General features: G+C 60.9%; 50 protein-coding genes, 1 tRNA gene and 1 riboswitch (2 of these 52 only partly in view). Of the genes, 31 read left to right on the top strand and 20 right to left on the bottom strand.

Annotated elements, in window-relative coordinates; translation table 11 throughout:
- Positions 1 to 322 carry the 5' portion of an outer membrane protein assembly factor BamE gene (locus OOZ52_RS07770; protein WP_274697945.1) on the bottom strand. The gene continues 146 nt to the left of window position 1, outside the view, so the window shows 322 of its 468 coding nt (coding positions 1-322); it begins with the start codon at positions 320 to 322; the stop codon falls past the left edge of the window.
- A gap of 166 nt (positions 323 to 488) precedes the next feature.
- Here OOZ52_RS07770 and OOZ52_RS07765 point away from each other — a divergent pair, with 166 nt between their 5' ends.
- The 3 genes from OOZ52_RS07765 (at position 489) to OOZ52_RS07755 (ending at position 2262) form a co-directional block, all read left to right on the top strand.
- The gene (locus tag OOZ52_RS07765; protein WP_274697944.1) at positions 489 to 1001 is read left to right on the top strand and encodes a ubiquinol-cytochrome C chaperone family protein; all 513 of its coding nucleotides are present in this window, start codon (positions 489 to 491) and stop codon (positions 999 to 1001) included.
- Positions 998 to 1522, top strand: a complete 525-nt coding sequence (locus OOZ52_RS07760; RefSeq protein WP_274697943.1) for a YceD family protein — start codon at positions 998 to 1000, stop codon at positions 1520 to 1522. The genes OOZ52_RS07765 and OOZ52_RS07760 overlap by 4 nt, the downstream gene beginning before the upstream one ends.
- Before the next feature lie 65 nt (positions 1523 to 1587).
- Positions 1588 to 2262 (top strand): TrmH family RNA methyltransferase, encoded by a 675-nt coding sequence (locus OOZ52_RS07755; protein WP_274697942.1) that lies wholly within the window; start codon positions 1588 to 1590, stop codon positions 2260 to 2262.
- A gap of 201 nt (positions 2263 to 2463) precedes the next feature.
- Here the strand turns inward: OOZ52_RS07755 and ssb are convergent, their stop codons facing one another.
- The 5 genes from ssb to OOZ52_RS07730 form a co-directional block, all read right to left on the bottom strand.
- A complete protein-coding gene (gene ssb / locus OOZ52_RS07750; protein WP_274697941.1) occupies positions 2464 to 2988 on the bottom strand; it encodes a single-stranded DNA-binding protein in 525 nt (174 codons plus the stop codon).
- A gap of 102 nt (positions 2989 to 3090) precedes the next feature.
- A complete protein-coding gene (gene feoB, locus OOZ52_RS07745) occupies positions 3091 to 4938 on the bottom strand; it encodes a ferrous iron transporter B (protein ID WP_274697940.1) in 1848 nt (615 codons plus the stop codon).
- Positions 4935 to 5201 carry a FeoA family protein gene (locus OOZ52_RS07740; RefSeq protein ID WP_274697939.1) on the bottom strand — a complete coding sequence of 89 codons (267 nt, stop codon included), beginning with the start codon at positions 5199 to 5201 and terminating at the stop codon, positions 4935 to 4937. The genes feoB and OOZ52_RS07740 overlap by 4 nt, the downstream gene beginning before the upstream one ends.
- 75 nt (positions 5202 to 5276) lie before the next feature.
- A complete protein-coding gene (locus OOZ52_RS07735; RefSeq protein ID WP_274697938.1) occupies positions 5277 to 5936 on the bottom strand; it encodes a COQ9 family protein in 660 nt (219 codons plus the stop codon).
- Between the two features lie 15 nt (positions 5937 to 5951).
- The gene (locus OOZ52_RS07730; RefSeq protein ID WP_274697937.1) at positions 5952 to 6575 is read right to left on the bottom strand and encodes an ankyrin repeat domain-containing protein; all 624 of its coding nucleotides are present in this window, start codon (positions 6573 to 6575) and stop codon (positions 5952 to 5954) included.
- Between the two features lie 93 nt (positions 6576 to 6668).
- On the opposite strand from OOZ52_RS07730, the gene OOZ52_RS07725 reads away from it, so the two are divergent.
- Genes OOZ52_RS07725 through OOZ52_RS07700 form a run of 6 tightly spaced genes read left to right on the top strand, consistent with a single transcriptional unit; the run spans position 6669 to position 10534 of the window.
- Entirely contained in the window at positions 6669 to 7262 is a 594-nt protein-coding gene (locus tag OOZ52_RS07725; RefSeq protein WP_274697936.1) for an SCO family protein, read from the top strand.
- Entirely contained in the window at positions 7250 to 7696 is a 447-nt protein-coding gene (locus OOZ52_RS07720; protein WP_274697935.1) for a YcgN family cysteine cluster protein, read from the top strand. The genes OOZ52_RS07725 and OOZ52_RS07720 overlap by 13 nt, the downstream gene beginning before the upstream one ends.
- Positions 7693 to 8427: a M48 family metallopeptidase gene (locus OOZ52_RS07715; protein WP_274697934.1), complete on the top strand. Its 735-nt coding sequence runs from the start codon at positions 7693 to 7695 to the stop codon at positions 8425 to 8427. The genes OOZ52_RS07720 and OOZ52_RS07715 overlap by 4 nt, the downstream gene beginning before the upstream one ends.
- Positions 8428 to 8482: 55 nt before the next feature.
- Positions 8483 to 8950 (top strand): hypothetical protein, encoded by a 468-nt coding sequence (locus OOZ52_RS07710; RefSeq protein WP_274697933.1) that lies wholly within the window; start codon positions 8483 to 8485, stop codon positions 8948 to 8950.
- Complete coding sequence (gene ribD, locus OOZ52_RS07705; protein ID WP_274697932.1) at positions 8934 to 9905, top strand: bifunctional diaminohydroxyphosphoribosylaminopyrimidine deaminase/5-amino-6-(5-phosphoribosylamino)uracil reductase RibD; 972 nt, start codon at positions 8934 to 8936, stop codon at positions 9903 to 9905. Before OOZ52_RS07710 ends, ribD begins: the two co-directional genes overlap by 17 nt.
- An 11-nt stretch (positions 9906 to 9916) precedes the next feature.
- Entirely contained in the window at positions 9917 to 10534 is a 618-nt protein-coding gene (locus tag OOZ52_RS07700; RefSeq protein ID WP_274697931.1) for a riboflavin synthase, read from the top strand.
- Here the strand turns inward: OOZ52_RS07700 and OOZ52_RS07695 are convergent.
- The 4 genes from OOZ52_RS07695 to OOZ52_RS07680 form a co-directional block, all read right to left on the bottom strand.
- A complete protein-coding gene (locus OOZ52_RS07695; RefSeq protein WP_274697930.1) occupies positions 10531 to 11085 on the bottom strand; it encodes a GNAT family N-acetyltransferase in 555 nt (184 codons plus the stop codon). The two genes, OOZ52_RS07700 and OOZ52_RS07695, sit on opposite strands and share 4 nt — an antisense overlap.
- Positions 11086 to 11094: 9 nt before the next feature.
- Positions 11095 to 11346, bottom strand: coding sequence for a hypothetical protein (locus tag OOZ52_RS07690; protein WP_274697929.1), 252 nt, complete (start codon positions 11344 to 11346; stop codon positions 11095 to 11097).
- Between the two features lie 78 nt (positions 11347 to 11424).
- Entirely contained in the window at positions 11425 to 12600 is a 1176-nt protein-coding gene (locus OOZ52_RS07685; RefSeq protein ID WP_274697928.1) for an amino acid aminotransferase, read from the bottom strand.
- A 105-nt stretch (positions 12601 to 12705) separates the two neighbouring features.
- Positions 12706 to 13560, bottom strand: a complete 855-nt coding sequence (locus OOZ52_RS07680) for a DUF1134 domain-containing protein (protein WP_274697927.1) — start codon at positions 13558 to 13560, stop codon at positions 12706 to 12708.
- A gap of 208 nt (positions 13561 to 13768) precedes the next feature.
- Here OOZ52_RS07680 and OOZ52_RS07675 point away from each other — a divergent pair.
- The 6 genes from OOZ52_RS07675 to OOZ52_RS07650 all read left to right on the top strand — a co-directional run bounded on the left by OOZ52_RS07675 (position 13769) and on the right by OOZ52_RS07650 (position 20504).
- Positions 13769 to 13860 (top strand) — tRNA-Ser (locus tag OOZ52_RS07675).
- A 161-nt stretch (positions 13861 to 14021) separates the two neighbouring features.
- Positions 14022 to 14114, top strand: a riboswitch (glycine riboswitch).
- Between the two features lie 172 nt (positions 14115 to 14286).
- Positions 14287 to 15414 carry a glycine cleavage system aminomethyltransferase GcvT gene (gene gcvT / locus OOZ52_RS07670; protein ID WP_274697926.1) on the top strand — a complete coding sequence of 376 codons (1128 nt, stop codon included), beginning with the start codon at positions 14287 to 14289 and terminating at the stop codon, positions 15412 to 15414.
- A 5-nt stretch (positions 15415 to 15419) separates the two neighbouring features.
- On the top strand, positions 15420 to 15791 hold the full coding sequence (gene gcvH, locus OOZ52_RS07665; protein WP_274697925.1) for a glycine cleavage system protein GcvH: 372 nt from the start codon (positions 15420 to 15422) through the stop codon (positions 15789 to 15791).
- 90 nt (positions 15792 to 15881) lie between these two features.
- Positions 15882 to 17237, top strand: coding sequence for an aminomethyl-transferring glycine dehydrogenase subunit GcvPA (gene gcvPA / locus OOZ52_RS07660; protein ID WP_274697924.1), 1356 nt, complete (start codon positions 15882 to 15884; stop codon positions 17235 to 17237).
- Positions 17234 to 18799 (top strand): aminomethyl-transferring glycine dehydrogenase subunit GcvPB, encoded by a 1566-nt coding sequence (gcvPB, locus tag OOZ52_RS07655; protein ID WP_274697923.1) that lies wholly within the window; start codon positions 17234 to 17236, stop codon positions 18797 to 18799. Before gcvPA ends, gcvPB begins: the two co-directional genes overlap by 4 nt.
- 85 nt (positions 18800 to 18884) lie before the next feature.
- Positions 18885 to 20504 carry a pre-peptidase C-terminal domain-containing protein gene (locus OOZ52_RS07650; protein WP_274697922.1) on the top strand — a complete coding sequence of 540 codons (1620 nt, stop codon included), beginning with the start codon at positions 18885 to 18887 and terminating at the stop codon, positions 20502 to 20504.
- Between the two features lie 118 nt (positions 20505 to 20622).
- On the opposite strand, the gene OOZ52_RS07645 is transcribed toward OOZ52_RS07650, so the two are convergent.
- The 6 genes from OOZ52_RS07645 to OOZ52_RS07620 all read right to left on the bottom strand — a co-directional run bounded on the left by OOZ52_RS07645 (position 20623) and on the right by OOZ52_RS07620 (position 31342).
- On the bottom strand, positions 20623 to 22209 hold the full coding sequence (locus tag OOZ52_RS07645) for a sodium/sugar symporter (protein WP_274697921.1): 1587 nt from the start codon (positions 22207 to 22209) through the stop codon (positions 20623 to 20625).
- A gap of 78 nt (positions 22210 to 22287) precedes the next feature.
- Positions 22288 to 24651, bottom strand: coding sequence for a glycoside hydrolase family 3 protein (locus OOZ52_RS07640; protein ID WP_274697920.1), 2364 nt, complete (start codon positions 24649 to 24651; stop codon positions 22288 to 22290).
- 145 nt (positions 24652 to 24796) lie between these two features.
- Positions 24797 to 26026 carry an MFS transporter gene (locus OOZ52_RS07635; RefSeq protein WP_274697919.1) on the bottom strand — a complete coding sequence of 410 codons (1230 nt, stop codon included), beginning with the start codon at positions 26024 to 26026 and terminating at the stop codon, positions 24797 to 24799.
- Positions 26019 to 27083, bottom strand: a complete 1065-nt coding sequence (locus tag OOZ52_RS07630) for a LacI family DNA-binding transcriptional regulator (protein WP_274697918.1) — start codon at positions 27081 to 27083, stop codon at positions 26019 to 26021. The genes OOZ52_RS07635 and OOZ52_RS07630 overlap by 8 nt, the downstream gene beginning before the upstream one ends.
- A gap of 1 nt (position 27084) precedes the next feature.
- Positions 27085 to 28062 (bottom strand): glycoside hydrolase family 16 protein, encoded by a 978-nt coding sequence (locus OOZ52_RS07625; protein WP_274697917.1) that lies wholly within the window; start codon positions 28060 to 28062, stop codon positions 27085 to 27087.
- A gap of 124 nt (positions 28063 to 28186) precedes the next feature.
- Positions 28187 to 31342, bottom strand: coding sequence for a TonB-dependent receptor (locus tag OOZ52_RS07620; RefSeq protein ID WP_274697916.1), 3156 nt, complete (start codon positions 31340 to 31342; stop codon positions 28187 to 28189).
- 279 nt (positions 31343 to 31621) lie between these two features.
- Here OOZ52_RS07620 and OOZ52_RS07615 point away from each other — a divergent pair, with 279 nt between their 5' ends.
- Both OOZ52_RS07615 and OOZ52_RS07610 read left to right on the top strand, forming a co-directional pair.
- Complete coding sequence (locus OOZ52_RS07615; protein ID WP_274697915.1) at positions 31622 to 33130, top strand: tryptophan halogenase family protein; 1509 nt, start codon at positions 31622 to 31624, stop codon at positions 33128 to 33130.
- Between the two features lie 101 nt (positions 33131 to 33231).
- The gene (locus OOZ52_RS07610) at positions 33232 to 33906 is read left to right on the top strand and encodes a response regulator transcription factor (protein WP_274697914.1); all 675 of its coding nucleotides are present in this window, start codon (positions 33232 to 33234) and stop codon (positions 33904 to 33906) included.
- 87 nt (positions 33907 to 33993) lie between these two features.
- Here the strand turns inward: OOZ52_RS07610 and OOZ52_RS07605 are convergent, their stop codons facing one another.
- Positions 33994 to 36684, bottom strand: a complete 2691-nt coding sequence (locus OOZ52_RS07605; protein ID WP_274697913.1) for a TonB-dependent receptor domain-containing protein — start codon at positions 36682 to 36684, stop codon at positions 33994 to 33996.
- 120 nt (positions 36685 to 36804) lie between these two features.
- Complete coding sequence (locus OOZ52_RS07600) at positions 36805 to 38376, bottom strand: hypothetical protein (RefSeq protein ID WP_274697912.1); 1572 nt, start codon at positions 38374 to 38376, stop codon at positions 36805 to 36807.
- Between the two features lie 281 nt (positions 38377 to 38657).
- On the opposite strand from OOZ52_RS07600, the gene OOZ52_RS07595 reads away from it, so the two are divergent.
- The 11 genes from OOZ52_RS07595 (at position 38658) to OOZ52_RS07545 (ending at position 50818) form a co-directional block, all read left to right on the top strand.
- Positions 38658 to 39026, top strand: coding sequence for a tetratricopeptide repeat protein (locus tag OOZ52_RS07595; protein ID WP_274697911.1), 369 nt, complete (start codon positions 38658 to 38660; stop codon positions 39024 to 39026).
- Positions 39027 to 39273: 247 nt separating this feature from the next.
- Positions 39274 to 39891 carry a lytic transglycosylase domain-containing protein gene (locus tag OOZ52_RS07590; protein ID WP_274697910.1) on the top strand — a complete coding sequence of 206 codons (618 nt, stop codon included), beginning with the start codon at positions 39274 to 39276 and terminating at the stop codon, positions 39889 to 39891.
- Positions 39892 to 39893: 2 nt separating this feature from the next.
- Entirely contained in the window at positions 39894 to 40187 is a 294-nt protein-coding gene (locus OOZ52_RS07585; RefSeq protein ID WP_274697909.1) for a TrbC/VirB2 family protein, read from the top strand.
- A gap of 12 nt (positions 40188 to 40199) precedes the next feature.
- Positions 40200 to 40481 (top strand): type IV secretion system protein VirB3, encoded by a 282-nt coding sequence (locus tag OOZ52_RS07580; RefSeq protein WP_274697908.1) that lies wholly within the window; start codon positions 40200 to 40202, stop codon positions 40479 to 40481.
- Positions 40482 to 40506: 25 nt separating this feature from the next.
- Positions 40507 to 42915: a VirB4 family type IV secretion/conjugal transfer ATPase gene (locus OOZ52_RS07575; RefSeq protein WP_274697907.1), complete on the top strand. Its 2409-nt coding sequence runs from the start codon at positions 40507 to 40509 to the stop codon at positions 42913 to 42915.
- Positions 42912 to 44108, top strand: a complete 1197-nt coding sequence (locus OOZ52_RS07570) for a type IV secretion system protein (protein WP_274697906.1) — start codon at positions 42912 to 42914, stop codon at positions 44106 to 44108. Before OOZ52_RS07575 ends, OOZ52_RS07570 begins: the two co-directional genes overlap by 4 nt.
- Positions 44108 to 44902, top strand: coding sequence for a TrbG/VirB9 family P-type conjugative transfer protein (locus tag OOZ52_RS07565; RefSeq protein ID WP_274697905.1), 795 nt, complete (start codon positions 44108 to 44110; stop codon positions 44900 to 44902). Before OOZ52_RS07570 ends, OOZ52_RS07565 begins: the two co-directional genes overlap by 1 nt.
- Positions 44903 to 44915: 13 nt before the next feature.
- Positions 44916 to 46058, top strand: a complete 1143-nt coding sequence (locus tag OOZ52_RS07560) for a TrbI/VirB10 family protein (protein WP_274697904.1) — start codon at positions 44916 to 44918, stop codon at positions 46056 to 46058.
- 3 nt (positions 46059 to 46061) lie between these two features.
- A complete protein-coding gene (gene virB11, locus OOZ52_RS07555) occupies positions 46062 to 47084 on the top strand; it encodes a P-type DNA transfer ATPase VirB11 (RefSeq protein ID WP_274697903.1) in 1023 nt (340 codons plus the stop codon).
- 69 nt (positions 47085 to 47153) lie between these two features.
- Positions 47154 to 49328 (top strand): RNA degradosome polyphosphate kinase, encoded by a 2175-nt coding sequence (locus OOZ52_RS07550; RefSeq protein ID WP_274697902.1) that lies wholly within the window; start codon positions 47154 to 47156, stop codon positions 49326 to 49328.
- On the top strand, positions 49325 to 50818 hold the full coding sequence (locus tag OOZ52_RS07545) for a Ppx/GppA phosphatase family protein (protein ID WP_274697901.1): 1494 nt from the start codon (positions 49325 to 49327) through the stop codon (positions 50816 to 50818). Before OOZ52_RS07550 ends, OOZ52_RS07545 begins: the two co-directional genes overlap by 4 nt.
- Before the next feature lie 10 nt (positions 50819 to 50828).
- Here OOZ52_RS07545 and OOZ52_RS07540 read toward each other — a convergent pair whose 3' ends face one another.
- Positions 50829 to 52952, bottom strand: a complete 2124-nt coding sequence (locus OOZ52_RS07540) for a TonB-dependent receptor plug domain-containing protein (RefSeq protein ID WP_274697900.1) — start codon at positions 52950 to 52952, stop codon at positions 50829 to 50831.
- Positions 52949 to 53866, bottom strand: a complete 918-nt coding sequence (locus OOZ52_RS07535) for a hypothetical protein (protein WP_274697899.1) — start codon at positions 53864 to 53866, stop codon at positions 52949 to 52951. The genes OOZ52_RS07540 and OOZ52_RS07535 overlap by 4 nt, the downstream gene beginning before the upstream one ends.
- 128 nt (positions 53867 to 53994) lie before the next feature.
- Here OOZ52_RS07535 and folD point away from each other — a divergent pair, with 128 nt between their 5' ends.
- The 3 genes in view from folD to OOZ52_RS07520 are tightly spaced (at most 27 nt apart) and all read left to right on the top strand, a layout consistent with a single transcriptional unit that may run on beyond the window.
- A complete protein-coding gene (gene folD / locus OOZ52_RS07530) occupies positions 53995 to 54933 on the top strand; it encodes a bifunctional methylenetetrahydrofolate dehydrogenase/methenyltetrahydrofolate cyclohydrolase FolD (protein WP_274697898.1) in 939 nt (312 codons plus the stop codon).
- A gap of 27 nt (positions 54934 to 54960) precedes the next feature.
- A complete protein-coding gene (locus OOZ52_RS07525; protein ID WP_274697897.1) occupies positions 54961 to 56478 on the top strand; it encodes a flavin-containing monooxygenase in 1518 nt (505 codons plus the stop codon).
- Positions 56479 to 56487: 9 nt separating this feature from the next.
- Positions 56488 to 57180: the 5' portion of a competence/damage-inducible protein A gene (locus tag OOZ52_RS07520; protein ID WP_274697896.1), read on the top strand. It continues 72 nt past the right edge of the window; only the first 693 of its 765 coding nucleotides appear in the window; the start codon lies at positions 56488 to 56490; its stop codon lies beyond the right edge, outside the window.

Here is a 57180-nt window from a genome sequence, read left to right as displayed (position 1 = left end):
TACCAGTGCGCTCGGTTGTGACGACATTGCCCGCTGCATCGAAGTAGACTGCCAGAACGGTATGCTCGTTAATCCGCGGCTGGCGGAATGGTGCCTGTTCGGTACGGCTGGAAACATAGTACCACACCGGATCGCCGAACTGGCTGGTCATCGTTGGCTGGCCAAGCGTGCCACGTACCGATGCCTGATTATCAAGACCGGGCTGGATCGCTGAAATCAGCGTTTCATCCACGATATAGCCACGGTGGGTGGTGATCGAGGAGCATCCTGCCACGACAAGGCTCAAGCTTGCCAAAGCTGCCATCCGCACGATCGAACCCATAATCAAAATCCTTCAACTCTTGTCCGGTACAGACCGACGGGCAATTGCTCTATCGGGATCCGTCCTATATCAGCCGCCAGCCTTAGGGAAGCATGCGCGCCTGTGCAACGCGTCATAGTGCTTCATCCATTGAACTTGCGCTTAACGAACGAAACGAGAGCAAAAGATGTCATTCTGGAAACGCCTGATGGGCAAGGAAGGCCGCGATGGCCTGCGCCAGCTGTGGAATGCCTCAGTCGGCACCAGTCGGGAGCCTGAGTGGTACGCAGACTGCGGCGTAGCCGATACAGTGGAAGGCCGTTTCGATATGATCTCGCTCGTCCTGGGCCTTGTCATGCTGCGCATGGAGCAGAGCGAGGACCTTGCGCCCAAAACCGCTCTGCTGACCGAATTGTTCGTGGCAGACATGGACCGCCAATTGCGCGATACCGGGGTTGGCGATCTGATGGTCGGCAAGAATATGGGCAAACTGATGAGCGCGCTGGGTGGCCGCATGGGCGCGCTGCGCGAAAATATGACCGAAAGCGACGCCAAGTTGGCCGAGGTTCTGGCGCGCAACATGACGCTGGCGGACGAGGAAGCAAAACCATTTGCTTTGGCCGTGCGCACGCGTGCTCTCATGAATGACCTGAAAGCGGTGAGCGATGCCGCGCTGCTGACAGGGATGTTGCGGCCATGAGCGACACGCCTGAATTCTCCCGCCCCTTCGATATCCGCGGCATCACCGCAGAGCCGGTTTTTCTGGAAGCGAATGCCGAGGAATGCGCTGCTCTCGCGAAGCGCTTTGGTCTCGTCGCCGTAAACGCGCTTTCCGCGACGCTCGATGTAGCAGTCGATGGCGAAGACATTTCCGCCAAGGGCACCATGGACGCCGATGTGGTGCAAAGCTGCGCTATCTCGGGTGACGATCTGCCGGTGACGATTGCCGAAGACATTACCCTGCGCTTCGTCCCTGCCGCCACGCTGGAGGCGAGCGAGGAAGACGAGGAAATCGAACTCGCCGAGGACGAGCTCGATACGATTGGATACGAAGGCACCAGCTTTGACCTAGGCGAAGCCGTCGCCCAGAGCCTCGCGCTCGCCATCGATCCTTTCGCCACCGGCCCGAATGCCGACAGCGCGCGCCGTGATCACGGCTTGATCGAAGAGGAAGCGAGTGGCCCGCTGGCGGATGCCTTGCGGGGGTTGAAGGGGGATTAGCCGACTATCGGCACCGGCAGGTATTGGAGCTATGCTTTCGTAACTGCGCTCGTTATCACGCGTCTATGACCGAAGAGACAAATGACGTGCAGCCCGAAAAGAACGGCAAGAGCTCGGCACGCAAGCGTGCTGATCTGATCAAACCCTACGTCTGCAAAAACCTGATCGCCGTACTCGAGGATCCGAAGGATTTCGTGAACATCGGCACGGTCATCCGCAATGTGAACGCACTGGGTGTTGAGAAGGTCTACGTCGTCGATCCCACACATGCCCTGCCCGATGACTGGCAAGACATGCGCGAGCGCAAATCGCTGTCCAAAGTCTCGGTGTCAGCTGTGAAATGGAGCTTCGTGAAGCGGTTTGACAGCACGGCGGAGTGCTTTGACCATCTTGAGAAACAGGGCTTCATCTCCATCGTCACTTCCCCGCACATCAAGGGGCAGGACAACATCGTGCTGCATGAAGGCGACTACACGCAGTACACCAAGCTTGCGGTCTGGTTCGGCAGCGAGTCGCGCGGAATCAGCGAAGAGGCGGTCGAGCGTAGTGCGCACTGCGTCGGCATCCCGATGTTCGGCATGATCGAAAGCCTGAACCTCGGCACCAGCTCGGGCATTGTCCTCTACGAAGTGACCAAGCAACGGCGCCAGTACCAGAGCGAATATCGTCATGCCCGCAAACGCGGCAAGCGCGCCGAGCCGTTGCCGATTCCGACGCACCTGCATGACGAGGCAGAGTGATCGGAGAATGCGCCTCGACTAGCTCTACATGTCGATTTCACTTTCCTACAGCGCCGCACCCTGCAACGCCGCTCGCGGCTCTTTCACATCGTCCGTAAGTCACTGACCAAAAAGCAAAACACAGCCCGGAGGTTTTAGCCTCAGGACTGTGTAACAGGTGTAACAGGTTGGTTGGGTTTGGCCCCGATCAGAACGGCCAGATCAGAACGGGATGTCGTCATCCAGATCGTCGTAGTTGGAGCCGCCGCCGGAGGAGCTTCCGCTCCCTCCATTGCCGCCGCCAGAGCCTCCACCGCCCTGATCCCAGCCGCCGGAGGACTGGCCACCGCCACCTCCACCGCCGTAGCCGCCGCGCTGGCCTCCGCCACCGCCGCCGCCTGCTCCATCAAGCATGGTCAGGGTGCCGTTGAAGCCGCGCAGCACGACTTCGGTCGAGTAGCGGTCATTGCCTGACTGGTCCTGCCACTTGCGGGTCTGCAGCTGGCCTTCGACGAAGACCTTGCTGCCCTTCTTCAGGTACCGCTCGGCCACGTTGACGAGGCCTTCGGAGAAGATCGCCACGGTGTGCCACTCTGTGCGTTCCTGACGCTGGCCTTCCCGGTCTTTCCACGTCTCCGTCGTCGCCAAGCGCAGGTTGCACACCTTGCCGCCGTTCTGGAAACTGCGCACTTCCGGGTCCGCGCCCAGATTGCCGATAAGCATCACTTTGTTGAGGCTGCCCGCCATGATCGTCGATTCCTTGTCTGTTCGGGAGACAGGCTTATCGAAGCGCTAGGTGAGTCGCCACCCCTGCAAGACCGTTATGTCCACAGCGGAGCAGGTTGTCCGCTACAAACCCAGCCCGGTCGCTATCCAGAAGGTCAGGCCTGCAAACACGTAGGCAAGGGCGAACAGGTAAATGAGCATCACAATCGGCCACTTCCACCCGTTGGTCTCTCGCCGCGCGACAGCAATCGTCGAGAGGCACTGCGGCGCGAAAACGAACCATGCGAGAAAAGCGAGTGCGGTGGGCAAGCTCCAGCGCGCAGCGATCTGACCACGTAGGGCGTTCTCGGTCTCCGCCTCGTCATCACTATCCACGGCATAGGTGGTGGCAAGCGATGCCACCGCCACTTCGCGTGCTGCCATTGCCGGTACCAGCGCCAGTGTCATCTCGCGCTGGAAACCGATAGGCTCGAACGCGGGCTGCATGGCGCTGGCGATGTGTCCGGCGGCGGAGGCATCCAGCTGACTCTCGCCCGGCTCGGCCTTCGGGAAGGTGAGCAATAGCCACAGGATCACCGTGGCGGCAAAGATGATGGTACCCGCACGGCGCAGGAACACCCATGCGCGCTGCCACAGGCCGATCAGCAAGTCCCGGATCGGCGGCAATTGGTAACGCGGCAGCTCCATGATGAAGCCCGTTGCTGCGCCCTTGGTCGCCGTCTTGCGCAGCACCAGAGCGACCAGCATCGCGCCAAGGATACCGGCGATGTAGAGGCCGAACAGGACCAGACCCTGCAGGCCGATGCCCGGGCCGACAGTGCTCGCCGGAATAACCGCTGCGATGATCACCGTGTAGACCGGGAGCCGGGCCGAACAGGTCATCAGCGGGGCGATCAGGATCGTGGTGAGGCGATCCTTGGGATCGGCAATCGAACGCGTCGCCATGATGCCGGGAATGGCGCAGGCGAAGCTGGAAAGCAGCGGAATGAAGCTGCGCCCCGAAAGGCCTACGCCCGCCATCATGCGGTCCATGATGAAGGCCGCGCGGGCCATGTATCCGGTTTGCTCCATCACCAGGATGAACACGAAGAGGATGATGATCTGCGGCAGGAAGACGATGACCGAGCCGACGCCCGCAAGCACGCCTTCAGTGATCAGGTCACGCAGGAAGCTCTCGGGCATGGCGGCAACTACGGCTGCGCTGGCGCTTTCACCCAGCCCCTCGATGGCACCGATCAGCGGATCGGCCCAGGCAAACACCGCCTGGAACACCACAAACAGCAGCGCAAACAGGATCGGCGGGCCGAGCCACGGGTGCAGCAGCACCTTGTCGAGGTGCGCGTGAAGCTTGCGTTCGGTGCTCTCGGAAAGGATCGCGGCCTTGGCCACATTGCGCGCGGCGAGCCGGCGTTCGGGCAAACTGAGCGAGGCAACCTCGTGGCGGGCCGACATGTCCTGTCCCTCAGCGGCGACTATCGCTTCGGCTAGTTCACCCAGGCCCTTGCGGCGCACGGCCACGGTCGGAACGACAGGGACACCCAGCGCATCGGACAGCGCGGCCGGATCAAGCGCAAGCCCGTCCCGCTCGGCAAGATCGACCATGTTGAGCGCGACCACGGTCGGGCGGCCAAGCGCGATCACTTCCTGCGCAAACACAAGGTGCTGTTCGAGGTTAGCCGCGTCGATCACCAGCACCAGTGTGTCCGGCTGGGCTTCGCCCGGGAACTCGCCCAGAACGACCTGACGTGTCACCTCCTCGTCGGGGCTGGCCGCGTCAAGCGCGTAAGAACCGGGCAGGTCGATCAGCTCGATCTCTCCGCCGCCGGGCAGCTCCATGCGACCCGCTTTGCGTTCGACCGTGACGCCGGGATAGTTGGCAATCTTCTGCCGGGCGCCGGTGAGCGCGTTGAACAGTGCGGTCTTGCCCGCATTGGGGTTGCCGACGAGCGCGACTGTCTTGAGCGCGCTCATAGCGGCTTCACCAGCATGGCCTTGGCATGGGCGCGGCGCACGGCAATCGTGGCACGGCCTACCAGCAAGGCGATGGGATCCTTACCGAAGAAAACCCCGCGATGCGCCACAGCAATCCGCGCCCCCTCGTCCAGACCCAATGCGCGTAGACGCTTGCTTTCATCGGGCGCGAGCGCGCTCCAGTCGACAGAGACAATTTCGGCCCGATCCAGTGGTGCGAGGCTATCGAGCGTGGCGGTATGAGGGGATGCAGTGTCGGTCACGGCAACGCCCGTGCCAGAGCGATCCGCTAATTGCAACTCATTCTCAATAGGAAAATCGTGTAGAGCAGGCCGATGCTACTTCTGCGGGTAACGCAGCCGTCCGAGGAAGCGGGCCATATCGAAATGCTCGCGGTCTTTGCCGAGCCATTTGGCCTTGGCCTTTTCGAACTTCATGACACCTTCGATCCGGCGATCGAGGAAGGCAGCGGTGTTTGCCTTGTCCTCGCTCTCGTCACTCTTCCATACCGCAAGTGTCGCGCCATAGATCGAGCCGAGGATCGCGCGCTTGGTGTAATGGTTGTAATCAGTCGCGGTGTCTCCCGCGAGACGCCACATCTTGTCCGCGCTCGACCAACCCTGCTTCAGCGCGGCGGGTGCGTTCTTCGGCATGGCCTGAATGCTCATCGCCCGGGCAAGCGATTCCTCCAGTCCTTCGATTGCTTCCAGCCGGAACCAGACCAGCGAACGGATGCGCTCGCGGATTGGCATGTTATCGAGCCGCCCGTCAGCAAAGTTGGCTTCCATGCGCTCATCGATAGAGGCCACCCAGGCATCGATCATGTCCATCGCACCGCCCGGAAAGGCGAGCCGCGCAACAGCGACGTCTACGCCTTCCGCCTCTGCGGCAGAGACCAGAGCAGCATCGCTCCAGCCATCGAACATAGCGGACAGGGCTATTTGCGGCGCGAGCCTGATGCGCAGTTCGTCCAGAGTAAGATCGTCAGCTTCGGTCATCAAAAAATCCGGTTGTCAGAAGGCGGGGCCGTAGACCTGCTCGCTCTCGCGGGTTTCCGCGTCCTGTTCATTTGCTTCGATCACCATGAGCACACGCGGCGGAGTGCCCGGCAGCATCGCATAGTCGCGCGCGCTGCGACCGGCATTGTCATTGAGATCGGGATTGGCGCCTGCTTCCAGCAGGATTTCCATCAGTTCTATGTTGCGCGAATGGACCGCTGTCATCAGCGGCGTTTCACCGGTTTCGCTGGCCACATCAACACGTGCACCGCGCGCCACGAGAACTTCCACACCTTCAAGGAAACCGTTTTCGACTGCGGCATTCAGCGGCGTACGGCCACGCGAATCCGCGAGATTGGGATTGGCACCTTCCTGCAGCAGCCAGCGTGTCCACGTCAGATCGCGGCGGCTCACAACAACATGAAGCGCGGTCTCACCACTGGTGATGTCGCGCGTGTTGATGACTGTCGTGCCCGGCTGATTGAGCATCTCGGTCGCCTCTGTCCCGTTGCGATCACGCACGGCTTCGAGGAATTCGTACCCTTCAGAATAGAATTGCGCCTGTGCCGGAACCGCCAATGCAAAGGCGCTGCCGAATGCTGCGAGAGAGATAATGCTGCGAAGAGCGACCCTGGCCACCCCGTCCTCCTGTTTGATATGTGCGCAAAAGCCCCTGTCAGGACCTTTGTGCATCTTGCTTGCTGCGCGTTAGCAGAGCATGAACCATCCGTCATGTCTGTACGAACAAAGCTTATTGCAAGCCTCGCCGCCACCCTGACCTTGGCCGGTTGTGGCGCAGCCGCCCCCGATGCCCCACCACCGCTTTACGATTCCGCCGTTGTTGGCGGGTTCGAGCTGGTCAACGCGCAAGGCCAGACGGTTACAGACGGGGATTTCATCGGCAAGTATCAGATGGTCTATTTCGGCTATGCCTATTGCCCCGATGTCTGTCCGTTTGACGTCCAGCGCATGGTGCAGGGCTACAACCGCTTTGTCGCAGACAATCCGGACATGGCGGGGGAGATCCAGCCGATCTTTATCACCGTCGATCCGGAGCGTGATACACCCGAAGTTGTGGGTGAATTTACCGCTAGTTTCTCAGATGATCTGATCGGCCTCACCGGCTCTCCTGAAGCGATCGAAGCCGCTGCCGCGAACTATTTTGCCTCCTACACCAAGATGGAGCCTAACGAAGAGGGCGGATATCTGATGGACCATTCGCGATCAGGCTATTTGGTTGACCGTGAGGGTCAGCCCATGGCGCTCCTCCCCGTCGAGTCTTCGGGTGAGGCGGTTGCAGCGGAACTGGAAAAATGGGTGCGCTAAGGGACAGGTTCTGGGAGCTTCCGCTGGAAGCCTTGACCCGCGAAGAATGGGAAGCGCTGTGCGATGGTTGCGGGCGTTGCTGCCTGCACAAGCTGGAAGATGCCGATACCGGCGAAATTGCCGAAACCAATGTCGCCTGCAAGCTTCTCGATACGGGCACGGCACGGTGCAAGGATTATCGTCACCGCAAGGCCTATGTTCCCGATTGCCTGCGCCTTACGCCCAAGCTGGTCGATCAGGTGCCATGGCTCCCCTCCACCTGCGCCTATCGCCGCCGCGCCGATGGTGATCCGCTGCCGGACTGGCACTACCTGCTGACCGGCAGCCGCGATGCCATGCTGGAAGCAGGGGCCTGCGTAGCGGGGCGCTGCGTGAGCGAAACCGTAGCCGGGGATCTGGAACACCACTTGATGGACTGGGACGAAACGCCGTGATCGACTGGCTGCGCAAGGATATGCAGAATCCCAGTGTGGAGGTGGACGGCGAAGAAGTTCCCATCGCCATCCGCCGCCATGCTCGCGCGCAACGCCTGACCATGCGGCTTGCCCCTGACGGTAGCGAAGTGCGGATCACCATGCCGCGCTGGGGGCGCACCCTCGATGCCATCACCTTCGCCAATGCACGCAAGGAATGGATCGCGCGGCAACTGGGCAAAGTGCCCGAAAAGGTGGTGATCGCGCCGGAATCGGCGATCCCCTATCGTGGCGGTGAACTCACCCTCGCATGGGATGCCAAGGGTCCGCGCAAAGTCCGCCGCGAAGGCGATGTGCTGCACATCGGCGGTCCGCAAGACCGTATCGAAGGGCGAGTACAGCGCTGGCTCGAAGCCGAAGCACTGCGTCTGGCCGGAGACGACCTTGCATTCTACTGCGGGCGCGGAGGACTGGACGTGCCCGACTTGCGGCTATCACGCGCGCAGCGGCGCTGGGGATCATGTTCCGGCAACGGGCCCAAGGATCGCTGCATCCGCATCAACTGGCGACTGGTAATGGCACCCGATCACGTGCGGCGCAGCGTCGTTGCGCATGAAGTCGCGCACCTTGTCCATTTCGACCATTCGCCCGCATTTTATACCCTCCTCGGCACTCTGTTCGATGGCGAAATTGGTAAGGCCGATAGCTGGCTGAAGAGCGAGGGACGAACGCTCTACGCAGTGTTCGGATAAGGCTTGGCACTGCAAGTACTGGCGAAAGTTGCCGCACGCGCCTATCTCCCCTCCCATGAAGCGTTTCCTTCGCCGTATTTCCCCCAAGCGGGCCGTTGGTGATTTTGCCGAGCAATGGAAGCGGCCCACGCCGCACCGCTGGCAGATTCTGGGCGTCGCCTGTGCGGCGACCTTTGCGCTGTTCTTTACGCTGATTCCCGATGGCACGCGGATCATTCCCGAGCGACCCGAACTGATCTTCATTACTACGCTCGACGAAAATCGTAGCGATGCCGAAATCATCGCCGAGAACTGCGCCAACCAGGAATTGCAGGACGCCATCGACGCACGGATTGCCGAGCGCGAAGAGCTTCGCCGCGAGATGTATCGCCAGCTTGGCCGCGCGACCTTTGTCGATGTCGACGAGATGGAAGCGCAGGCAGAGGCAGAGCGCGCCGCTTCGGGCAATGTGGATGAAGGCCCGAGCGAAGAAGAACTCGCCCAATCGGTAGCCGAGTACTGCGCCAATGCTGCCCAAGGCTGATGACGCCCGCTGGCTGGCGGCTGCGGTCGCCCTTGCGGAACGGGCGCGCCCTGGGAGTAATCCCAACCCCGGTGTCGGTGCGATCATCGTGCGCGATGGCATTGTTGTCGGCCGGGGTTGGACACAACCTGGCGGCAGACCTCACGCGGAAGCTGCTGCTCTTAAGCAGGCAGGCGAAGCTGCAAGGGGTGCAACGCTCTATGTGACGCTGGAACCTTGCGCTCACCAGTCAGAACGTGGCCCGGCTTGTGCCGACCTGGTGGGCGAGGCCGGACTGGCGCGCGCTGTTGTCGGCTTGCGCGATCCCGATGCGCGAACGGCAGGTAAGGGTATCACGCGTCTGGCCGCTGCCGGGATCGAGGTAGTCGAAGCGGGACAACCGGCAGACGAGTTCGGGCTAGCAGGACACGAAGCTGCGCTTACGCTAGGAAGGCCACATGTCACGCTCAAACTCGCACTGTCACTTGACGGTTGCATCGCCACAGCAACGGGTGAGAGTCAGTGGATTACCGGCGAGGCAGCCCGAGCACACACACATCGCGAACGCGCGCGCGCCGATGCCATTTTGGTTGGCGGTGGAACAGTTCGGGCTGATGGCCCACAGCTGACCGTAAGGCTCGATGGGCTCGAAGCACGCTCACCGCAACGCATCGTGCTGACGAGAGGTGAAGCACCGGAAGGATGGCAGGCCATCAGTGCGCCTGAGTCGATCAGCGCACTTGCGGACATCCGCTATCTCTTCATCGAAGGTGGAGCGCAGACGGCAACGGCATTCCTTGAAGCAGACCTCGTGGATCGTCTGCTGATCTATCGAGCGCCGATCCTGCTTGGTGGCAAGCCCGGCATTGCGCCTCTCGCTCTGCCCGATCTCGCATCGGCGCATGGCAGGTGGCGGTGTGAAGACACACGGCAGCTTGGCCAGGATACACTCGAAATCTATACGCGAACCCGATAGGACTGCGCGCCATGTTTACCGGAATTGTCATCGCCATCGGCACCATCGAAAGCGTCGAAGAACGCGGCGATCTTCGCCTGCGCATTTCCTGCCCGTTTGACCCCGACACAATCGCCATCGGCGCGAGTATCGCCTGCTCGGGCGTGTGCCTGACCGCTGTCGAGAAAGGCGGAACCAAGGGCGATGCCTTCTTCGTGGTTGATGTATCAGGCGAAACGGTCAGCCGCACCGCCAAGGGCATGTGGCGCGAAGGACGCGAAATCAATCTGGAACCATCCTTGCGCGTGGGGGACGAGCTTGGTGGCCACATAGTCACCGGCCATGTCGATGCGGTGGGCAAGGTGGTGGACTGGCAACCCGTTGGCGCCTCGACCTCGGTCGTAATCTCCGCTCCCAAAGAGCTTGCGCCTTACATTGCGGAGAAAGGATCAATCGCCGTGAACGGCGTGTCACTCACCGTGAACGGGGTGGAAGATCAGCCCGATGGCGAGGCCCATTTCAGCCTGAACATCATTCCGCACACGAGCGAAGTGACCACGCTCGGCTCGCTGGGCCAAGGCGATGAGGTCAATCTGGAAATCGATACTATCGCGCGATACCTGCACCGCATGCAGGCGCTTCGCAGCTAGGCAGAAAGCGGCCCGCTGGCAAAGTTCTCACGGTCGATCTCGTAGTACAGGTGCAGGACTATGCCGACACCGGGCACCAGCGGCTTTTCGACTCTGTCGGGCGAAAGTCTGGCGCCGATCTTCTCGAGTGCACGTCGGCTACGTGTATTTGCATCCCCAACTCGAAAATCGACCCGTTGAACAGCCTGAAGCGCGTGCGTCAGCATCAACCGCTTCATTTCACGATTGTACCCCTTCCCCCAAAATTCGCGTGCCAGGAACGTCCAGCCAATCTCAACCGATCCGCCATCAGCGGAATCGTATCGCTCGAACCGGCTTGATCCGACAATCCGGCCAGTGCTCCTGTCGATCACTGCCAGCGCGCCGCCTTTCGCAAGGGCATCGTTGAAGAAGTCGCGAAACACCGGTTCGCGCCATCGATCATGCATTGGGTGCATAGCCCAGATTTCCGAATCGGAGGCGACGGCAAAAAGCGCGTCCCAATCCTCCTCGAGCAGCGGGCGCAGCTCAACCAGTGTGCCGGTCAGGCTGGGTTGACGATCAAGCGACATGCGTCTTGTCTAGCCAAACAGGCGCGATAGCCAACCCCTGCCGCGCTTGTCCGGAGCGGTGTGACCGCTCATTTCGAACAGGTAGTTAGCCAACTGGGCGGCCTGGTTGCGATCCATCAGGTAGATCTGCGATTGCACATCGTCATGCTCGTGCGGCGGTGGCTTGTTGACGCTTTGCAGGCGGAGCGTGATGCGATCACCCACATGTGTCGACGTCCAGCCAACCAGCGCCCCGTAATCGTGGTGGTCGTTCTGTTCCATTGCCGCGCTCCTCATTTGACAAGCGCAATCTAGGCAATTTTACATCCGCAAATCAATCACGGCCGGGAAGGCTGCCCCTCAACCAGCCACATCACTCAGCGCGGAAACGAAGGCATCGATATTGCCCAGCGTCAGCCCGGCGACATTGATCCGGCCGGAACCCGCCATGTAAACGCCATGATCATCGCGCAATTGCTGCACCTGTTCCTTGGAAACCGGCAGCATGGCGAACATGCCCTGCTGGCGACCAAGCGGCTCGAGATTCACTCCTCCGGCATTGCTGGAAGCAGCAAGCTTGGCGCGCACTGCTGCGATACGTTCACGCATGGACTGCACTTCATCAAGCCACTGCTGGGTGAGCACGGGATCTTCCAGGATCACACGTACTGCTGCACCGCCGTGATCGGGCGGCATGGACCAGTTGGCACGCGCCAATGCCGAGGCGTTGGAGATGGCCCGCACGGTCGCATCTGCATCAGTCGTGATGACGTAGAAAGCCCCCACGCGGTCACGATAGAGACCGAAATTCTTGTCACAGCTGTATGCGACCAGCGCTTCCGGGCAATGCGATACCACGGCGCGAACACCGTAGGCATCTTCCTCCATGCCGGCACCCAGCCCCTGATAGGCGACATCAATCAGCGGTAGAACCGGGCTATCTTTCAGGATCGCGACAATCGCGTCCCACTCGTCAGCCGTGTAATCGACACCAGTCGGGTTGTGGCAGCAACCATGCAGCAGCACAGCGTCACCCTCGCCCGCGTCAGCAAGCGCGGCGCGCAAGCCATCCATGTTCGCGGCTCCATCGGCATTGGCATGGTCGAATGCGACCATCTCGAGCTCCAGATCGTCGAGGATCTGCGCGTGATTGGGCCAGCTCGGCACGCCCATCAGGACGCGCTTCACACCAGCCTTCTTGGCCAGCGACAGTGCTAGGCGAACCGCTCCTGTACCGCCCGGTGTCTGCATGCCTTCCATGCGGCCATCGCCGGGTGCGGCATCGCCAAACACATGCGGGATCAGGCCGCGGACAAAACCCATGTCGCCTTCGGGACCAAGGTAGCTCTTGCTGTCCTGCGTCTCCACCAGCTTGCGCTCTGCACCCTTGATCGCCTTGAACACAGGGGTTGCGCCATCGGCAGTGCGATAGACGCCGACACCCAGATCAATCTTGTCCGGGCGCTCGTCCGCATTGTAGAGCTTGATCAGCGCAAGCAGCGCATCGGGGGCTTGTTGGTCGAGTCGATTGAGCATGCACAGCGCAATGCCTCCACGCTGCGATCACCGCAAGCTTTGCATCAGCGATATTCAGCGCGAATTGCTATTCAGGCCGAAAGGCCCGCTATCAGAATGCCAAGATCAGAACGGTAGCCAGCGTTGTTCACGGCTAAAGCGGAGGTAGCCAGCATTGATGCCCAACCGCAGACCTGCCCCGACACGGATCGGGATCAGCACAATGTCTCCCTTGCGTACGTAGCTGGCGGTGAACCCGCCCACGAAATAGGCTTGGCCTTCACCTGCAGGGAAACGCTCATACAGTTCTTCGGTGTCATAAAGGTTGTAGACGAGCACGAAGGTGTTGCCCGCATTGGCGCCTGCGTCCAGCCCGATTGACGGGCCAGTCCAGTAGACCGGCATATTGCCTTCTATCGCGTGATAGAGGGTGCCCGAACCGTAGCGGACACCAAGCACGAATGCGCCCCCGCCTTCGCGGCCGACAATGTACCCGTTGGGCTCACCCTGATCGGCAAGAATATCCTGAATAAGGCCCGCCAGCCCTTCGGCTCCGCGACCGAACAGGCCCTCTGCCGCGCCGATCAAGTCGTCTTCACCGTAAACTGTTGCCGGATCGTCCTGCGGCGGGAAGGTCTCGGTATCGACAGTAGCCATCTGTTCGCCGGATTCTTCTCCCTCCAGCGGCGGCAGGTCGAGCACCGGACGCGCGTCGGCGGTCTGGTCCTCACCGGTCGTGTCTTCGGTATTGTAGCGCGGCGTTGCCTCGGAAAGATCATAGGCCCCGTCGTAGGCCCCGGCTTCAGAATCCTGGGTGACTTCTTCTGCAGGAGAGACATCCATCAGATCGCCGTCAATCACCACATTGGGGTCGACCGTCTCGATATCCTGCGCCAGGACCGGCACGGAAAAAGCCGCCACCAGCGGTGCCAGCGCAGCAATTGCAGCGCTTCGAATTCCAGCAGATACACCTGTCTTCATGGCCAATCTCCGATCCCGAAATGGGCAAGGCTTTGCGGCGCTAGAAGAATCCTTCGCGCCTGAAGCAGCAATGAATAGGCGGCGAAGCGAATCCGTTTTGCGGTGAGCCGAATCCCTTGGCAGGTTATTTGCAAAGAAAAACGATGCGAAACGGCTCTTGAAGCGCGCCGCACCCCTCGTTATAGCGCGCAGCCTGCCACACAGGTCCGGAGACGTGGGTGAGTGGCTGAAACCAGTTCCCTGCTAAGGAACCATACCTCTATCGGGGTATCGAGGGTTCGAATCCCTCCGTCTCCGCCACCTGTTTGTGGCCTATCGCTTCGCTGCTTGAGGCACCCTGCTTGGCCTACCGCTTCGCTGTTTGAGGCCGGTTTTCCGCAAACCATACGCTTTTAGCCGATTGACCGGGCCTCAGCTTTCCCGCAGAGCCTACCCTTGTCTGGTGGGCGACTGAGTCGCCCGGCAGGTGCGCGGGAGAGCTCTCCACTTTGGTGGAGGCGCCGAAGGAGCAACCGCCCCGGAAACTCTCAGGTCACAGGGACCGCGCAGCTGGCACAGGCACTCTGGAAAGCGTGCGCGCCACACGGCGTGCGCCACCGAAGGAGTAAGGCGTTTCTGCAAGGGCGCGCCGGAATCTCTCAGGTCCACAGACAGAGGGGGCATGGTGAAGGCGTCCGATATGCGGGCGTCGCCATACCGTGCCCTGTGTTTGAGAGTGACCTGTCAATGAGCAAAACCGAAACCGAAGTCGAAAACCAGGCACCTGAAAAGCTGCCGCTGGACGTGTGGCACCGCGCGCAGGGGGGGCGTATGGTGCCTTTTGCCGGATACGAAATGCCGATCCAGTATGAAGGCATCAAGGCCGAGCATGACTGGACGCGCAGCTCTGCCAGCCTGTTCGATGTAAGCCACATGGGCCAGCTTTCGATTACCGGCGAGAATGCCGCGCTCGAGCTGGAGAAGCTGCTGCCCAACGGGATTGCCAATCTGGGCGAAGGCAAGATGCGTTATTCCCTACTGCTGACCGAAGCTGGCGGGATTATTGACGATCTTATCGTCACCAACACCGGGCCGCATCTGGCGCTGGTGGTCAACGGCGCCTGCAAGTGGGAAGATATCGCCCACCTGCGCGAACATCTCGATGATAGCATCACGCTCACCCATTTCGATGACTTCGCGCTGCTTGCCCTGCAGGGCCCGAAGGCTGCCGAAGTGCTCGAGGGGCTGGTGCCGGGCGTGAGCGAACTGACTTTCATGACCGCAGGCCTGTTCAAGTTCAACGACCAGCACGTGTGGGTCAGCCGCGCAGGCTACACCGGCGAAGATGGCTTCGAAATTTCGATCCATGAAAGCCACGTTGAAGACCTCGCCAATGCATTGGTGGCGGACGAGCGGGTGAAGCCAGCAGGCCTCGGCGCACGCGACTCGCTGCGGCTTGAAGCTGCTCTGCCGCTCTACGGCCATGACCTGTCGTTGGACACCGATCCGGTAAGCGCGGGACTGACTTTTGCTATCGCCAAGGCGCGGCGGGAAACGGGCGGCTACATGGGTCATGCCGCCACGCTTTCACGCCTTGATGGCGGCAGCACGCAAAAGCGCGTAGGCCTCGCTCTCGATGGCCGCCTCCCAGCTCGCGAAGGCGCACAGGTCTTCTCGGACAATTCGGCAGTTGGCACCGTCACCAGCGGCGGTTTCTCGCCCACGCTCGGCTATCCGATCGCGATGGCCTACATCGACAATGAATTTACCACGGAAGGGACCGCGCTTGAAATCGAGGTGCGCGGCAAGCGCCTGCCTGCCAAGGTCGTCCCCTTCCCCTTCGTCCCGCACAAATACCACCGCAAAGGAGCCTGAGCAGCATGGCACGTTATTTCACTGAAGAGCATGAATGGGTCGACGTTGAAGGCGACACCGCTACCGTCGGCATTACCGACTATGCGCAAGAACAGCTGGGCGATGTCGTATTCGTGGAAGTTCCCCAGGCGGGTGCTGATCTGACCAAGGGTGGTGACGCCGCCGTGGTCGAAAGCGTGAAGGCAGCAAGCGATGTCTATTCTCCGATCGCGGGAACCGTGGTTGAAGGCAACGCCGCGCTGGAAGGCGAGCCCGAACTCGTCAACTCCTCTCCCGAAGCCGATGGCTGGTTCTTCAAGCTGACCATCGCCGACAAGGGCGAACTGGAAGGCCTGATGGACGCAGCAGCCTACAGGGCGTTCTGCGACGACCTTTAACGTCATCCCGGCGCAAGCCGGGACTGCTGTCCGCCTGGCCGGACGTTCTGGATTGAGATTCCAGCTTCCGCTGGAATGACGAGAAACACCATGCGTTACCTCCCCCTGACTGAAGCCGATCGTTCGACGATGCTCGATGTTATCGGCGCTCCCAGCGTCGATGCACTGTTTAGCGATGTGCCGTCCGACCTCTATCTCGACGGGCCGATCGAAGGCCTGCCGCTGCATGCGACCGAGATGGCTGTCGAGAAGCACATGCGCTCGCTGTCGAAGAAGAACCTCGCGGCTGCGGACGCGGCGTTTTTCCTGGGGGCGGGTGCCTATCGCCATCATGTGCCGGCGACGGTCGATCACCTGATCCAGCGCGGCGAGTTCCTGACCGCCTACACGCCGTACCAGCCGGAAATCGCGCAGGGCACGCTGCAGATGCTGTTCGAGTTCCAGACGCAGGTTGCGCGCCTTTACGGCTGCGAGATCGCCAACGCCTCGATGTACGATGGCTCGACTGCGTGCTGGGAAGCGGTTGCCATGGCGGCGCGTGTTACGCGCAAGAAGCGCCACGTTCTCTCCGGCGCGCTGCACCCGCACTATGCCGAAGTCGTGCGCACGATGGCGAAGTTCACCGAGGACGAGATTGCCGGGGCGGAACTGAGCATGACGCCGCGCCCCGACGATGACGGACTGATCGCGCGGATCGACGAGAATACCGCGAGCGTCGTGGTGCAATATCCCGATATCCTCGGCCGCATCCCCGATCTGCGCAAGATCACCGATGCGACCCATGCAGTTGGTGCCAAGCTGATCGTCGTGAATACAGAGCCGGTGGCGCTGGGCGCGCTGGAAGCTCCGGGCAACCTCGGCGCGGACATCGTGGTGGGTGAAGGCCAATCGCTGGGCGTCGGCTTGCAGTTCGGCGGGCCGTACCTCGGCCTGTTCGCGATTTCGGATCCCAAGCTCACCCGCCAGATGCCAGGTCGCCTGTGCGGCGAGACGGTCGATGCCGATGGCAAGCGCGGCTTCGTGCTGACGCTCTCCACTCGCGAGCAGCACATCCGCCGCGAGAAGGCGACCAGCAACATCTGTACCAACAGCGGACTGTGCGCACTGGCATTCTCTATCCACATGACTCTGCTGGGCGAGAAAGGTCTTGAAGGCCTAGCCGCAGAGAACCACCGCCTCGCCTGCATTGCTGCGGATCGGCTGGCGAAGGTGCCGGGTGCCACGGTGCTGAACGAGCACTTCTTCAACGAGTTCACGCTGATGCTGGAGGGCGATGCGCGCCAGCTGGTACGCGACCTCGCCGAAGACGGGATCCTCGCCGGTGTCTCGCTCGCACGGCTGTTCCCCGATGGTGATGCCAACGGATTGCTTGTTGCGGTTACCGAGACGACCACGCTGGAGGACATCGAAACGCTTGCCTGTGCTCTTGAGGAGAAGCTGTCATGAGCCAGATCAATCAGAGCGGATGGAAGCCCGGAACCCCGATGGCAGCCAAAGACGCAGGCGCGCACCCGACCGTCACCGGCAACAAGGCGCTGATGCTGGAAGAGCCGCTGATCTTCGAGATCGGCGATAGCGATACCTACGGCGTCGACCTTGCCGAAACGCACACCGATCTGCCGAGCCGCATGGGCGACTTTGCGCGCAAGAGCGACATTGGCCTTCCGGGTCTCTCCGAACCGCAGACTATCCGGCACTACACGCGCCTCAGCCGCCAGAACTACGGGATCGACCTCGGTCTCTTCCCGCTCGGCAGCTGCACGATGAAGCACAACCCGCGCCTCAACGAGAAGGTCGCGCGCATGCCCGGGTTCCTCGACGTTCATCCGATGCAGCCGATCGACACGGTACAGGGCGCGCTTGGCGTGATCGACGAGCTGGCGCACTGGCTGATCGAGCTGACCGGTATGCAGTCCGTCGCGATGAGCCCCAAGGCTGGCGCGCATGGCGAGCTGTGCGGTATCCTCTGCATCCGTGCCGCTCTCGAAGCGCGCGGCGATGCGCGCAAGGTCGTGCTGGTGCCCGAAAGCGCGCATGGCACGAACCCGGCGACCGCAGCCTTCGCGGGCTACACGACAGAGGACATCCCGGCGAATGCCGATGGCCGTGTCGATCTCGAAGCGCTCAAAGCGCGGCTCGGCCCCGATGTGGCGGCGGTGATGATCACCAACCCCAACACCTGCGGCCTGTTCGAGCGTGACATGAAGGCGATCTCGGATGCGGTGCATGAAGCGGGCGGGCTTGTCTATTGCGACGGTGCCAACTTCAACGCGATCATGGGCCGTGTGCGTCCGGGCGACCTTGGCGTCGATGCCATGCACATCAACCTGCACAAGACCTTCTCCACCCCGCACGGCGGCGGTGGCCCGGGCTCGGGTCCGGTGGTGCTGTCCGAGGCGCTCGCGCCGTTCGCTCCACTCCCCTTCGTGGACAAGGACGCCGACGGCAACCTACACATCGTCGAGGAAGAGACCGTTGGCGAGGAGCATGGCAGCAGCTTTGGCCGCATGACCGCCTTCCACGGCCAGATGGGCATGTTCACCCGCGCGCTGACCTACATCCTCAGCCACGGTGCGGACGGGCTCCGCCAGGCGGCAGGTGATGCGGTGCTGAACGCCAACTACGTGCTGCGCCGCCTAGACGATGTGCTCCATGCACCGTTCGGTGCCAGCGGGCCGTGCATGCACGAAGCGCTGTTCGGTGACGAAGGCTTTGCCGAGGGGCTTTCCACACTCGATCTCGCCAAGGGGCTGATCGACGAGGGCTTCCACCCGATGACCATGTACTTCCCGCTGGTGGTGCATGGCGCGATGCTGATCGAGCCGACCGAGACCGAGAGCAAGGACGGGATCGACCAGTTCGTAATGTCCATGCGCTCGCTAGCCGAACGCGCGAAGGAGGGTGACGAGGCGTTGAAGACCGCTCCGCACCATGCTCCGCGTGCACGCCTCGATGAAGCGCAAGCTGCGCGTAAGCCGCGTCTGGTGTGGACTGCGCAAAGCGAGTAACGCCGAAAACGAGGCGGTGCATTCGGTTTTCGTTCAGCTTTACATCGCTATAGGTGAACGGAATCGCGTCAAACAGGGGGTTTGAATGACAAAAGCAGGCTATCTTTCCGCCGCCGCAATGGCCACCGCTCTGGTGCTGGCACCTGCTGCCGCGCAGACCTTCACGGCTAGCAAGAGCACCGAAGAGACCGCACAGACCAAGCAGGATCGCAAGCCGCAACGGGCAAGTGCCGCGTCCTCCAGCAGCGCGCTAGAAGTCGGCGCTGCGTTGCGTGGCAGCCTCTCGGGCACAAGCAATACCCACACGATCGAAGGCCGTGCGGGGCAGCGGTTGCGCGTTTCGCTCAGCTCCGATGCGTTCGACACCATTCTGCGCATCACCGGGCCCAATGGCTTCTCCGCCGAGAATGACGATGCTCCCGGCGCACAGACGCTGAACAGCCTCCTCGACATCGAGTTGCCCGCCAGCGGCACCTATCGCATCACCGTTTCCGCTTATGGCAATCAAGGCAGCGGCCGCTATCGCCTTGCCGCGATGGATCCGGCCAATCCGGTTCCTGGCGGGGCTCCTTCGATTGCGATGGGTCAGACCATTTCGGGCGCTCTGACGCCGAGCGACGAGACTTCGCTCACCGGCCAGTATGTCGACTACTATGCCTTTTCTGGCCGTGCCGGGCAGCGGGTGACGTTCGACCTTGGTGGCGGCGATCTTGATACTTTGCTGTCTGTCTATCTCCCCGACGGCCGCGAAGAAATGAACGACGACTTCAACGTGTCGGAGAGCTTTGACAGCCGCCTTTCCGTCACCCTTCCGATGGACGGCACCTATCACGTCGCCGCCAGTAGCTTCGCGCCCGGAGCCACCGGTGACTACGCGCTGACGATCCGCGAGGCCGATGCTGATGTGCGCACAGTGCGCCCGGCTTCGGGCAATGCCCGTGTCTTCGCGCTTAGCGTGGGCGTGGCGAACTACGAGCGGATCAGCCCGCTCAACCGCACCGATGAGGACGCAACGCGTGTGACTGCTGCCCTGCGCGATTCTGGAATGCTTGCACCTGAAAGCGTAACACTGGTGGATGCTCAGGCGACCCGCGCCAACTTCGCATCGGCGCTGACCGACATCACCAATGCGATGGGTGATGACGACCTGCTCCTCATCTTCTTCAGCGGCCATGGCGAGAAGGTCGAGAACATGACGACAGAGCGCGATGGCTCTGCCGAGACGATCGAGCTCTTCGACGCGGCCCTGTTCGACTATGAGCTCGCTGCGATGATGGAAGACGTTGATGCCCGCACGCTGCTGGTGATCGACGCCTGCTTTGCGGGCGGTTTCGACCAGGTCGTGCGCCAGCGCAACGAGCGCATGGGCATCTTCAGCTCTGACGAGGACGTGCTGAGCCTTGTTGCCACGGGCGAGAAGGCGGGCGGCTACATCAGCCACATCTTCCGCGCCGCACTGGAAGGCGGGGCTGACCTCAACGGTGACCGCGCACTGGAAGCGGGCGAACTGTCCGAGTACATGCGCCGCGAGTTCTACCGCATGGTTCTGGAAGAGCCGCTTTCCACCGATGCCGAGGACTTCCGCGATCTGCAGACGCCCGGTTGGCAGCACATCATCGTCGATCGCGGTGGTGACGGGATGCCGCACCAGCAGGTGCTGATGAACATGGGTTCGGTCAATGGCGAGGCTCTCGCCCGACGCTGACCCGCTGCTCTACAGACACAGAAAAAGGGCGGGATGTCAGCTAACGTCCCGCCCATTTTGTTGCTCCCGTCCGAGCAGAAACAGTTGGGCGACGTCCCGCAGGACGCCGCCCTCCCCCTTACCACAGAACCACGTAGAGCCCGATCAGGATCGCGATCACAATCAGTGACAATGTGTTGAACAGCATCGTGGTTGCAAAGCCGATGTCCTTGAGATTGACGGTCTGCTCCTCATCCGGAGCCCCCGTCATGCGCGATACGACCATCGCGGCCAGAACAGCGCCAAGGAACACGAACCAGATTCGGATAATGAACGGGACATCGGGCAAGCCGAATTTCAGTGCCACGTTGACGGCGACCGAGCCAAGCAAGGCCACGTAGGCCCCTGCAGTGTTCATCTTCTTGTCGAAGAAACCGAGCAGGAAGACCACCACAATACCCGGCGCGATAAAGCCCGTGTATTCCTGAACCGTCTGGAATGCGCTGTCGAAACCACCGAGGAACGGCTGTGCAAGCAGCAGTGCAATGCCCATCGCCACAAAGGCAGTCACGCGGCCAACGGTTACATAGTGCGTCTCCGCTTCGTTTGGCTTCTGCGCCTTGTAGAGGTCCATCGTGAAGATCGTCGAGATCGAGTTCATCATCGATGCAAGCGACGACACGATAGCCGCAATCAGTGCTGCGAAGACGAGACCACGCAGCCCCGCCGGTGCAACCGACATCAACTGACCATAGGTATTGTCCGAAGTTTCGGTCAGGGCTCCGCTATCGAGCATGCCGTTCTGCGCCAGCACCACGGCGGCGATGCCGGGGATGACGACAATAAACGGCACCAGGATCTTCAGAAAGGCGGCGAAGGCGAGGCCTTTCTGCGCCTCCGGAAGGCTTTCCGCACCCAACGCGCGCTGGATGATATACTGGTTGAAGCCCCAGTAACTGAAGTGCAGCACCCATAGGCCGCCAAGGAGCGTCCAGATACCCGGAAGGTTGCTGTAGGCCGCGTGGTTCTCATCCAGGATCATCTCGAAGTGACCCGGCATTTCCTCATACAGCATACCTAGGCCCGCCATCGCACCATCGGCGCCGGGCAGCATGTCGAGTGCGATCCACGTGATGGCAAAGCCACCGATGATCAGCACGACAACCTGGATAATGTCGGTCAGGGCAACCGCCTTGAGGCCACCGTAGAGCGAGTAGAGCGCTGCAAAGCCCGCAAGCGCGGCCATCGATCCGAAGACGCCCCAACCTGTCAGAGCGCTGACAGCAAGGCCCCCAAGCCAAAGCACCGTGGTGAGATTCACAGCCGTGTAGAGGGCAACCCAGAACACGCTCATCAGCGTCTTCACGCCGCTGCCATACCGCTGTTCGAGGAACTGCGGCATGGTATAAATCTTGCGCTTGAGGAAGATCGGCAAGAAGTATTTTGCCACGATCAACAGGACCAGTGCGGCCTGCCATTCATAGGCGGCAATTGCTATGCCGACGGCAAAGCCCTGTCCCGACTGGCCGATAATCTGCTCTGCCGAAATGTTGGATGCGATCAGCGATGCGCCGATCGCCCACCACGGCAGCGCGCGGCCCGCAAGGAAGTAATCCTCGGTATTGCGATCATGGTCAGCAGGCTGACGCGAAACCGCGAGTGCGATCCCCAACAGCGCCAGCGCGTAGCCGACGATGATGACGATATCGATCGTCTCAAGTGCCATTGTTTTCTTCTCCCCAAATGCGGACTGCCTCTCCGGACAGCCTGCAGGACCCGAATATTACGCTCTCTCGACCTACTCTTAGAAAGAGCATTCCGTATTGTCGGGCAAGTCTTCGCGCCGAATATCGGAAATGCGGAAGGTGATCTCGCCTTCGCTTACAAAGGTGATTGTGTCCCCCAGATTGTCGACACACTGGCCGGTGATGACCATTTCGCGGAAGCCCTTGCCCTGCGCGTTCTCGAACTGGAGACGCACATCGACGTTGCTCATCGCAGCACCGCTATTCCCGGACCGGATGGCCATGCCCCCCGTCGGACGGGTAACCACCTCATAGGTGATGCGCCATGCACCGCCGCTGCTCTCTGCCTGGGTGATCGCCAGGCTGGAGCCGGCTGCCATAGTGATTTCACGCGAGTCTTCCTGCGCATCGCGGTCATAGCCGCGCGCACGCACGCCGCCCTCGCTGCCGACCAGATTGGGAAGCGCGCCTCCGCCAACGACATTGGCGGTTACACCATCGCCCAAACGGCCGGAGGAGAAGATGTCGCTTGAAGGGCCAACCATCAGTGCCGAACATTCTTCGCTCAGCTGACGCAGCGGAGCTGCTTGATCGAGCGAATTGCCGTAGCCGAAAGCGAAGAGCGCCCCGGATGACCCGTTAACAGGTGTACCGCCGCAATTGGCCGGCCAGCTGAAGGACAGACGCCCCGTCGCCGGAACTGCGCCCGTCAGGACATCGGCAATACCCGCGCCCTCGCTGCCAGGCAGCCAGCTTGCCACAAAGGCGTTGGAAGCATTGAGCTCCCGGTTCATCCACATCGGACGGCCCGACAGGAAGACAGCAACCGTCGGAATGCCCTGCTCCTGAAAGCCGCGGAGCAGCCCAAGCCCTTCTTCATTGCGGAACACCAGATCAGTCTGGTCACCGGCGAATTCGGCGTATGGTTCTTCGCCAAACACCACGATCGCAAGGTCCGGCCGATTGTCAAAGCTGCCGTCCGGCGAAAGCGTAGCAGTTCCACCATCGGCGGTTACAGCTTCCTCGATACCTTCCCAGATCGATGTCGCATTGGGGAATATCTCGTCGGCAATGCCTTCGTCGGCGCCCATTTCCCCTTCGAGACCACCCTGCCATTCGAGCGTCCAGCCGCCGGCAGCCTGGCCGATATCGTCTGCCGCCAGACCTGCCACCAGGACATTGGCCCCAGAAGCGAGCGGAAGAACCCCGTCATTCTTCAGGACAACCTGCGAGCGGGCCACCGCCTCACGTGCAAGCGCCCGGTGTTCATCGGAAGCGAGCAGATCGAACTGCCCTGCCAGGCCGCGCTCCGACGGGAGCAAGGGCTCTGGGGCAAGCAGGCCAGCACGGTACTTCACACGAAGGACTCGTGTCACGGCTTCGTCCACCCGTTCCATCGGGATGGTGCCGTCATTGACCTGTGCGATCAGCGTTTCGGTCAGTTCGCGCCAGTCGTCCGGCACCATGTAGATATCGAGACCGGCCATCAGCGATTGCGCGCAATCGGTAACGGTGCATCCGGCCACCTGCCCGTGACCGTTCCAGTCACCCACGACAAGGCCGTCAAAGCCCATTTCGCCGCGCAGCACTTCGGTCAGCAGTTCTTCGTTGCCGTGCATCTTGCGGCCATTGATCGAGTTAAAACTCGCCATAATCGCTTCGACGCCGGAATCGATAGCTGCCGGATATGGGACCGCGTGCACGGCCATCAGTTCATCGATATCACCGTTTACATCGCCCTGGTCGACGCCCTGTTCCGTGCCGCCATCGCCGAAGAAGTGCTTGGCGGTCGCAATGACGCGGCCTTCGCCTAGATAGCCATCGCTGCCCCGCTCGCCCTGCAACCCCTCGACCAGCGCTGCGCCCAGCTCGGCGACGAGTTCGGGATTTTCCGAATAGCTCTCGTATGTGCGGCCCCAGCGATCATCCTGCGCGACCGCAACTGTCGGCGAGAAGTTCCAGTCAATGCCGGTGACCTCAATCTCGATTGCCGTCGCGTGGCCGATCCTGCGGACAAGGTCTGCATCGCCCGCCGCGCCCAGCGCAATGTTGTGCGGAAAAATGGTGGCACCCACGACATTCGTGTGGCCGTGGACAGCATCGGTGCCCCACATCGTCGGGATGATCGGCTCGCCATCATCCAGCGGCTCGATAGAGGCTTCGTACATTTCGTCTGCGTAACGCAGCCATTCCGATGCCGGCGCAAACTCGTCACCATAGGGGCCGCCGTTTCCGCCGTTGAGGTAACTGCCGAAACGGTAGCGCTCCATGTCCTCTGGCGTGAATGAGTTGATTTGCGGCTGGATTAGCTGGCCAATCTTGCGTTCCAGCGACATGCGCGAGACTAGATCGGCGATGAACGCGTCCTCATCCTCGTAAGCCACCGTAGATTCGGCGATTGTCGCTTGCGAACCGAAGGACATTGCGTCGCACCCAATCAGGCTGACACTCAACACTGCCGCAGCAACTGTCGCACGAAATTTAGACCCCGACCGCATGATTTCCTCTCTCAATGCCGTTCTTTGAGAACGTTCTCAATTGGTGTTTTTACACCGGATGTCGGGCAATTCAAGCGCCTATTTGAGAAGTTTGCCCCACGGGCCTTGCCGAAAGCAGGATGATGGCCGCCAGTCCGGCCAGTCCGGCGAGAAGAAAGAACAGTCCGGAGAAGCCAAAGATCGGGACGAGCATGAGTGTCAGCACCGACATGATGGGCGAAGGAATGGTGTTGGTCAGATTGAATATGCCGAGATCGCGCCCGCGCGTTTTGGGTTGTGGCAGCACGCGAAGCGTCTGTGCCGAATGGAGCGACAGGAAAACATGCGATGCCAGCCCGAATGCGGCATAGCCGGCAAGCGCCAGAACCAGGTTGGGCGCAAGCGCCATCGCCAGCAATGCCAAAGCACTGATCGCCGCGGCAATACCAAGCGGCAGGATGGGGCGATCATTGCGGTCGGTCCATCGTCCAACGAGCAGACTGACCGGGGCAGTCATCAGCAACACCAGGAAGAACACCTGCGCGGCGTGGCTATCGGCAATGCGCGGATCAATACTGCGCAGCCAGAGATAGAGATATGCAAACAGTGCCGCCTCGGCGATCTGGACCAGCAAGCGCGCAGCCCACATGCGGACAACAATTCGCCGGGGCCGGGAGTGCTCCTCATCTCCGGCCTTTATCTCGTTGGGCTGCATCAATTGGGGAAACGCCGAAGGCTTGCCCCAGATCATGACCGGCAAAACACACAGGACCACGAGGACCGCCACCACGATCATGCGCATGTCCGCCTCGATCCATCCGGGAAGCGTGACGACTGCGCCCGACAGAGCCCCCATCGCCGGAGCGAATGCGAGCAGGCCGCCGAGCATACCTTTCTGGTGATCAGGCACGGTGTCACCCGCCCATGCCGCCAGCGGGCTGAGCATCATGTTGAGGGCGAGTTGCCAGAGGATTAGCAGGCCGAGCAGGAGCTCTAGCGTAGCTGCGGCGGTAAGGGCCACGAGCAGCGCGCTGCTCAGAAACAGCCCCGCCATGATCAGCGGTTTGCGGCCACGCAGGATGTCCGACAACCAGCCAAAGCCGATATTCGCAACGCTTGCAGCTATCGCGCCGGCAAACGCGAGATAGGCGAGCCACGCCACGCTTTCCGCACCTGCCATCGCCTCAATGCGGACAGGCAGGAGAATGGTGAGAAAAGGCACATAGGCGACTGCCCCGCCGGCAACCGCCAGCGCATAGAGAAGCAGGAAGCGTAGAGACTGCCGTTCGGCCTGTGCGTCTTCTACCCCGGTCTCAGGCATCAACCGCCGTCTTGAGGCTGGCAACGGATTCGCGCTCGATCAAAGCGCCTTCGATCACGATAGGCATTGCCGGCAGCTCCTCGCCCCGCTGCGCCATGATCAGCAGCTCGACTGCCCGACCAACGGTTTCCGCAATGGGCTGGTCAATCGCCGTCAGCGCGGGCTGCACAAAGCGAACTACGGGCGTGTTGTCGAAACTGATCAGCGAAAGATCGCCGGGCACTTTCAGGCCCAGCGCTTGCGCCACTGCGTTGGTCGCCATCGCCATCTGGTCATTGCTCGCGATAATGGCTGTCGGGCGCTCTTTGCGGGTGAGCATGATATGCGCCGCCTCTTCCCCGGATTCGAAAGAGAAGTCCCCGCGTTCGCAAAGGCCTTCCGTCAGCAGCCCGGACTCTTCCATCGTCCGTTTCCAGCCCGTCTTGCGGCGGTTACTGACAGCATATTTCTCCGGCCCGGCGATCATCCCGATCCGGCGATGCCCCTTGTCGATCAGGTACTGCGTCGCCATCGCCGCCATGCGGCTGTCAGCCATCGTCAGCGAAATGCTGCCGCCATTGGCGCGCGAACCGATCCGGGCGAAGGGAATCTTGTGCGCTTCGAGCAGGTCGGTGATCAAAGGGTTATCTGAGTGCGGGGGCGTCAGGAGCACCCCGTCCGGTTGCAAGGCTGCAATCGCACCCTTGAGCTCGCGCTGGATATTATCATCGTGCGTATCGACCAGCTCGAAAATCAGGCGGTATCCGTGTTCGGCGCATTTGAGCATCCCGCCCATCAGCATCTGGTCGACCCAGTCGTTACCTTCGCGTGCTTTCCACGCCTCGATTGTGCGTTCGCGGTCATTGAGAGCGAGAATAAGGTAAGACCGCGATCCGCTCATCCGTTGAGCAGCGATTGATGGCACGTACCCCAGCTTGTCGATCGAGGCCTGCACCCGCTCCTTCATCTCTGGGCGGACATTGGCTTCGTTATTGATCACACGGCTAACCGTTTGCAGGGAAACGCCTGCATCCGCAGCAACGTGCTTGATCGTAACTGATTGTCTTCTGCGTGCCATGTCAGCTGCCCCCCATGCAGCCACGTCCGGTTTCGGGGTCCGTATCACACTGCCAGACTCTAACCCAGTCAACTTCCATTTGCTTGGAGAAACCTTCGTTCGAGACGCCGCCAAGCGCGCGCCCTTCGGCAAGACCTCCGCCCACGGCAAGGTTCAGGATAAGGTGAAAGGGTCGATCAAACGGCGCGTTCGGATCATCGCTGGCGGTGGTGAACCAGTCCTCCGCCTCGGCAGTGGCAAATGGCTCGCCATCGAAAGTCCAGGTGAAGCGGCCTTCTTCCCACACAAGCCCATAGGTATGGAATTCGCCATCGAGCACGGCCGGGCGCTCCACTTCGGTACTGTAGAGCTCGTTGTCGGGCCATTCGCCACCGAAATGAAGAGTGCCCAGAATCGTGTTCTCACCGCCCTCTTCGCAATCGGCATCGCACTCGACACCCAGGTTCACCGCTTCGAGAATGTCAATCTCGCCAGCAGAGGCCCAGGTTCCGTAGGTATCGTCTTCGGGAAGCATCCAGAACGCGGGCCACGTACCTTGACCCTGCGGCAGGCGGGCCCGCATTTCAAAGCGACCATAGGTCCAGCCGAAATTCCCGGCAGTGGTGATCTTGCCCGATGTGAAGGGCTTGGTCGCCTGCGCATCTGGGTCATCCTGAAACGGAGCCATATGCGGCGGCCAGGCATTCCCGCTCCACTCTTCCTCACGCGCCGTCAGGACGAGAAGCCCGTTTTCAACGGCGATGTTTTCCGCGCGTGCGGTGTAACATTGACGCTCTTCATTACCGCCGCCCCAGCAATCTTCGATCCGGTTCCACGCCGCGGTATCGAGCGTGTCTCCGTCAAACTCATCCGACCACACAAGCCGCCAGCCATCACCCGCAGCAGCGTCCGCCTGCTCAGCCGCGCCATCGCCGCAGGCCGCCAAGAGCCAGCAGCTCGCGGCAATCCCGGCACCGGAAATCCAGTGATTCAATCGCATTGCATACCCATCCCGTAACCTGTCTACGCAAAGCCAAGCACCCTGCGCCACAGAAAAATGGGCCCCGGCGCGCAAAACACACCGGAGCCCATAAGGTCCCATCTTATCCGAAGGAGCTCCGACTTTAGAAGTCGAACCGGACAAGGAAGGTGAAACGACGATCGTTGCGATAAGCAGACCGGATGACCCGGTTGCCGTCAAAATCAACGACCGAACTCGTTTGCGTCACCTCATCAAGCAGGTTCACACCCTGCACACCGATCTTCAGGTTATCGGTGAGATCATAGAAGATCGATGCGTCGAGCTGACCCGTGGCTTCACCGTAAATCGGCGAGAACGGGAAGATCACGTCACGCGGGGTCTGCAGGAACTCCGAGCGCCAGTTGTAGGCGGCACGGGCCGAGAACCCATCGACTTCGTAGAACAGCGTTGCGTTGACCGTGTGCTCCGAAACACCGGGCTGCGGCAGATCACCGAACACGTCACCCGAAGACGAGAAATCTTGCGAGTCGATGTAGGTGTAGGTGAACTGGCCACCCAAGTGCTGCAGCGGACCGGGCAGGAATTCCCAGACGTCCTGATAGGCCAGTTCTACACCGCGAAGCGTGGCTTCGCCGAAGTTGAGCGGACCGTTGACTTCAACATCGACCGTCACGCCCGACGGGCTGGTGAACGGACGGACCGTCGGGCCAAAGCCGTCAAGGTTGCGGAAGTCCTTCTGGAACACAGCTGCTGTGATCGAGCCCACATCATCGAAATAGTATTCGAGGCTGAAGTCATAGTTGTCCGATTCAATCGGACGCAGCAGACGGTTGCCGGTGAAGATCGCAAACAGCGGTCCGTTGGCAAGCGCATCCGGTCCGGCGATTTCAAGCGCGCGGGTGTTGTCGAAGATCGAACCACCCGTGCGGAATGCCGCCAGATCCGGACGTCGGATGCCCTGCGAGAACGCGAAACGCGCAAGCAGTCCGCTACCGAAGTCCAGCTTCACGTTGAAGCTAGGCAGCCAGTTTTCGAAGACAATGTCATTACTGTCGTCGATCACTTCACCGGTGAACGCGGAAGCGAATTCATCCTGGCGCGCAGTGCTCAGCGAACAATACCCCGGCGCCTGCTGCCCTGGCTGGACATTGGCGCAGGCAGCGCGAATTTCGTCGCCCGTCACTACACCGTTCATGTCGGAATCGAAGAAGTTGCCGAACGGGAAGTTGATTTCCCCTTCGCTCTCCACAGTCGTTTCGACATAACGGAGGCCGATGTTACCCGACAGCTCCCAGCCATTCGCAAAGTAGGTGCCGAAATCGAGGCGACCATAGAAGGCCTTCGTTTCTTCACTCACGTCAGAGATTTCACCGGGCAGGAAGACCGTACCGTCTACCAGACCACCGCGCGCGCTGATCGGGAACCAGGCGTTTGGCGTCAGGGTGAATGCAGTGATTTCGTTCGCCTGGCGGGTAATGTCACCGCTCAGGTAATCGGCAACGGTGTTGTCGCCGCCGAAGAAGAAGGCAGAACCGTCACCCAGCGGGGTCGGCGCATTGCCGCGCTGGAAGCTGTCTCCGAACGGGTTACGGACGTTGGCCGACTCAGGGAAGTCGAACACATAGGCGCCGCCACAGCCGAAGGCCTGGAAGTCGCCGCAGTTCCAGTTACCGCCGCGGCCCGTCCACGGAGCACCAAGGTTGCCCCAGTTGGAGAAGTTGGCGCTGCGCGAAACGCGGTTACGCTCTGCCCAGCGTGCACCGAAGCGCGCCGTGCGGAAGAAGCCGTCGTCCGACAGGTCATACTCAAGGTCACCGCGCAGGCTGTAGAGATCGCCTTCGTTGTCGACCTGATTGTCGAGCAGGAACCAGTAGAAAGTGCGTGCCGGATCGTTGAAGTATGCTGCGTTTGAAGCACCCGTGCCCGGCTCAAGGAACTGAACCTGCGGCGTCTCGCCGGTATTGTCGATGGCAATATCGGTGTAGGTCTGCATCGCCGAGATAAAGCCGTCTTCGGTACGACCCGAAGAAATATACTGGCCTTCAAAGTTGGCGCGGAAACGATCTGTAAGCTCGAAGTCGACATCGATCGAGAAGTCTTCAGTGAAGGCTTCGTCTTCACGCTGGAAACGCAGAAGCTCGGTCGGGATGCCGCCGGCAGCATTGCCGTTAAACGGCTGCAGCTGCGTCAAGACACCGGTCTGGAACACGCCGTTCTGGTCGAACGTCCAGGTGGAACCGTCGGCTTGCACCGGGAACAGGCCATCATCGTTGACGAGGCCAAGAACCGCGAATTCGTTAATCGTCGCTTCGGTTTCCGCACGCAGGTATTCCATCGTGACGAGGAAGCCGCCGTCGAGGCTTTCGAACTGGCCGACAGCCGAGAAAGCGCGACGATCACGGGTCAGGCCGGTGGTACGGACGCCTGCACCCTTCGGCGCGATGACTGTACCGGCAGGCGGGAAGTTGGTTGCGTCGAAGTTCGGATCACCGAAATAGCCGCCAGAGCCAACGTTCACGACACGCAGACAGCCACTATCCAGCGTGTCAGCACGATAGCAAGGGTCCGTCAGCTGCGAAGCGTCGGTCCGCGTCACCAGCTCCTGCTGCGAATAGCCGAGCTGGAGGCCGAAGGTGCCGATACCCGAATCAAAGGTATTCGAAACGAGGCCAGAGAAACCGGGCGACCACTCTTCAGCCATGTCACCGTAGTTCACTTCCAGGGTGCCGGCGATGTTGAAGCCGGGGTTGTCGAGCGGCTTGCGCGTGACGAGGTTGACGAGACCGGAGATGTTACCCTCGATCATGTCAGCCGATACGTTCTTGTAGATCTCGACGCGACCGAGGAGCTCAGGCGAAACGTCGTTGAAGTTCAGCGTACGACCACCGTTGGCTGAGAACACGTCACGGCCGTTCAGGTTGGCCAGCACGTAGGGCAGACCACGAATGATGACATTCGAGCCTTCGACCGAGAAACGGTCAGGGTCATCACGCTGTTCGAAGCGACTGATGTTCACGCCCGGAACACGCTGCAGCGCTTCGGCAACCGAACGGTCTGCCAGCGCGCCGATATCTTCGGCGGTAATCACGTCGACGACGGTGTCGGCGTTTTCCTTGAAGTCCTGCGAGCTTTCGAGCGAAGCACGAATGCCGCTTACGATGATAACGTTGTCGTCAGAAACTTCTTCCTGCTCTTCCGTGTCCGCATCCTGCGCGAAAGCAGCATGCGGAACGGCCGCGCACAGCGCGATGCTGGACACGGTAGCGAGCGAGCGAACCCGGCTTGCGGGCGTAATCATGGATTTGCGCACTGTATTCTCCCCTACGATGCGAGCCGTTACGCGACCTCATCATCGGCACCAAAGTGATCCTCACACGAGGAATCAGTCTGTGACATACCAAGAATGTGAGCGTTCACAACCCTAAAAAATGAACGTTCACATTTTCGCTGGTGCTAGTGTCACATTTTTGCAATTGTCCGTTTGACAGACCAAGGACCATCATTTGATTAATGGACCCGGGCGTTTAGAACTGCACTACGGAATTTAGAGCACCCCGCCCGCCGGAGAGGGCACGACATGGCTATCGAGAAAATTGTAATCGTGGGCGGCGGCACCGCAGGCTGGATGGCAGCCGCTGCGCTGTCACGGCTGCGCAAGGGGCGTGAGTTATCCATCACGTTGGTCGAATCGGAAGCCATCGGCACCGTGGGGGTCGGAGAAGCAACAATTCCACCCTTTGTGGATTTTCAACGCCTGCTGGAAATTGACGAGGCAGAAATGCTCGCTGCAGTCCAGGGCTCCTTCAAGCTTGGCATCCAGTTTGTGAATTGGGGCAAGCTGGGCGATAGCTATATCCACCCGTTCGGCAATTACGGCTACGAAATCGGCGGTCTCAGCTTTCACCACATCTGGCATCACCAGCAGACCAAGGGTGACAATCGTCCTATAGCCGTTTTCAACGCAGAAACGATGGCAGCATTCTTCGGCAAATTCGCCAAGACTGACGACCTGCGCCGCGACGATTTGCCACCGATCAACTACGCCTATCACATCAACGCCACCGCCTATGCCGGTTTCCTGCGCAAGTATGCGGAGAAGCGCGGCGTTGTCCGCCAGGAGGGCCGGATCGACGATGTGCAGCTCGATCCGGAAAGCGGTTTCGTCAATTCAATCAAGCTCGAAAGCGGGCAGGTTATCGAAGGCGATCTGTTCATCGATTGCTCGGGTTTCCGCGGCCTGTTGATCGAACAGGCGCTCGAAACCGGATACGAGGATTGGACCCACTGGCTGCCGTGCAATCGCGCGGTGGCGCTTCCCTGCAACCGCGATGATGGCAGCCCTGCCCCGCCCTTCACCAGAGCCACCGCACATGCCGCAGGGTGGCAGTGGCAGGTTCCGCTACAAAACCGTAACGGTAACGGCCATGTCTATTGCGACAGCTTTATGGAAGCAGACGAAGCGACCGATATCCTGATCAAGAACATCGCCGGAAAGCCGACCGCAGACCCTAACCACCTGCGTTTTGTGACAGGGCGCCGCAAAAAGTTCTGGAACAAGAATGTCGTCGCGCTGGGTCTTGCTGCGGGCTTTATGGAACCGCTGGAATCAACCTCCATCCATCTCATCAATACCGGCATCAACAAGCTGGTGGCACTGCTTTCACTCGACGGCATCAACGAAGCGCAGCAGGCGAGTTTCAATCGCCTGACCACAAAAGAATACGAGAAGATCCGCGACTTCCTGATCCTCCATTACAACGCCACCACGCGCGACGATTCTGAGTTCTGGAATTACTGCCGCACAATGAGCGTTCCCGACAGCCTGACCGAGAAGATAGAGCTGTTCAAAATGAACGGGCAGATTTTCCGTGAGGATGACGAGCTCTTTACCGAAACAAGCTGGGCTGCTGTGATGATGGGGCAGGGCATCTCCATGCAGGGGCACAATGCCATGGCGGAAACGCTCGACCCTGTGGAGACGAAGAAGGAGCTCGACGAGATCGAAAAGTCGATCCGTTTCCTCGTACAGCACATGCCCGGCCACAGCGAGTATCTGGCGAAATACTGTCCGGCACCGTCAGCGTAATTCCAGTCTTGCGACCAGCGTGGAAATTCTCGCCACGATTGTCATAGGCGAGTCAAAATTGCACTGCACGAGGGCACTCACAAACCAGACTTGTGAGTGCAATGAACCGCGTAAGCATTTTCACGACCGATCCGTCCGCCGCGCTGTTCGAACCATTCGAGCACGATGACACCCGGTTTGCTTTCGCTGAGCTGACTTCGCGGGGCCCGGTGCGCCTTGTTGAAGGCGACGCATGGGCATTTGTCGATTGGGTCATGGATGACCTTGCCGGGCTGGAAATGGTCCGTCGCCTCCGCGCAGACGAGCGGATGCGCGATGCCCACATCACTATGGTTCTGGAAGAAGACGATCCGGAAGACCGCCGCCGCGCGCTGAAGGCGGGTGCAGACGATTACGCCGTGGCACCGCTTGACCGCCAGGCCATGCTCGACCGCGTTCTGGCACTGCATTCCGGCACAAGTCGGACCGTCAGTGACCGGCAGATCGAGCATGGTGACCTGACCATTCTGGTGAGCGCCGAGCAGGCTCGCTGGAACGGGACCCGCATTCCGCTGCGTCCCAATGAATTTCGCGTCCTGCGCTTTCTGGCCGAGAATCCGGACACGATCATGTCGCGGCAGGACCTGATCGATGCCTTGGGCAAGGATGGCGATCCCGATTACCTTCGGACCGTAGATGTCTGGATCAAGCGCCTGCGGTTTGGCCTGCGCGAAGTCGGCGCCGCGCATCTGCTGCGCACTGTCCACGGCAAGGGCTACATCTTCGACCGGCCCTGACACGGCCAAACTGTAAATCCATTCCACACAAAAAAGCGGCCTCTCACCATCTGGCGAGAGGCCGCAGGTTTTGCAGCTTTTGAACAGTTAGAACGTGATAGAGAGCGAAGCGCTTAAAGAGGTACCCACGTCGTAAGTATTGATCTCGAAGCGATCGACACCGTTGGTCTGGAACTCCTCGTTCCCGCGCCCGAAGATGTTGCGCGCCTCCAGCTTCAGCTCGGCCTCGCTGCCGAACAGATCCAGGCCCTGCCGATAGACGAAATCGACGGTAAGCCCCGGGTCTTCCACGATGTCGGGCAAGCCCGCGGTTCCGCGACTGGTCACGCGTTCGCTGGCGTAGTTCACCAGCAAGGTGAACTGCTGCAGCTGATCGATATCCTGCAGGCTGAGCTGCACGTTAGCGAGATGATCGGACTGGCCAGTCAGCGGAACGCCATCCACGAACAGGTTGCTCGCCGCCGTATCACCTCCGGGGAACAGCTGCGTCGTATCACCTGGCTCCACCGAAATTTCCGACTGCGTCCAGGTGTAGTTGGCAAAAATGCCAAGCTCCTTGCTTTCGAGAATGCCGCCGAAGTCCATCAGATCGATGGTGTAGGCAAGGTCGGCCTCGACGCCGTAAAGCGTTGCGGAAGGCGCATTGGCAAAGCTGGTCAGCTGGGCATTGTCGGAGAAGCTCGAAAACGCCTCGATCGGGTTTTCGATGTCCTTGTAGAAGCCCGCTACGGAGAAGCGGTCCGTGCCGTTAATGTAGTATTCGGCGCGCACTTCATAGTTGGTCAGTTCGCTATCGATGAGCAGCGGGTTGCCGTTGAACTGGCGGTTGGTTTCCGGATCGTAATAGGTCTGGAAGATCAGTTCGCGGAACTGCGGCCGGGCAATGGTGCGGCTGGCATTGGCGCGCAGCTGCAAGTCCTCCACCGGCTCCCACGTAATGGTCGCGGCCGGTAGCCAGTAGCTGTTTTCAAGCAGGGTCGAAGCGCTCGAACCACCCGCAATATCAAAAACCTGCACCGGATTGACCGTCTGCGTCGCGTCTTCATAGCGTACACCGGCATCGATGCTGAGACCGAGCACCGGTTCCCAGTTGATCTTGCCGTAACCGGCCTGCACTTCCAACCCGGCTGCGAAAGCCGGATCGGACTGGGTCGATTCAATCAGGCCGATATCGTAGAATTCGATGATCGCATCGCCGAGCAAAAGATCGGGACGCAGCGCGCCGACACCGTCGGGGAAGCTGGTGGGCGCATTGAACAGGAATTCGCGGCGCTCTGACAGCCGCTCGGTGTCTGTATAGGCATAGCCGGCGGTGAGCACGAAGCTGTCGAACACCGGATAGCTGACATCCACACCACCCGACCAGAGCTCTTCCTGCAAGTCCGAGAACACCACTGCAGCGTCACCTGTCTGCCGATCGAGCACGTTGATAAACCTGTCGCCGAACTCGCCTGCCGAGTTATCGCGGACATAGGTAAAGGTATATTCGTACGGCGCTTCACGATCAGTACGGGCGTAGCCTCCGCGCAGGTCCACGCTCAGATCGCCGAACTCCAGCTCTGCCACCAGCTGGCTGTCGATCAGTTGGCGCTCGTACCACGCGGTCTGCTGCTGCTGGATGCTATCGTCATCCTGAAAATCCTCGCCCTGCGAAAGGCGCGCCTGCTTCAGCGTGTCGCGGATGAAAAGGTTGGTGAAGCGGAAGCGGTGATCGCCTACCTCGAGCCCGATACCCAGCATGGCATTGGCCAGAATGCGGTTGTCGGTCACCACGTCGTTGAAATCGCTGTCGAGCGAGAAATCGGCGAGGATCGACTGCGACGTAATGTCGCGCGTGCGCCACTTGTTGCTGATCGATCCGGTAAACACGATGCCCAGCTGGCCATCGGCAAACACATCGACAGAAGTGCCCGCCGAAAGACTGGCAGACCAATTGGCAGGAACGTCGCCCAACCGCTGCAACAGGATCAAATTGGGATCGCCCAACTGCTGCGCAATATCGGCTTGCGTGACAGGCGCATCGTTGAAATTCTGGCTGGCATCGAGCGGAATATCGCTCATCCGCAGGCCGCTGTTGAAATAGGTCTGCAGCGCAGGCGGCGCATCGCGCGTGCCGTCATCAAAGCCGAACCAGTCAAAATCCGATCCGTAATAGGAAAGGCCGTTGTGGAACGTTGTTTCGGTATCGCCGCTGATCCCGCCGCCAATGGTCAGGAAGCTCTCATCAGGCACGGCGCGCGTGGTGAGGTTGATCACACCGCCGCCGAATTCACCCGGGAAGTTGGCCGAATAGGTCTTCTGGACAAGGCTTGATGCCACAACGCTGGTCGGGAAAATGTCCAGCGGAACAACACGACTGAGCGGTTGCGGCGAAGGCAGCGGCAAGCCGTTGAGCAGCGCCAGCGAATAGCGGTCACCCAGTCCGCGGACAAAGACAAAGCCCTGCCCCTGTACCGAAAGGCCGGTCACCCGGCCAAGCGCACCGGCGATATCGCCCTCACCCGTCCGCGCGATTTCCTCGGTTGAGAGAACGCTGACAACCTGGCTCGATCCGCGGGTCGGATCGCGATTGATGCGACCGGTTACAATGATCGCACCGCCAGGGATCGAAATGTCGGGGTCCTGGAATTCTTCCTCTTCGGGATCCTGCGTGCCGTCTTGCGACTGGTCATCATCGGCAGGAGGGACCTGCTCGTCTTGTGCGAGAGCCACGCCTGGTAGGCTAAGCGCGGTCGAGAGAAGGAGCAGTGCCGCCAGCTTGTTGCCAGAGGTGTTCATCAGGACAATCCCTTGCGTTCTATCCGTGGGGCAAGGCGGCACAGGTTTGTGCGCATTGCGATGTCGATGAGGGGGAGCTGTGCCAACCCCACAGCCGGGCACAACTCCCCCTCATCATGATCAGTTAAAGACCGGGATGGCCGTGCAGCTGCCGGTGTTGCCGCCGAAAGCGATGGCCGCGGAATCGCAGGTCCAGCCCTGGGTCCAATCATCGGAAGATGTCACCGCACCGATAAAGGTCGTCGTCTCAAAGAAACTGCCAAGCGTCGCCGCGTCGAACACGGTCATGAAGCTGTCTTCGTTGGTGCCATTCAGGTACCCGTTGACGAGGCTGTTGGTGTAGCTCTTGTTGTTGCCTGCACCTGCATCAAAGATACCCTCTGCCTGCGCCGCGGTTACGCCGCCGCTGCCATCACGGAAGTTTGTTCCGCATTGCAGGGCGACCGACTCGAAGCGCGGCGGGCCGACATCGTCGAGGCCGGCATTCGCTGCGCGGATTGTTTCAGAAAGGTCGAGGCGGATACACGGCGTGCCCGCTGCCGAGGCGTCCCAGATCAACGTGTTGTAGAGACCATAGTCGGTGCCGCCACGAATACGGACAACCTGGTCATCATCCTTGCGTTGGATAAAAGTGGCGTTCGCGATGGTCGTGTTCTGGCGCGGAGTCTGGTCTTCCAGGCCGTTGTTCGAATCGGCCTCGATAATCGTGTCACCGATCCCGGCACGCTGGGCAGCGATAACGAACTGCATGTTCGCCTTCACGCCGGTGTCGGTATCGATCGAATCGTCTTCGGCACCTGCGACAATGAGGTGCTTGATGTTCACGAAGCCACCGAAGAATTCGACGCCGTCGTCAGACGAGTTGACCGACTGAATGTGCGACAGCGTGGTGCCGGTGCCGGTGCCTCCGGTCGTCAGCGATTGCAGTTCGTTGTCGCCTGAAAGGACCGAACCGGAGAAGCGGATCTGGACATAGCTCATCGAGCCCGAGGAATCGTCATTGGTGGCACCGCCGAAGAAGTTCGGATCGGCTGCGCCTTCGACCTGACGCTCGCAGGCAACGGTGCCCGGCGTTGCACCCGGCTGCACGCAATCGGTCACCGGAGCACGGCCCGAAAGGACAACCCCGCCCCACTGGCCCGAAGAGTTGTCATCATTGATACCAAGCACGTTATCGCGGCTGGTGAAGATGATCGGGCGGTCCACGGTGCCGTTTGCGTCAATCGAATTGCCGCGCGTGACATTCAGGAACGAAGAGCCCGAAGCGAAAATGATAACGCCAGGCTCGATGGTCAGCTCGACATTTGTGTCGCTGAAACCATCCGACGCGTCAGGTGCCGGACCTCCGTCTGTACCGACACTCACCTGTCCGGGCAGACGATACAGCAGGCCGGGGATCTGGCGCAGCGTGGTCGAAGTGTTGAAACGGGTCGGCGTCGCACAGACGCGCCATTCACCCTCTGGGCCCGTAATAGTGCCCTCATCGGTAAGGCCCTGCGGATCGGCGATGGTCGGGCAACCGTTTGCCGGCGTCACCGAAGCTGACGACGTGGGCGTTGGTGTCGGGCTGGGTGTCGGGTTGTTGATAATCACATTGCCGCCCGTTCCGGGCGAAGCGATCTGGTCAGGGCCGCACGCGGCAAGCGCGAGGATGGAACTGCCAAGAATGAGTGAACGGGAAAGATTGGTCACGGCGATAGGCCCCTTAAAGTCCAGAAACTGAAGTTCAGACGTTGCGTCGGGGCACGATCTACGCCGCGTTAGTGACACTTTGTTTGCGACTATGTGACGGTTGCAGGAATCGCAGCAAGTGTCGCTCATTCTATTGTATTATAAGTATTTTATTTATGCACAGCACATCGCGAGGTCTGCGCGCGGACTCCTTTGTTACGGATTTGTGACAATATGACAGTTTTGTTGCAGTCAGGTGCTCAGGCGCGCATAATCCACGGCATCAGGAAGGGAGAACAACCATGTTTGCAACGTTGATCGCCGCGCCGATGCTGTTGGCCCAGTCAGCCACTGCACAGATGGTCGAGCAGAATTATGAAACCCGCGAAGTTGCTTTCGAAGAGCTTCTGGAAGGCGATGCCCGTGCTGCCATCGCGCAGCTCGAAGCGGAACTGGAGGCCAATCCGGGCGACCCTGCGGTGCTGATCAACCTTGGCAGCGCCCATGCCCAGCTTGGAGAGTTCGAGCGGGCACAGGCCTATTACCGGCAAGCGCGTGATTGCGAGGAAGGTTACGAGCTTGAACTTGCCAATGGCCGCTGGCTACATTCGCGCGACGCCGCCACTCTCGCGCTCGCCACCGTCGAGTTCGAGGCACTAGCAGCACGCTGAGCATAATGGCACAACAGATATAGCCCGTGGCAAACGGGCCAGGTCAGTAAAGAAACAGGGCCCGGTGACTGCACAGTCACCGGGCCCTGTTTGTTTCGGGGGTGCTTCAGGCGGGTAATCAAGTCACGAAATCGCCCCTAGGCATCTCCGCAAGCAGTGTATGACGCAAATTGTGCAATACTGTCACGTCTGTGTCATTTGTTGTAAGCAATGGCGCTGCAGACCGGAGGGATTGATGATTCTGCGCATGGCCAGCTTATTGGCCGCAACCTTGCTGACCATGTTTGCTGTACCCGCAGCACATGCACAGGTGCTGGAAATCGGCACGGACGGCAGCGCGCGCTGGGTTGGAACGGGCGCTCCTGCAAATGCTGTGGGGCCTGCCCAACCTTTGAGCGAAGTGCCGCTGGATGTCGCCGCGGGCGTGCCGGAAAGTATTGTCGCAAACACGCAATTGCACGCGTCAGGAGTTCCAGCTGTTTACGCGGCGACGATTGCCGAATTGGCAGCACGGTATGACTTGAGTCCGGCCCTGCTGGAGGCGGTTATCTGGCAGGAAAGCCGTTGGCGCGAAAATGCCGTATCCTCTGCCGGTGCACGCGGCCTCGCACAGCTGATGCCGGGGACGGCGCGGTATCTGGGTGTCGACCCCGATGATCCTTTCGCCAATCTGGAAGGCGGCGCGCGGTACCTGCGCGAGCAGCTGGACCGTTTCGATGGCGATCTGGAGCTTGCGCTTGCTGCCTACAATGCTGGCCCGGCGCGCGTCATTCGTTCAGGCGGCATTCCGCCCATTCGTGAAACACAAAACTATGTGGCGTCGATCATGCGACGTCTTGCCGATCATTCCCGGAGTTCTGAATAACCATGCAAATCTTCGCCCGCCTCGCCGCATTTCTGACCGTGCTGACGCTTCCGGCCTCGGCTTACGCGCAAGACCCTGCAGGCTCTGACCCTATCAACAATGCGGCGCGCTGGATGCAGGATACGCTGCTCGGCACGCTGGCCACGACGGTAGCGGTCATGGCTGTAGCAGCCGTTGGCTTCATGATGCTGACGGGGCGCGTCAACTGGCGCTTTGGCGCAACGGTAATTGTCGGTGTCTTCATCATCTTCGGCGCGGCATCGATTGTCGCCGGCATCCAGACGGCTGCCGGGTAAGGCGACACAGCGATGCAGCTCACCCGTTACCCTGTCCATCGCGCGCTCACCCGCCCGCAGATGTTTGCGGGGGTGACGCTCAACTACTTCGTGATCAATCTGATCGTGACAGCAGAGGCATTTCTGATTCTGAAGAGCCTCTGGATCATTCCTGTCCCGATCGTGATGCATCTGATCGGCTATTTCGCTTGTCTGCGAGAGCCACGGTTTTTTGACCTCTGGATCACCAAGGTCAGCAAATGCCCGCGCGTAAAGAACTACAAGCGCTGGGGCTGCAATTCATACGCCGCGTAGTGTTACGCGGACGGGAGCGAGTGCGATGACAAAATGGCTGGGAGCCGCAGCATGGAGCGCCAAGGAAGCGCATGCCGGCGATCGCCTGCCGTATGCGCAGCTTGTCGACGATGGCGTCATGCTGCTGCGCGACGGTTCTTTGATGGCTGCGCTGCAAGTGCCGGGCCTGCTATTCGAGACAGAGGATACCGACGCGCTGAACAGTCATGCGGCCACACGAGAGGTGATGCTGCGCAGCAATCTCGATGCGCGCTTCGTACTTTACCACCACATCATCCGCCGCCGTGTGAGTGTGGAGCTGGATGGCGAATTCAGCGATCCGCTGTCCGCACATATTGACCGGCGCTGGCGGCAGAAGTTGTCGTCGGGTTCGCTGTTCGTGAATGATCAATTCATTACGCTGGTACGCCGTCCGGCGCGCGGCAAGGCCGGCCTTGTCGAGCGGGTGAGCAAGGTGTTCAGCCGCACGCCGAAAGAGCCTGAGGAAATCGATCCCAAAGACCTGCGTTCACTGCGCGGAGCCTTGCAGGCACTCGCTGCCAGCCTTGGCGAATACGGCGCGCAGCCGCTGGGCGATTACACCGGCGCTTCGGGCAAGGTGAATAACGAGCTGCTCGAACTGCTCTCGGCGCTCTACAACGGCGAGATGCGCCCGATGCGCCGCCCCGATGCCGAGACCGACATCGGCGACCTGCTGCCCTATCGCCGCGCCAGCTTCGGCCTCGATGCAATGGAACTGCGCGGTGCGGGCGGATCGGACTTTGCCTCGATCCTAAGCCTGAAAGACTATCCTGACGCGACCAGCCCCGGCCTGCTCGATGCGATGCTGCGACTGCCATACGAGATGGTCGTGACCGAGACCTTCGCGCCACAGGAACGCCAGACCGCACGCGAACGCATCGACCTCGCCATCCGTCGCCTCCGCAGCGCTGACGAGGACGCACAGGCAGAGCGCAATGACATGATGGCCGCGCGCGACGAGCTCGGCTCGGGCAGCGTGGCATTCGGCGATCACCACCTCTCCGTGCTGGTACGCGAGAGCAATCTTGCCCGCCTTGACGATGCCACCGCTTCGGTCGCCGCCAGCCTTGCCGATACTGGCGCGGTTGCGGTGCGCGAAGACACCAATATGGAGCCGTGCTTCTGGGGCCAGTTTCCCGGCAACGAGAGCTATCTCGTGCGCCGCGCGATGATCTCCACCGCCAATATGGCGAGCTTCGGCAGCTTCCACGGCTTTGCCCTGGGGCAGGCGGAGAACAACCACTGGGGCCAGGCGGTCACGCTGTTGCAGACGACCAGCTCCACGCCGTTCTTCTTCAACTTCCACAATGGCGATCTGGGCAACTTCTCGGTCATCGGCCCTTCCGGTTCGGGCAAGACCGTGGTGATGAATTTCCTCGCCGCGCAGGCACAGAAATTCGAACCACGCACTGTGCTGTTCGACAAGGATCGCGGCGCCGAGCTGTTCATTCGCGGCATCGGCGGGAATTACGACCGTATCAGCTCGGGCCAGCCGACGGGTTTCAACCCGCTCGCCCTACCCGATACGCCGGTCAATCGCGGCTTCCTGCGCGACTGGCTGGGCGTGCTGCTGCAAGCCGAAGGGCCGGAGGAAAGCGCGACCATCGCAGCCGCAGTTGACGCCGCCTATGCCAATGACAGCTCGCTGCGTCGTCTGCGCCATTTCAAGGAACTGGTCTCGGGCAGCCGCCGTCCGCAGCCGGGCGATCTGGCGGATCGTCTTTCGGCATGGATCGAGGATGGCGAGCATGGCTGGCTGTTCGACAACGCTAGCGACAATCTCGACCTCGAAACCCGCGTCATGGGCTTTGACATGACCGCGCTCTTGGAAAACCCCAAGCTGCGCACGCCGACGATGATGTACCTGTTCCACCGCATCGACGAGCGGCTCGATGGCCAGCCGACCATGATCCTGATTGATGAGGGTTGGAAAGCGCTGGATGACGAGGTTTTCGCCGCGCGTATCCGCGACTGGTTGAAGACCCTGCGTAAACGCAATGCGCTGGTCGGCTTCGCAACCCAAAGCGCGCGCGATGCTCTCGACAGCAGGATTTCGACCGCGCTCGTCGAGCAGACCGCAACCATGCTGTTCATGCCCAACGCCAAGGCGCGATACGAGGACTATTGCGACGGCTTCGGCCTGACCGAGCACGAACTGGCGTTAATCAAGACGCTGCCTGCGCACAGCCGCTGCTTCCTTGTTCGTCAGCCCGATGCCAGCGTTGTCGTGCGGCTCGACCTGTCGGGTGCGCCCGAGGTTCTGACGATCCTTTCGGGCCGCGAAAGCAGCGTGCGTCGGCTCGACCAGCTGCGCGGCGCGGTGGGTGATGCTCCGTCCAAATGGTATCCTGAACTCACCAACACGCCTTGGCCCGGTCCTGATAGCCCGGACAAGCGGGAGGCTGCCGAGTGAGCGGAACGCTGGGCAATGTGACGGCCACGTGCCAACGCCAGATGGAAGAGGTCGGCGCAGGTATCGGCGCGTCGCTGCGCGGTGTCGATTGCGCAGCCAATGCGATGGCGAAGGCCGCGTTCAATAACCTATTTGCCGAGGGTGGTTTTCTTGGCCCCACATTCACCATTGTCCTGACAATATTCGTGGCCCTGCTGGGTTACGCGCTAATCACCGGCCGCACGCGCATTGGCCTCGCTTCGCTTACGCCGAAGATGGTGACGCTGGTACTGGTGGTAACCTTCGCGACCAGCTGGTTCCTGTTCAACTGGATCTTCTGGAATCTCTTCGCTCTCGGCCCTGATTGGCTCGCATCGAGGCTGATGGGCAACGAGGGCTCGGCGACGATCGTCTTCGCCGACAAGTTGGACGCCGTGATGCTCGCGCTGATGGAGGCATCGGGCGGCGATGCGATGGACGCCAACACAAGCGTCTTCTCACCGCCGGGCCTGCTCTGGTCAGGCGGGACGATGCTGCTGCTTGGTACTGTGGGCGTGTTGGCGACAACCAAGATCGCGCTCGCGATCCTGATGGGGCTTGGCCCGATCTTCATTCTCTGCGCGCTGTTTGACGCAACGCGCGGCCTCTTCACCGGCTGGCTCAAAGCCGTGGTGCTGATGGCTCTCGCGCCGTTGTTCGCCGTGCTCGGTGGATCACTGATGCTGGAGCTGGCGGTGCCGGTCCTCTCCAGCCTGGCGAGCACTCCCGGTGAAATCGACGTGCGACCGGCGATGGCCTTTTTCATGATCGGCGCGGTGCATCTGGCGCTGATGTTTATGGTGCTGAAAGTACTCTCCACGATGGTTTCGGGCTGGAGGGTATTCGGCTTGGTGAACACGGATCGCGGCCATGACCGCGCTCCCGCCGCACCCGCACCGGCTCCCTACGCAGTCAATCCCGCCCTCACCAGCAGTCGCGCCGCCGAGCGTGCTGCAGAGAACGCCGCACCATCACGCCGCGCCGTCCGTGTCGCCGCGACGACACCGCTGGCCGCAAACGATGCAGGATCGAACAGCACCTTGCGCGAAACACGGATTATTTCAGGCAGCAGCAATGCGCCATCCGATAGCCCTTCCGGCTCTACGCCTTCGCGGGTGCGCGGCATTGGCAGCCGTTTCAAATCCGCGCCCAAACGCTCCACGGAGACCAAGTGATGTTCCGCCCCCTCTTCAGCCTCTGCATCGCAGCGACCTTGCTGGCCTTGCTGAGCCCTGCCTCCGCCCAGGCGCAGGACCCGCGCCTTGTCGAGCGGATGTATGACCCGACGCAGGTCGTGCGGATCGAAGGGCGGACCAATGTGCAGACCACCATCCGCTTTGGCGAAGGCGAGATGATCGAAAATGTCGCGGTCGGCAACTCCGCCACCTGGCAGATTACCCCCAGCCGCAGCGCCAACCTGCTGTTTGTGAAGCCGCTATCACCCCGCGCTGCGACCAATATGACGGTGGTGACCAACCGCCACACCTATCTGTTCGATCTGGTGGCGAACCCGGGCAACCGCTCGCCGCTCTACATTCTGACCTTCACCTATCCGGAGGAGCTCGATCCGCTGGATGAGGAAGGCATGGCCGCGCTGCCTCCGGCCAATGCGTTGGAGCTGGCGGCCGCGAACGATGATCTGGCCGTGCTCGATCCGGCGGACCTCAACTTCACCTGGTCTCGCACCGGATCGGCAAGCCTCTTCCCCAGCGAAGTCTATGACAACGGCACTTCCACTTTCCTCAGCTGGCCTGCGGGGCGTGCACTGCCTGCCGTGCTGCTGATGGACCGCAACGGCGATGAAGGCCCTGTCAACTACGCCGTGCGCGGCGATGTCATCGTGCTCGACATGGTGCCTGCAGAAATCATCCTGCGTTCGGGCGACGATGAGGCGCGGCTTATCAATCAGGGCGAAGCGGGCGGCTATCTGGCTGACGGCACCGCGCGTTCCAGCGGCGAACGGGAATAAGGGAGCCGATGCGATGAAACTGGCAACACAAACTGCCGGCGCCGATACCGATCCGCGCGAAACGACCGACACCGAAGTGATCGATCTCGCCAGCCGGACAAGCTATCCGGTCGTTGCCAACCGCAACCCGCGTTCTGACGCGCTTGGTCTCGCAGCGGGCATTGGCTTTGTCGCGCTGCTGGGCGCGGCTACGCTCTGGGCGCTCAATTCAACCCGTCTGGAAGACGAAGCTGCCGAGGGTCAGGTGCTCGCCAATGATCCCGCGCAGCAGCCGGTACTGCCTGGTACAGGCTCTCCCACGGCTGGCTTGCCGAGCGCCAATGCCAATGCCGTGGCTGCCGAAGTCGAGCCCCCGATCGCTCCGCAAGGCGCTGTGCTTGCGCGAGCGCCCGAACCAGGCCGCATGGCAGGCCCGACCACCAACCCCTACAACTCGCCTACACTCGTGTTTGATGGCAGCGCAGCTCCTACGGCGAATGCCGGAGGCGTGCAGACCGGAGCAGCAGTACCAGCAGCGCCCGATGGCGGCGTGGTTCCGGGAGCGGGTGGTGCGGGTGAATTCGCCGCGCGGATCGGCGGTGTGGGCGGCGGCCCGGCCACGGCCACACAGGATTTCAACCCGGCAACCACAGTGACGCAGGGCACGATGATCCCCGCGATCCTTGAAACCGCGATCAACACCGATGTGCCGGGCTATGTCCGCGCGGTGGTGAGCCAGGACGTGCGCAGCCACGATGGTGCACGTGTGCTAATCCCGCGCTCCAGCCGCCTTGTCGGCCAGTACCAGTCGGGCCTTCAAGCAGGCCAGCGCCGTGCCTATGTCATCTGGGAGCGGGTTATCCGCCCGGACGGCGTTTCTGTTCAACTGCGCAGCCCTGCGACCGCGTTCGATGGCACCGCAGGCCTTGAAGGCGATGTCGACAGCCATTTCTTCAGCCGTTTCGGTTCAGCCATGCTGCTGTCCGTGATCGGTGGCCTGACCACGATTGCCAGCGGTGGCGCGTCGGTTGTGCTGGGCGGCGGCCAGAGTGCAGCAAGTACTGCCTTGCAACAGGATGGACAGCGCCCGCCGACCATTCGCGTGCGCATGGGTGAACCGATCCGTGTCTACACAGCACGCGATCTCGATTTCGGCGCGGCGCCGCGGGTCCGCTAAGCCATGAGCGCGGAACTCTACCAGCTCGACGAAAGCCAGGAACTGGCGGACACACCGATGCCCAGCGGCTCGGTCTATCTCGACGCCTATCTCGCACCGTTCCGCGAGTGGCTGGAGCGCGATACGGTGACCGAAATCCTCGTAAATCGGCCCGGTGAAATGTGGGTGGAAGATGCCGCTGTCGGAGCCGGCATGCAGCGCGTGGAGCTTGCGGCAATTGACGACAAACTGGTGCAGCGCCTTGCCGAGCAGGTTGCGCGCATCAGCCATCAGGGGATCAACCGCGAGCACCCGCTGCTCGGCGCAACGCTGCCCGATGGCGCGCGCATCCAGTTTTGTGGGCCGCCAGCAACGCGCGAACACTGGGCCATGGCCATTCGCAGGCATCGCCGGCTCGATCTACCGCTGGATGCTTACGACGCAGGCCCGCTTGCGGCTCCCGAAGATGCGCAATTGCCCGATCCGCAGGCAGAGCCGATTGCCTACCTCCGCGCCGCCATTCGCGCGCGCAAGACAATCCTCATTTCGGGCGGCACGAGCACGGGCAAGACCACTTTCCTCAACGCCATGCTGGGTGAGATTCCGACCCAAGAGCGCGTAATTCTGGTTGAAGACACGCCTGAACTGAAGCTGCCCGGTGCCAACGGGGTGGGCCTGGTGGCCGTGAAGGGCGAACTCGGCGAAGCGAAGGTCACTGCCAACGAACTGCTGCAATCGGCGCTGCGTCTGCGACCCGACCGAATCGTGCTTGGTGAGCTGCGCGGGGCGGAGAGTGTCTCGTTCCTGCGTGCCATCAACACTGGCCACCCTGGCAGCTTTTCGACCATCCACGCCAATTCGCTGCGCGGTGCGCTGGAACAGCTGAGCCTGATGGTCATGCAGACCGGGATCGGCCTCTCGCGCTCCGACACCATTTCTTATGCCGCCAGCGTGATAGACGTGATCGTGCAGCTTGACCGCAGCGAAGGAAAGCGCGGGATCAGCGCCATCGCCGAAGCACGCACATTGGCCGAAAGCTGGAGCTGATTTCCGGGCAAATGTGACGCACCTTGCATCGCGCTTGCGCAAGGCCCGATCACGCGCCACATGAACCCTATGGCAAGCGACCCTACCCAGTCTTTAACCGCCGCCAATGATGGCAGCACCCCGGCAGACAAACTCTCTGCCGAAGCGCGCTATTTCAATCGCGAACTTTCGTGGCTGGCATTCAATGACCGGGTGCTGGAAGAGGCTAATAATACGGCATATCCGCTGCTTGAAAGACTGCGGTTCCTCTCCATCTCAGGCAGCAATCTGGACGAGTTCACGATGATCCGTGTCGCCGGTCTGGCAGGCCAGGTGCGCAGCGGCATTTCGGAAACCAGCATTGATGGCCGCACACCGCGCCAGCAGTTGTCCGCGATCAATGACAAGGTACACGAGTTAGAGCAGCGCCAGCAGGAGGCGTTGGTCGCTCTGCGTCCGCTGCTCGAAGCCGAAGGCATCCATATCAAGGGCGAAGACCGCATTGATGAAGCAGCCGAGGCGTGGCTGCGCGATCACTTCATCTGCAACATCATGCCGGTCATCACTCCGCAGGCGCTGGACCCGGCGCACCCCTTCCCCTTCGTCGCCAACGGCGGGATCGGGGCTCTGTTCAATCTCAAGCGTCGCGGAACCGGCGGCAAGTTGATTGAAATGGTGCTGATCCCCAGCGCCTTGCCGCGCTTCATCCGTATCCCGGGTGAAGAGGCGATCTATGTTGCCATCGAACGCCTTGTGTGCCGCTATGCCGACCTGTTGTTCCCCGGCTTTGAAGTTCTGGGTGACGGTGTGTTCCGCGTGCTTCGCGATAGCGATATCGAGATCGAGGAAGAGGCTGAAGATCTTGTCCGCACCTTCCGCAGCGCGATCCAGCGCCGCCGCCGCGGCCAGGTGATCATGCTGGAAATTGACGAGAGTTTCGATCCTGAAGCCGAGGAACTGCTGCGCGAGAAGCTTGGCGTGCGCCAGGCTGCCATCGCCACCACCGAAGGCATGCTGGGCATTTCAGGACTTGCAGAAGTTGTCGATGAAGAGCGGCCTGATCTGAAATTCCCGAGCTATTCTCCACGCTTCCCCGAACGCATTCTGGAACACGATGGCGATGCCTTTGCCGCCATCGGAGCGAAGGACATTGTGGTCCACCACCCTTACGAAAGCTTCGAAGTGGTGGTCGACTTCCTGCGTCAGGCCGCTGCCGATCCCAGGGTCGTTTCAATCAAGCAGACGCTCTATCGTGCAGGCAATCAGCCAACCGTAATCAATGCGCTGATCGCAGCTGCCGAAGCAGGTAAGTCCGTCACCGCAGTGGTCGAACTGAAGGCCCGGTTTGACGAGGAGCAGAACCTCAAATGGGCGGGCGAGCTGGAGCGCGCCGGAGTGCAAGTGATCTACGGCTTCATCGACATGAAGACCCACGCCAAGGTCAGCATGGTGGTGCGTAAGGAAGAGGACGGCTTCCGCACCTACTGCCACTTCGGCACAGGCAACTATCACCCGGTCACCGCGCGCATTTACACCGATCTTTCGTACTTCACCGCAAATGCCGCGCTGGGGCGCGATGCGGCCAAGCTGTTCAACTTCGTCACCGGCTATGTCGAACCACAGGGGATGGAGCACTTGGCGATCTCGCCGCTCACCATGCAAGATCGCATCATTGCCGATATCGATCATGAAATTGCATTGGCTCGCGAAGGCAGGCCGGCAACGATCTGGGCGAAGATGAATTCTATTACCGAACCGGCGATTATCGACAAGTTCTATGAAGCCAGTCAGGCGGGCGTAGAGATCGTGCTGGTGGTGCGCGGCATTTGCTGCCTGCGGCCGGGCGTACCCGGCCTGTCAGATAATATCACCGTCAAATCGATCATCGGGCGCTTTCTTGAGCACAGCCGGATATACGCTTTCGGCAATGGCGAACCGATGCCGGGTGACAAGGCCAAGGTTTACATCTCGAGCGCCGATCTGATGGAACGCAACCTGCACCGCCGGGTGGAAGCTCTGGTGCCGATCACCAACCAGACGGTGCACGATCAGGTGCTCGATCAGGTTCTACTCGCCAACCTTATCGACACGCAGCAGAGCTGGCTGCTCGATGGCGAGACGGGGGATTACCATCGCGTGGAGAGTGACGGAGAGGGTTTCAACTGTCACGAATACTTCATGACCAACCCATCTCTCAGCGGACGCGGTGAAGCCCTGAAACAGGGCGGTGTGCCGCAACTCACCCTGCGCAAAGGACAGCAGTGAGCCCGGCAGCGAGCAAGCGCGGCGCAACCAGGATAGAGGTTCCGGACAGGGCCGTTATCGACATTGGATCGAACACCGTGCGTATGGTGGTCTTTTCCGGTCCCAAGCGCGCGCCCAACGTCTGGCTGAACGAAAAGGTAACTGCACGGCTCGGGCGGGATCTGGCTGAAAATGGCGCGATCCCGCAGGAAGCGGAAGATTTGGCTATTGGTGGCCTCCAGCGTTTTACCACGATCATCGATGACCTTGGAATCTCCGATGTCGCCACGGTCGCCACAGCAGCCGCGCGCGATGCCAGCAACGGCCCGGATTTTGTGGAAAAAGTCCGCGCGTTGGGCGTCAATCCGCGCGTATTGACCGGCGTTGAGGAAGCAACAACCTCTGCACACGGTGTGATCGGTGCCTTCCCCGGTGCAAAGGGCGTTGTGGCTGACCTTGGCGGGGGCAGTCTGGAGCTGGTCGCGGTAGAAAACAACGCCTGTCACGACGGCGTGAGCCTCCCGCTCGGAACGCTTCGATTGCCGACACTGCGCGCAAAAGGCGACAGCGCTTTCGCCGATGCAGTCAAACAGCAGCTCAAGGATGCGAGCTGGGCGAAGGAGCAAGACGGCGCGCTATACCTGGTAGGTGGCACATGGCGCGCGCTCGCCAGTTACGCCATGCACCAGGACGATTACCCGCTCACCGATCCGCAGGCCTATTGCCTGAGCGTCGATCAGGCTGACGCCGTCGCCACCAAGCTTGCGGACGCCGATCCTGACAAGTTGACATCGATTGCCGGTATCTCTTCCAGCAGAGCCGCCGGCCTTCCCAACGCAGCAGCGATGCTGCGTGTGATGCTTAGAGAGATGGAACCGGAAACGCTCATCATCTCCGCTTGGGGCATTCGCGAAGGGCTGCTCTTCGAACGACTCAACGCAACGGCGCGCGAGCAAGATCCGTTGCTGGCCGCCGTCACCCATTTCACCACGCCGCGCGGGGCCGATATTACCAATGCAACGCTTGCCGCCGCTTGGACCGCAGAGGCGGTCGACGGGCGCAATCGCGGCAGCGAGCGTATCCGTCTCGCTGCCACACTGCTCACACAGGCAGCCGCGCGGATCGAACCCAACATGCGGCTCTCCCACTCGACCGACTGGGCACTGGAAAAGCGCTGGGTCGGCTTGGACCACACGGGCCGCGCAATGATGGCGCAATGCCTGCGCGCCAGCTGCGGATCGCCCAAGCTCATCGATAAATATCTGCGCATGGCTACCAAAAAACAGCTGCACCGCGCTTCTGCATGGGGCCTCGCCAACAGGCTTTGCCGCAAGATAGGCGCTGGCTCGCGCATCTCCATGTCCGGCACATCACTGCGCCGCGAAGACGATACGCTGGTCCTGCGCTTCAATGAAGATCGCGCTTACCTGATGGCGGAGACAGTCGAAACCGAACTGGCCAATCTGGCAGACTGGCTGGGACTGAAATCCCGGGTTCTAATCGAAGACTAACCCAGCCTCTTCAATACCCCCAGCGCAAGCCCAGCCAGATCGTGCGCGGCACGCCAAGATCGATGCTGCCGCCCTGATTGCGCGTTACGATCTCTTCGTCGAGCAGGTTTTCCGCGCGTGCGATGAAAGACAGGCGGTCCACAATCGGGAGCTGGGCAAAGAAATCTAATGCCGTCGCAGCGGGCAGGACATCGTTCTCCTGGTCGCCTTCGAACTGGCTGCTGACATAGCGCAGGGTCGCGGCGATGCTGCCATCCTGCATAAACTCGTAAGCGGCAGTCAGGCTTGCCGAGAATTCGGGGGTTTGCGGCGGGCGGTTGCCGTCGAGCGGCGCGGCAAAGCCTGTCCCTACAAATTCGGCGTCGGTGAAGACGGCGCTGGCATTGAGGCTGAATGGACCTCTATCGACCGCGGCAGTCAGTTCGAAACCCTGCGCATCAATCGCATCCAGATTGCGACGCTGGCGCAGATTGGGCTGCAGCGTGACGTTGGCAATCACACCCTCAACTTCATTGTCGAAATATGTCGCCGCCAGGTACACCCCGTCTGCAGGAAATAGCTCAGCTCCCAGTTCCCAGCCCTCCAGCCGTTCCGGCTCCAGTGCCTCATTGGCCTGTGTCACCACCGGGAAGACCACAAAGGGACGGTAGAGCTCGTTCAAGGTGGGCAGGCGAAAACCCGAATAGACCGCGCCGCGCAGCGTGAATTCTTCGGTGACATAATAGAGGGCGCCTGCACGCCAGGTCACTTCCCAGTCTGCCCGGTCGGCGAAGCTGTCATCGCGTACCACCGTGCCATCGGCGGCAACGGCGCGGTAGAAGCCGTTGCGAATGGTGTAGCGGTCCGCGCGGACCCCGCCGGTCAGCGTCAGGTCGCCAATCTGCCAGTCGTCTTCGACAAATAGCCCAAAGTCAGTGTTCACGCCGCCTGCAAAGCGGTTTTCGCGCAGGTTGCCTGTGAAAGCGGAGAACGAGTCCTCGAATAAATCGCCTTCGCTGCGACGATAGTCGACACCGAAACGCAGCGTATGCCCGCCACCCACGGGTGGGCGAATCTCGATCTTGCCGCCCAGACCGCTCGCCGGTGTATCCTTCTGGTCGAGAACCGGGACAAAGCGCGTTGAGGAGATGACGATGTTGGTGAAGTTGCGCCACTGCGCATAGCCGACCAGATCGACTTCCCAGTCGCCACGGCTCACTACGCGCAGCGATATGTCCTGCCCTTCGGAGGAGTTGTCCGCGCCATCGAAGCGCAAGGTGCGGTTGTCTTCAAACGCCAGCACGCGGGCCTGCACTTCGATGTCACTGGTCAATTGCTGGACCACGCGCCCGCCCGCCGACCAGGCATCAAAATTGGCGCGGCTCGAGATGGGCACTCGCTGGTCTTCAGGCGTCGTGAAAAACCCGTCACCCCGGTCCCAACGCCCGTGGATCACGGCAAAGCCATCACCCACCTGCGGCGCGAAGCTGGCAGAAAACTCGGTGTCGCCACGATGGTTGGCAAGCGCGCTTGCAGTGATGACGCCGAGTGTTTCGGCATCAGCGCTTTCCATAGCAATGGTGCCTGCCAGGGCTCCGCCACCGAACGGACCAGAGCCACCACCACGCGTGACACGGATGGCGCTCAGCCGCTCCGGCCCCACGGAACTGAACGGAATATAACCGAAGAACGGGTCCGAAATTGGCACGCCATCCAGAAGCACGAGCGCCCGGCTCGTCGCGTTGCCGCCGAGTGCACGGAGCGTAGCACCCTGCGCGCTGGGATTGGCCGAGCGGCTGTCCGAACGCCGGAATTGCTGGAACCCAGCGACATTGGACAGGGCATCTTCCAGCCGCCCGCTCGCCGCGCTGTCCAGCGCGTCGCGGTCGATGAACACGGTGGAATAGGCTGGCGCGGCAGGCGTTTCGGGCAGGCCCTGGCCAAGAACCACGATATGATCGATAACCACGGGCACCGGCTGTGCGTCTAGATGGTCTTGCGCAGTGCTGCCGAGGTGGCAATCGTCCAGCCCGGCGTCTTCTTCAGGTAGAGACGGGCACAGGTCTCTCCGCGCGCGATCATCGCGCTCCTGCGCGGCAGCAGGGACAGTGAAGAGCGTTGCGGCAACGCTGGCCAGCAGCAGGCGAGTGATCACTCGGCCGGGCCGCAGCTGTTCACATAGACGCGTTCGCCCAGCATCGTGACGCGGGCAACATCGCCGTTATCCATCTCGTATTCGCGAATATCGAGGCCGCTGCCGATCTGGGTGAAGTCAGCGCCCCAAACTGCGTCGAGTCCTTCGACCGTTTCAATGTCATCGAGATCAACGCATGCTCGGACGGGCTCGGCTTCATCCACCGCCGTCAGCATATCTTCGTCAACATCGCCGGAGGCCTCATCCATGTCGACTTGGTCGGGAACTTCTAGACCTCTTTCGAACCCATCGAGGAAATCGCCGGACAGCCCGCTGGTAGCCTCGACATCTTCGGGCGCAGCCTCCTCAGCCGCGTCTTCGACAGTCGGGACAACCTCCTCTTCAACAACTTCTTCCTGGATCGGCTCGGGCTCGACATAGTCGGTTTCCGTCACCGCATTGTCACGGTCATACAGACGGTCATTGTCGAACGGTCCAAGTCGCGTGGTAGGCCATACCCGGATCAGCGGGAACGGCTCCAGTGGTGTATCGACATAGGTCATTGTGACCTGATGATCGCTTACCAGTTCGAACAGAAAGACATTGGGCACCGCCTCCGGGCGCGGATCGGGGAAACTGAGCTGCACGCCCTCTTCCGTTTCGATTGCTTCGGTCGCGACGATGCGCGTCGCGCCCGCCATGTTGTTGAAGATCACCCCGTTGCTGCCGAAGCGTTCCGGACGGGTCCAGCGCGCGCGCCAATTGCCATCGGGCATCTGGTCGAGCTCAAACAAGAAAATCACCGCATCATCGATCTGGAAGGCCCAGAAGCCTTCGAGATCGTAGGCTATATCCTCTGCCTGTTCATCTTGCGCGGCCACCTGAGCGGGCGCGAGGAACAGGGCAGCGAAGAGAATTGCGAAGCGTTTCAACATGCTGTCATCCTGCCGCAGCTCACCCTCATCGCGCAAGCAAAACTCTAGGGGAAGAGGGGTGCCAATCGTTGATCCAGCCACTATAGGTGCGGCCATTGCCCACCCATGAACGCAAACCGGAGCCGCCAATGGCTGATATTATCGATGGTCGCGCAATCGCTCGCCAGCTGGACGAGGTGACCACGGCAGAAGTCACGGAGATCGTGGCTGCCGGCCATCAGGCGCCCGGCCTCGCGGTGATCCTTGTGGGTAATGACCCTGCAAGCGAAGTCTACGTGCGCCGCAAAATTGAAGCCTGCGAGCGCGTGGGCATTCGTTCGATCGAGCACCGTTTGCCGGATACAACGTCGCAAGATTCGCTGCTCACCCTGATCGCTCGGCTGAATGCCGACCCTGAAATTCACGGCATCCTGTGCCAGGTCCCGCTACCCGAACAGATCGATACCGGGCGCGTTCTCGGCTCGATTTCACCAGACAAGGATGTCGACGGGTTCCATCCGGTCAATGTCGGGCGGCTTTCGACCGGCACAGGCGGCATCATTCCCTGCACGCCGCTGGGTGTGATGAAGCTGATCTATTCGGTCGTGGATGATCTCACCGGCAAAGACGTGGTCGTGATCGGCAAGTCCAACATCGTCGGCAAGCCCGTCGCCAACCTGCTGCTGGAGGCAGAGGCGACCGTTACCGTCACGCACATTCATACACACGGCCTGCCCGACATCGTGCGCAAAGCCGATGTGATCGTTGCCGCCGCCGGTGCGCCGGAGCTGGTGCGCGGTTACTGGGTCAAGGAGGGCGCAGTCATCATCGATGTGGGGATCACCCGCATGGAAGGCGAAAATGGCAAGACCCGGCTTGTTGGTGATGTCGCCTTCGATGAAGTGCAGCACGCAAGTGCAGTCACGCCGGTGCCCGGCGGCGTCGGCCCGATGACCATCGCCTGCCTGCTGTCCAACACCGTGAAGGCTGCGCGTAACGCCTATGGTATGAACAGCGGTGTCAGTAACGCCATTGCCGAAGATGACAAACGCACTATGTTTACAGGCTCTGGCAATCGCCCGAATTGACCTGATGCAACGCAAGTGGAAACCAGCATGACCCAGCCTGATACCGACGTTCTGATCATCGGAGCAGGGCTTTCCGGCATTTCGATGGCGGGTCATATGAAGCTGAACTGCCCCGATCGCGACTTCGTGATCCTCGATCGGCGTGACCAGCTGGGCGGCACCTGGGACATATTCCGCTACCCCGGCGTGCGCTCGGATTCCGACATGCATACGCTCGGTTTCTCGTTCGAGCCATGGAAGCACGATGATGCGATTGCCGATGGCCCGGCGATCCTCGAATACCTCGACCGCGTGGTGGATGAGCGCGGCATTCGCGAGCACATGCGTTTTGGCGAGGAAGTGTTAAGCGCCGACTGGGACAGCAAGTCTGCGCGCTGGACGATCACTTCGCGCGGCAAGGATGGCAGCGAGAGCACGATCACAGCGCGCTGGCTCTATTTCGGCAGCGGATATTACGATTACGACAACCCGCATGATGCCCAGATCCCTGAACTGGACCAGTTCGGCGGACAGGTGATCCACCCGCAGTTCTGGCCGCAGGACCTTGATTACAAGGATAAGAAGGTCGTCATCATCGGATCGGGCGCGACCGCAGTCACGCTCGTCCCGGCGATGGCGGAGGACGCAGAAAGCGTCACTATGCTCCAGCGCACACCCACCTGGATGGGCAAAGGTCCGCGACAGGACATTTGGGACCACCGCTTCCGTCGCTGGTTCCCGGAGAAGGTCGCGTACTGGCTGACCCGCCGGAAGAATATCCTCTTCCGCGCCTATATCTTCAGCCTGTCACGCCGCAATCCGCAGAAGCTGGCGGACAAGCTGCGCGGGATGCAGCGCGCCTCGCTGGGCGACAAGTATGACCCCAAGCACTTCGAGCCGCCGTACAATCCGTGGGAACAGCGCCTGTGCCTGGTCCCTGACGGCGATCTGTACAAGGCAATACGCGGCGGCAAGGCGCATATCGTGACCGATCACATCGCGGGTTTTGACAAGGATGGCGTAAAGCTCCAATCGGGCGAGCATCTGCCTGCTGATATCGTCGTGACCGCCACTGGCTTGCGGCTGACGCTCGCGGGCAAGGTGAAGGTGAGCAAGGATGGTGAGCCGGTCGATTTCACCGATCACTATTTCTACCGCGGCACCATGTTCTCCAACATGCCGAACCTCAGCTTCGTGTTCGGTTATCTCAATGCCAGCTGGACACTGCGCGCCGATTGCAACTCGCAGTACGCGTGTGACGTGCTGAATGACATGACGAAAGCAGGTGCAAATGTTGCGGTGCCCGAGCTTGCCCCTGAAGACGAACCCGAAACGGTCGAACCGTGGGACTATTCCTCCGGCTATCTCCAGCGTGCGCGCCATCTGATGCCCAAGGTCGGCAAGGATCGCCCATGGTCGTTGAAGCACGAATATCTTGCCGACGTGCGCGATTTCCGCCAACGCCCGGTGCGTGACGGTGTGTTGCGTTTCTACAAGGTCGAAGAAGCCGACGAAACTTCGGCCAGTGACGGCGAAACCGGTCACACAGCCATAGCAGCGGAGTGACCGCTCGACATGAGTGCTAGCGACAAGGTCTGGACAGCGGCGCTGGTGGTGATCGGCGATGAAATCCTGTCCGGTCGCACGCACGACAAAAATATCGCCCAGGTGGCCAGCTGGTTGCAGGTGCAGGGCATCCGCCTGACCGAAGTGCGCGTTGTTTCGGACGATATGGATGCGATTGTCGCGGCGGTGAATGCACTGCGGACAAGCTATGACTACCTTTTTACCACCGGCGGTATCGGCCCGACGCACGATGATATCACCGTCGATGCGGTCGCTGCTGCCCTGGGCGTCGACGTGGTCGTACATCCCGAAGCGCGGGCTATTCTCGAGCGGTACTATGCCGACAAGCCCGGCGGGCTGACCGAAGCACGCCTGCGCATGGCCCGCGTGCCCGATGGCGCAGACCTGATCCCCAACCGGATGTCCGGCGCGCCGGGTATCAAGATCGGCAATGTGCACCTGATGGCAGGCGTCCCCTATATCACTGCCGGAATGCTCGACGCGCTGACCGGAACGCTGGAAGGCGGTGCACCACTGCTTTCGGAAACGGTGGGATGCTGGACTGCCGAAAGCGAAGTCGCTGACGTGCTTCGGCAGGTCGAAAAGGCGCACGAGGACTGCCAGATCGGCTCCTACCCGTTTTTCCGCGAAGGCAAGGTCGGGGCGAATTTCGTCATCCGCTCCACCAGCCGCGAAGTGCTC

This window comes from Aurantiacibacter sp. D1-12 (assembly GCF_028858515.1).
GTDB lineage: Bacteria > Pseudomonadota > Alphaproteobacteria > Sphingomonadales > Sphingomonadaceae > Alteraurantiacibacter.
This window is presented reverse-complemented; position numbering and strand designations above follow the sequence as displayed.

Excerpts from the sequence above, each read along its gene's own strand:
- OOZ52_RS07765 (WP_274697944.1), top strand. The coding sequence starts at position 489 with ATGTCATTCTGGAAACGCCTGATGGGCAAGGAAGGCCGCGATGGCCTG.
- OOZ52_RS07760 (WP_274697943.1), top strand. The coding sequence starts at position 998 with ATGAGCGACACGCCTGAATTCTCCCGCCCCTTCGATATCCGCGGCATC.
- OOZ52_RS07755 (WP_274697942.1), top strand. The coding sequence starts at position 1,588 with ATGACCGAAGAGACAAATGACGTGCAGCCCGAAAAGAACGGCAAGAGC.
- ssb (WP_274697941.1), bottom strand. The coding sequence starts at position 2,988 with ATGGCGGGCAGCCTCAACAAAGTGATGCTTATCGGCAATCTGGGCGCG.
- feoB (WP_274697940.1), bottom strand. The coding sequence starts at position 4,938 with ATGAGCGCGCTCAAGACAGTCGCGCTCGTCGGCAACCCCAATGCGGGC.
- OOZ52_RS07735 (WP_274697938.1), bottom strand. The coding sequence starts at position 5,936 with ATGACCGAAGCTGACGATCTTACTCTGGACGAACTGCGCATCAGGCTC.
- OOZ52_RS07725 (WP_274697936.1), top strand. The coding sequence starts at position 6,669 with ATGTCTGTACGAACAAAGCTTATTGCAAGCCTCGCCGCCACCCTGACC.
- OOZ52_RS07720 (WP_274697935.1), top strand. The coding sequence starts at position 7,250 with ATGGGTGCGCTAAGGGACAGGTTCTGGGAGCTTCCGCTGGAAGCCTTG.
- OOZ52_RS07710 (WP_274697933.1), top strand. The coding sequence starts at position 8,483 with ATGAAGCGTTTCCTTCGCCGTATTTCCCCCAAGCGGGCCGTTGGTGAT.
- ribD (WP_274697932.1), top strand. The coding sequence starts at position 8,934 with ATGCTGCCCAAGGCTGATGACGCCCGCTGGCTGGCGGCTGCGGTCGCC.
- OOZ52_RS07700 (WP_274697931.1), top strand. The coding sequence starts at position 9,917 with ATGTTTACCGGAATTGTCATCGCCATCGGCACCATCGAAAGCGTCGAA.
- OOZ52_RS07695 (WP_274697930.1), bottom strand. The coding sequence starts at position 11,085 with ATGTCGCTTGATCGTCAACCCAGCCTGACCGGCACACTGGTTGAGCTG.
- OOZ52_RS07690 (WP_274697929.1), bottom strand. The coding sequence starts at position 11,346 with ATGGAACAGAACGACCACCACGATTACGGGGCGCTGGTTGGCTGGACG.
- OOZ52_RS07685 (WP_274697928.1), bottom strand. The coding sequence starts at position 12,600 with ATGCTCAATCGACTCGACCAACAAGCCCCCGATGCGCTGCTTGCGCTG.
- OOZ52_RS07680 (WP_274697927.1), bottom strand. The coding sequence starts at position 13,560 with ATGAAGACAGGTGTATCTGCTGGAATTCGAAGCGCTGCAATTGCTGCG.
- gcvT (WP_274697926.1), top strand. The coding sequence starts at position 14,287 with ATGAGCAAAACCGAAACCGAAGTCGAAAACCAGGCACCTGAAAAGCTG.
- gcvH (WP_274697925.1), top strand. The coding sequence starts at position 15,420 with ATGGCACGTTATTTCACTGAAGAGCATGAATGGGTCGACGTTGAAGGC.
- gcvPA (WP_274697924.1), top strand. The coding sequence starts at position 15,882 with ATGCGTTACCTCCCCCTGACTGAAGCCGATCGTTCGACGATGCTCGAT.
- gcvPB (WP_274697923.1), top strand. The coding sequence starts at position 17,234 with ATGAGCCAGATCAATCAGAGCGGATGGAAGCCCGGAACCCCGATGGCA.
- OOZ52_RS07650 (WP_274697922.1), top strand. The coding sequence starts at position 18,885 with ATGACAAAAGCAGGCTATCTTTCCGCCGCCGCAATGGCCACCGCTCTG.
- OOZ52_RS07645 (WP_274697921.1), bottom strand. The coding sequence starts at position 22,209 with ATGGCACTTGAGACGATCGATATCGTCATCATCGTCGGCTACGCGCTG.
- OOZ52_RS07640 (WP_274697920.1), bottom strand. The coding sequence starts at position 24,651 with ATGTCCTTCGGTTCGCAAGCGACAATCGCCGAATCTACGGTGGCTTAC.
- OOZ52_RS07635 (WP_274697919.1), bottom strand. The coding sequence starts at position 26,026 with ATGCCTGAGACCGGGGTAGAAGACGCACAGGCCGAACGGCAGTCTCTA.
- OOZ52_RS07630 (WP_274697918.1), bottom strand. The coding sequence starts at position 27,083 with ATGGCACGCAGAAGACAATCAGTTACGATCAAGCACGTTGCTGCGGAT.
- OOZ52_RS07625 (WP_274697917.1), bottom strand. The coding sequence starts at position 28,062 with ATGCGATTGAATCACTGGATTTCCGGTGCCGGGATTGCCGCGAGCTGC.
- OOZ52_RS07620 (WP_274697916.1), bottom strand. The coding sequence starts at position 31,342 with ATGATTACGCCCGCAAGCCGGGTTCGCTCGCTCGCTACCGTGTCCAGC.
- OOZ52_RS07615 (WP_274697915.1), top strand. The coding sequence starts at position 31,622 with ATGGCTATCGAGAAAATTGTAATCGTGGGCGGCGGCACCGCAGGCTGG.
- OOZ52_RS07610 (WP_274697914.1), top strand. The coding sequence starts at position 33,232 with ATGAACCGCGTAAGCATTTTCACGACCGATCCGTCCGCCGCGCTGTTC.
- OOZ52_RS07605 (WP_274697913.1), bottom strand. The coding sequence starts at position 36,684 with ATGAACACCTCTGGCAACAAGCTGGCGGCACTGCTCCTTCTCTCGACC.
- OOZ52_RS07595 (WP_274697911.1), top strand. The coding sequence starts at position 38,658 with ATGTTTGCAACGTTGATCGCCGCGCCGATGCTGTTGGCCCAGTCAGCC.
- OOZ52_RS07590 (WP_274697910.1), top strand. The coding sequence starts at position 39,274 with ATGGCCAGCTTATTGGCCGCAACCTTGCTGACCATGTTTGCTGTACCC.
- OOZ52_RS07585 (WP_274697909.1), top strand. The coding sequence starts at position 39,894 with ATGCAAATCTTCGCCCGCCTCGCCGCATTTCTGACCGTGCTGACGCTT.
- OOZ52_RS07580 (WP_274697908.1), top strand. The coding sequence starts at position 40,200 with ATGCAGCTCACCCGTTACCCTGTCCATCGCGCGCTCACCCGCCCGCAG.
- OOZ52_RS07575 (WP_274697907.1), top strand. The coding sequence starts at position 40,507 with ATGACAAAATGGCTGGGAGCCGCAGCATGGAGCGCCAAGGAAGCGCAT.
- OOZ52_RS07565 (WP_274697905.1), top strand. The coding sequence starts at position 44,108 with ATGTTCCGCCCCCTCTTCAGCCTCTGCATCGCAGCGACCTTGCTGGCC.
- OOZ52_RS07560 (WP_274697904.1), top strand. The coding sequence starts at position 44,916 with ATGAAACTGGCAACACAAACTGCCGGCGCCGATACCGATCCGCGCGAA.
- virB11 (WP_274697903.1), top strand. The coding sequence starts at position 46,062 with ATGAGCGCGGAACTCTACCAGCTCGACGAAAGCCAGGAACTGGCGGAC.
- OOZ52_RS07550 (WP_274697902.1), top strand. The coding sequence starts at position 47,154 with ATGGCAAGCGACCCTACCCAGTCTTTAACCGCCGCCAATGATGGCAGC.
- OOZ52_RS07535 (WP_274697899.1), bottom strand. The coding sequence starts at position 53,866 with ATGTTGAAACGCTTCGCAATTCTCTTCGCTGCCCTGTTCCTCGCGCCC.
- folD (WP_274697898.1), top strand. The coding sequence starts at position 53,995 with ATGGCTGATATTATCGATGGTCGCGCAATCGCTCGCCAGCTGGACGAG.
- OOZ52_RS07525 (WP_274697897.1), top strand. The coding sequence starts at position 54,961 with ATGACCCAGCCTGATACCGACGTTCTGATCATCGGAGCAGGGCTTTCC.